General features: G+C 62.2%; 35 protein-coding genes and 1 rRNA gene. 8 read left to right on the top strand and 28 right to left on the bottom strand.

The features are described 5' to 3' along the window. The 5 genes from GY725_22645 to GY725_22625 all read right to left on the bottom strand — a co-directional run. Positions 1–930 (bottom strand): 16S ribosomal RNA (locus GY725_22645); the annotation flags it as partial. A gap of 367 nt (positions 931–1,297) precedes the next feature. Further along, positions 1,298–2,503 (bottom strand): tyrosine--tRNA ligase, encoded by a 1,206-nt coding sequence (locus tag GY725_22640; GenBank protein MCP4006988.1) that lies wholly within the window; start codon positions 2,501–2,503, stop codon positions 1,298–1,300. After that, positions 2,500–3,081, bottom strand: a complete 582-nt coding sequence (locus GY725_22635; protein MCP4006987.1) for a 5-formyltetrahydrofolate cyclo-ligase — start codon at positions 3,079–3,081, stop codon at positions 2,500–2,502. Before GY725_22635 ends, GY725_22640 begins: the two co-directional genes overlap by 4 nt. An 8-nt stretch (positions 3,082–3,089) precedes the next feature. Continuing rightward, the gene (locus GY725_22630) at positions 3,090–3,368 is read right to left on the bottom strand and encodes a cell division protein ZapA (protein ID MCP4006986.1); all 279 of its coding nucleotides are present in this window, start codon (positions 3,366–3,368) and stop codon (positions 3,090–3,092) included. Positions 3,369–3,376: 8 nt separating this feature from the next. Then, a complete protein-coding gene (locus tag GY725_22625; protein ID MCP4006985.1) occupies positions 3,377–3,709 on the bottom strand; it encodes a hypothetical protein in 333 nt (110 codons plus the stop codon). 584 nt (positions 3,710–4,293) lie between these two features. Between GY725_22625 and gltB the strand changes: the two genes are divergently transcribed. Then, positions 4,294–8,838, top strand: coding sequence for a glutamate synthase large subunit (gltB, locus tag GY725_22620; protein MCP4006984.1), 4,545 nt, complete (start codon positions 4,294–4,296; stop codon positions 8,836–8,838). Between the two features lie 2 nt (positions 8,839–8,840). Next, entirely contained in the window at positions 8,841–10,301 is a 1,461-nt protein-coding gene (locus tag GY725_22615) for a glutamate synthase subunit beta (GenBank protein MCP4006983.1), read from the top strand. Here the strand turns inward: GY725_22615 and GY725_22610 are convergent. From GY725_22610 to GY725_22570, 9 genes are all read right to left on the bottom strand, one after another. Continuing rightward, a complete protein-coding gene (locus GY725_22610; GenBank protein ID MCP4006982.1) occupies positions 10,278–10,958 on the bottom strand; it encodes a glycerophosphodiester phosphodiesterase in 681 nt (226 codons plus the stop codon). The two genes, GY725_22615 and GY725_22610, sit on opposite strands and share 24 nt — an antisense overlap. 1 nt (position 10,959) lies before the next feature. Further along, complete coding sequence (gene glpK, locus GY725_22605; GenBank protein ID MCP4006981.1) at positions 10,960–12,447, bottom strand: glycerol kinase GlpK; 1,488 nt, start codon at positions 12,445–12,447, stop codon at positions 10,960–10,962. A 32-nt stretch (positions 12,448–12,479) separates the two neighbouring features. Further along, positions 12,480–13,886 (bottom strand): wax ester/triacylglycerol synthase family O-acyltransferase, encoded by a 1,407-nt coding sequence (locus tag GY725_22600; GenBank protein MCP4006980.1) that lies wholly within the window; start codon positions 13,884–13,886, stop codon positions 12,480–12,482. A 70-nt stretch (positions 13,887–13,956) separates the two neighbouring features. Then, the gene (gene ftsY, locus GY725_22595; protein ID MCP4006979.1) at positions 13,957–15,159 is read right to left on the bottom strand and encodes a signal recognition particle-docking protein FtsY; all 1,203 of its coding nucleotides are present in this window, start codon (positions 15,157–15,159) and stop codon (positions 13,957–13,959) included. Between the two features lie 12 nt (positions 15,160–15,171). After that, positions 15,172–18,702, bottom strand: coding sequence for a chromosome segregation protein SMC (smc, locus tag GY725_22590; protein MCP4006978.1), 3,531 nt, complete (start codon positions 18,700–18,702; stop codon positions 15,172–15,174). 178 nt (positions 18,703–18,880) lie between these two features. Then, positions 18,881–20,701, bottom strand: coding sequence for an ABC transporter ATP-binding protein (locus GY725_22585; GenBank protein ID MCP4006977.1), 1,821 nt, complete (start codon positions 20,699–20,701; stop codon positions 18,881–18,883). Then, entirely contained in the window at positions 20,698–22,449 is a 1,752-nt protein-coding gene (locus tag GY725_22580) for an ABC transporter ATP-binding protein (GenBank protein MCP4006976.1), read from the bottom strand. Before GY725_22580 ends, GY725_22585 begins: the two co-directional genes overlap by 4 nt. Beyond that, positions 22,446–23,276, bottom strand: coding sequence for an SAM-dependent chlorinase/fluorinase (locus GY725_22575; GenBank protein MCP4006975.1), 831 nt, complete (start codon positions 23,274–23,276; stop codon positions 22,446–22,448). The genes GY725_22580 and GY725_22575 overlap by 4 nt, the downstream gene beginning before the upstream one ends. Beyond that, a complete protein-coding gene (locus GY725_22570) occupies positions 23,273–23,971 on the bottom strand; it encodes a glycosyltransferase family 2 protein (protein ID MCP4006974.1) in 699 nt (232 codons plus the stop codon). The genes GY725_22575 and GY725_22570 overlap by 4 nt, the downstream gene beginning before the upstream one ends. Before the next feature lie 84 nt (positions 23,972–24,055). Here GY725_22570 and GY725_22565 point away from each other — a divergent pair, with 84 nt between their 5' ends. The 4 genes from GY725_22565 (at position 24,056) to GY725_22550 (ending at position 28,039) form a co-directional block, all read left to right on the top strand. Then, positions 24,056–25,366, top strand: a complete 1,311-nt coding sequence (locus GY725_22565; protein ID MCP4006973.1) for a hypothetical protein — start codon at positions 24,056–24,058, stop codon at positions 25,364–25,366. Positions 25,367–25,519: 153 nt separating this feature from the next. After that, the gene (gene rpmB, locus GY725_22560) at positions 25,520–25,711 is read left to right on the top strand and encodes a 50S ribosomal protein L28 (protein MCP4006972.1); all 192 of its coding nucleotides are present in this window, start codon (positions 25,520–25,522) and stop codon (positions 25,709–25,711) included. Positions 25,712–25,721: 10 nt separating this feature from the next. After that, positions 25,722–27,593: an ABC transporter ATP-binding protein gene (locus GY725_22555; GenBank protein MCP4006971.1), complete on the top strand. Its 1,872-nt coding sequence runs from the start codon at positions 25,722–25,724 to the stop codon at positions 27,591–27,593. Further along, positions 27,590–28,039, top strand: coding sequence for a GNAT family N-acetyltransferase (locus tag GY725_22550; GenBank protein MCP4006970.1), 450 nt, complete (start codon positions 27,590–27,592; stop codon positions 28,037–28,039). Before GY725_22555 ends, GY725_22550 begins: the two co-directional genes overlap by 4 nt. Here GY725_22550 and GY725_22545 read toward each other — a convergent pair. The 11 genes from GY725_22545 to GY725_22495 all read right to left on the bottom strand — a co-directional run bounded on the left by GY725_22545 (position 28,017) and on the right by GY725_22495 (position 39,188). After that, entirely contained in the window at positions 28,017–29,174 is a 1,158-nt protein-coding gene (locus GY725_22545; protein ID MCP4006969.1) for a glycosyltransferase family 4 protein, read from the bottom strand. The two genes, GY725_22550 and GY725_22545, sit on opposite strands and share 23 nt — an antisense overlap. Next, positions 29,171–29,950, bottom strand: a complete 780-nt coding sequence (locus tag GY725_22540; GenBank protein ID MCP4006968.1) for a glycosyltransferase family 2 protein — start codon at positions 29,948–29,950, stop codon at positions 29,171–29,173. Before GY725_22540 ends, GY725_22545 begins: the two co-directional genes overlap by 4 nt. Then, on the bottom strand, positions 29,947–32,088 hold the full coding sequence (locus GY725_22535) for a bifunctional (p)ppGpp synthetase/guanosine-3',5'-bis(diphosphate) 3'-pyrophosphohydrolase (GenBank protein ID MCP4006967.1): 2,142 nt from the start codon (positions 32,086–32,088) through the stop codon (positions 29,947–29,949). Before GY725_22535 ends, GY725_22540 begins: the two co-directional genes overlap by 4 nt. A gap of 12 nt (positions 32,089–32,100) precedes the next feature. Continuing rightward, positions 32,101–32,685: a guanylate kinase gene (gene gmk / locus GY725_22530; protein ID MCP4006966.1), complete on the bottom strand. Its 585-nt coding sequence runs from the start codon at positions 32,683–32,685 to the stop codon at positions 32,101–32,103. Then, on the bottom strand, positions 32,682–32,936 hold the full coding sequence (locus GY725_22525; protein MCP4006965.1) for a DUF370 domain-containing protein: 255 nt from the start codon (positions 32,934–32,936) through the stop codon (positions 32,682–32,684). Before GY725_22525 ends, gmk begins: the two co-directional genes overlap by 4 nt. Further along, positions 32,933–33,820 (bottom strand): YicC family protein, encoded by an 888-nt coding sequence (locus GY725_22520; protein ID MCP4006964.1) that lies wholly within the window; start codon positions 33,818–33,820, stop codon positions 32,933–32,935. The genes GY725_22525 and GY725_22520 overlap by 4 nt, the downstream gene beginning before the upstream one ends. Next, positions 33,817–34,803 (bottom strand): D-glycero-beta-D-manno-heptose-7-phosphate kinase, encoded by a 987-nt coding sequence (gene rfaE1, locus GY725_22515; protein ID MCP4006963.1) that lies wholly within the window; start codon positions 34,801–34,803, stop codon positions 33,817–33,819. Before rfaE1 ends, GY725_22520 begins: the two co-directional genes overlap by 4 nt. Next, positions 34,800–35,915 (bottom strand): NAD-dependent epimerase/dehydratase family protein, encoded by a 1,116-nt coding sequence (locus GY725_22510; GenBank protein ID MCP4006962.1) that lies wholly within the window; start codon positions 35,913–35,915, stop codon positions 34,800–34,802. Before GY725_22510 ends, rfaE1 begins: the two co-directional genes overlap by 4 nt. A gap of 106 nt (positions 35,916–36,021) precedes the next feature. Next, on the bottom strand, positions 36,022–36,933 hold the full coding sequence (locus GY725_22505; GenBank protein MCP4006961.1) for a glycosyltransferase family 2 protein: 912 nt from the start codon (positions 36,931–36,933) through the stop codon (positions 36,022–36,024). Then, positions 36,933–38,015, bottom strand: a complete 1,083-nt coding sequence (gene waaF / locus GY725_22500; protein MCP4006960.1) for a lipopolysaccharide heptosyltransferase II — start codon at positions 38,013–38,015, stop codon at positions 36,933–36,935. Before waaF ends, GY725_22505 begins: the two co-directional genes overlap by 1 nt. Positions 38,016–38,096: 81 nt before the next feature. Further along, positions 38,097–39,188, bottom strand: a complete 1,092-nt coding sequence (locus tag GY725_22495) for a glycosyltransferase family 9 protein (GenBank protein MCP4006959.1) — start codon at positions 39,186–39,188, stop codon at positions 38,097–38,099. 38 nt (positions 39,189–39,226) lie between these two features. On the opposite strand from GY725_22495, the gene GY725_22490 reads away from it, so the two are divergent. Both GY725_22490 and GY725_22485 read left to right on the top strand, forming a co-directional pair. Continuing rightward, positions 39,227–40,351 carry a YjgP/YjgQ family permease gene (locus GY725_22490; protein ID MCP4006958.1) on the top strand — a complete coding sequence of 375 codons (1,125 nt, stop codon included), beginning with the start codon at positions 39,227–39,229 and terminating at the stop codon, positions 40,349–40,351. Further along, positions 40,351–41,238 carry a hypothetical protein gene (locus tag GY725_22485; protein ID MCP4006957.1) on the top strand — a complete coding sequence of 296 codons (888 nt, stop codon included), beginning with the start codon at positions 40,351–40,353 and terminating at the stop codon, positions 41,236–41,238. Before GY725_22490 ends, GY725_22485 begins: the two co-directional genes overlap by 1 nt. Here GY725_22485 and GY725_22480 read toward each other — a convergent pair. The 3 genes from GY725_22480 to bioB all read right to left on the bottom strand — a co-directional run bounded on the left by GY725_22480 (position 41,201) and on the right by bioB (position 43,370). Then, complete coding sequence (locus GY725_22480; protein ID MCP4006956.1) at positions 41,201–41,356, bottom strand: Trm112 family protein; 156 nt, start codon at positions 41,354–41,356, stop codon at positions 41,201–41,203. The genes GY725_22485 and GY725_22480 overlap by 38 nt on opposite strands. A gap of 29 nt (positions 41,357–41,385) precedes the next feature. Next, entirely contained in the window at positions 41,386–42,243 is an 858-nt protein-coding gene (kdsA, locus tag GY725_22475) for a 3-deoxy-8-phosphooctulonate synthase (GenBank protein MCP4006955.1), read from the bottom strand. A gap of 65 nt (positions 42,244–42,308) precedes the next feature. Beyond that, positions 42,309–43,370 (bottom strand): biotin synthase BioB, encoded by a 1,062-nt coding sequence (bioB, locus tag GY725_22470; GenBank protein MCP4006954.1) that lies wholly within the window; start codon positions 43,368–43,370, stop codon positions 42,309–42,311. Between the last annotated feature and the right edge of the window lie 274 nt (positions 43,371–43,644).

Here is a 43,644-nt window from a genome sequence, read left to right as displayed (position 1 = left end):
TTGAGTTTTAGCCTTGCGGCCGTACTTCCCAGGCGGTGCACTTAATACGTTAACTCCGGCACCGCAGGGGTGAATACCCGCGACACCTAGTGCACAACGTTTACGGCGTGGACTACCAGGGTATCTAATCCTGTTTGCTCCCCACGCTTTCGCGTCTCAGCGTCAGTCATCGTCCAGAAGGCCGCCTTCGCCACTGGTATTCCTCCCAATATCTACGGATTTCACCCCTACATTGGGAATTCTGCCTTCCTCTCCGAGACTCTAGCCGACCAGTTTCGGATGCAATTCCAGGGTTGAGCCCTGGGCTTTCACATTCGACTTGATCCGCCGCCTACACGCTCTTTACGCCCAGTAATTCCGAACAACGCTTGGACCCTCCGTATTACCGCGGCTGCTGGCACGGAGTTAGCCGGTCCTTCCTTTGGAGGTACCGTCAAACGCCACGAATATTACCCGTGACGCAGTTCTTCCCTCCTGACAGTGGTTTACGACCCGAGAGCCTTCATCCCACACGCGGCGTTGCTGGGTCAGGGTTTCCCCCATTGCCCAAGATTCCCCACTGCTGCCTCCCGTAGGAGTCTGGACCGTGTCTCAGTTCCAGTGTGACTGATCATCCTCTCAGACCAGCTACCCATCACAGCCTTGGTGAGCTTTTACCTCACCAACAAGCTAATGGGCCGCGGGCTCATCCTCGAGCAGTAGCTTTCAAGAAGAGGCCACTTTTCTCCAAGAGGTTCGAAAACCTCAAGGCCGCATCCGGTATTAGCTAGCGTTTCCACTAGTTATCCCAGACTCAAGGGCAGATTACCCACGTGTTACTCACCCGTGCGCCGCTCTACTCGCTTCCCGAAGGAAACTTTCTCGCACGACTTGCATGTGTAAGGCACGCCGCCAGCGTTCGTTCTGAGCCAGGATCAAACTCTCCAGTTTAGAAAAAACTGAAGTAATCCATGAAAATATCAACTGCCGACGGTGCGAAACCGAATCGGTTGCCCGATCTGGAATAGCGACCGCAGAGCAGTCGTTCGTTTGACGAGAATCCGAACTCATCTGTTCCGAAGCAGAACTTCGAAACACAAGGTCCATGCACTATTCGCTTTTCAAAGACCGAACTAGCGGAGCCAAGGGCGTCCGAACTCCAGCGGCGGGAACGGCGTCGAAGAGACGCGCTCTGCCCCAGAGCGGAGGCGTAGGTTATGGCAGGTCTTCCGGAGTGTCAATTGGGGAACTCCCTCTTTTTTCAGGTACTTCTCGTCTTTCCCCAGATCGGTCTCCCGTTGATCGACGAACCGCCGGGTCAAGCCACCCGAATCCGAGCAAAGCGGCGCTTCCCCACCTGAAGAGTGTGCTCGCCTACTTCGAGGTGAGCTTCGGCTTCCTCGATCCGCACTTCGCCGACTCGGACCCCGCCCTGAGCGATCAAGCGACGGGCCTCACCGCGGCTCTTCGCAAACCCTGATTCAGTCAGAACCCGAATGAGTTCAGTACCTTGGGGCCCGGAAGCGGCCACCTCGAAGAGTGGGATCTCATCGGGCGCCCGGTGCTGGCGAAACACGCGATCGAAGTGGGCTTCGGCTGTGACAGCAGCCGCTGGAGCGTGAAAACGGCTGACAATCGCCCTCGCAAGGGCCGCTTTCAGGTCCCTGGGATTGCCTTTTCCCGCTTCGAGTTCGGCCTTGCCCTGCTCCAGGCCCCAATCGGGCTGGGCCAGAAGATCGATCCAGCGCAGCAGAAGTTGATCGGGAATCGACATCGTCTTGCCGTACATGTCCTCGGGCGGATCCTGGATCCCGATCGAATTGCCCAGCGATTTGGACATCTTCTCCGAGCCATCGGTGCCTTCCAGGAGCGGCATCGTCAGCACGACCTGGGCTTCCTGGCCGTAGGCCCTCTGGATCTCGCGTCCGAGCAGCAGATTGAAAGTCTGGTCGGTGCCGCCCAGTTCCACGTCGGCCTCGAGCGCGACCGAGTCGTACGCCTGTACCAGAGGGTAGAGGAATTCGTGGATGGCGATGGATGTCCCGCTCTGGAAGCGCTTCTTGAAGTCATCGCGTTCGAGCATGCGCGCGACGGGCTGATGAGACGCGAGCCTAATCATCTCCGAGGTCGTCATCTCGTCCATCCACTCGCTATTGAAGCGCACCTCCGCCAGATCCATGTCGAGAAGAGCCTCTACCTGCTCGGTGTAGGTAAGCGAGTGGCGCCGCACGTCCTCCCGCGTCAGTGCGGGGCGAGTTTTGCTGCGACCTGTCGGATCGCCAATCATTGCTGTGAAATCACCGACGAGGAAAATGATCGTGTGCCCGAGCGCCTGGAGTTCACGCAGCTTTTCGAGCGGAACGGAGTGTCCCAGATGAAGATCGGGCGCAGACGGGTCGCAGCCGTACTTGATGCGCAGGGGGCGTCCCTTCGCGAGCTTGGCCGCAAGTTCTTCTTCGGAAACGAGCGTGTCGCTGCGCCCGCAGAATACTTCGATCTGTTCTTTGGTCGATCGACTGCTCATTGCGTCTCCCGCGAGGCGCGTATCACCTCTGACTCCGTCACCACGAGATTCATTGGAATGTCCCATTCTTCAAAGGGCAGCGTCTCGACGATGCGATCGGCATAACAAATACCGACGCGCAGCGCATCAGGGGAAGCCTCTGCGAGCGCTCGGTCGTAGTAGCCACCGCCACGCCCCAGACGCCCGCCGGTGCGATCGAAGAGTAGCCCCGGAACCACGAAGAGGTCGATCTTCCGAAGGTCCACGCGCAGGGCTTCAGGACCCGGCTCGAGGATGCCCCGGTAGCCTGGTCGCAGGGGCTTGTCCGGTCTGACCTCTCGGAACTCCATCCCCGAGGGAATGAGCCTGGGCATGGCCGCGCGCCCCCCGCGCTCGGCGATGTGCCGGAGCGCGGTCCCAAGCGGCACTTCGTCCTGGATGGCCGCGTACAACGCCACTCGCGAAGCGCTCAACAGCTCGGGCATCGTCAGAAGTCGCTCGAGTACTGTACGGGTCGCCTCGCGACGATCGCCCCCGCCGAGTTGGAGTGCGGAGCCGCGCAGCGCTCGCTTGCGCCGCGTCACTTCCGATTCGGCCATCCGTCGCCTCAGGCGGATTCGACCAGATCGATCAACGCCTGCACACGATCCTTGGGGATCGTCAGATTGTTGCGGAAGCGCAGCAACTCGCTGGCGATGTTCAACAGACCCAGCACCGCTGCATCCTGGGTATCGGGCGTCCCCTTGCGGATCTCGTTCAACACGCGATCGACATACTCTTCAACGGCCGCCAGATGCTCGGGTTCTTCATCACTGCGGATCTTGTATTCGCGACCGAGAATCTTGATGCTCTTCCGGTTCCCGGATTGCGCGCGCTTGGCGTCCATGCGTTCCTCTAGTCTCGCTTCGAATCGGCGGCAACCTGTTCAGTGGCGTCGGTAGCGCGTTCCAGTTCGTCGAGCTGTGCGATGAGTCGGTCGAGCCGAGCCGCCACCTGGGTGCGCTGTTTTTCGGACTCGCCGATCTGCTGATCCAGTAGCGCGAGCTGACGATCGCGGTCGCGAATCACACCTTCGAGTTCACCGATCGTCTTGCGACTCTCTCGATAACGCGCGAGCAGCTGCTCGATGTGTTCCTCGAGAATCGGGAAGAGTTCAGCGCCGTCCAGCTCTTGGCTGGTGCGACCGTCATTGCCGGAGAGTTCCGCCTGTCCTGCAGAATCGCTCATGCGAGACGCGTCCTTTGGGGCGAGACCTGCTCGAATGCTTCAAGGACCCCCCTTTCCCGAAGCCGGCATTTTTTCGGTTACCCCGATCTTTCACCGACGAAGGGCTGGCGTCAAGAGTTGAAAACAGTTTGCACAGCCTCGTTTACGCGTGGTTCGCAAAGCTGCGCCGCAAGATCGGTCTGGCGCGGGGCCCCGCAGGTCCCTCCCGCCGCCCCGAAAGGTCAATTTGGACCTGCTTGACACGAGTTCAGCGTGTCGGTTAGCCTAGAATTGAAGATTTCTCCGGTAAATCCCGCGCTTCCAGGCGCAAAAAAACGCCACTCCTGAACAGTCGCACTCCGATTTTGCTCGGCGCAAGCTCGGCACGCAGGTATGGTACTGAATCGGCGGGGGGGGGGGCGCGCACGACCGGGGGCATTCAGCTTGCGACCCGACCCCCTGGCAATGCTGAGTCAAGGGTCGGGGTGTCTTCGCGTCGCGCTCAGCCAGAACTCAGTTCGGCGACGCAACACAGAGACAGCTGACGGCCGGGGCAAAGATCAAGCGATGAACGAGAGAATGGAAACGTCTGAGAGGAACGGCGCATGAGCCATCCGGGAATGCCGGAAAAACAGGGACTTTACGATCCGAAATTCGAGCACGATGCGTGCGGTATCGGGTTTGTCTGCGACATCGAAGGGCGCCGGTCACACGAAGTCGTGCAGCGCGGACTCCAGGTTCTCGTCAACCTCACGCATCGCGGCGCGGCCGGTTCCGACCCCGAAACCGGCGACGGAGCCGGAATCCAGCTTCAGATTCCTCACGGTTTCCTGCTCAAGGCGTGTGCCACCACGGGCATTCAGCTGCCCGAACTCGGTGAATATGGCGTGGGTCAGGTATTCCTGCCCGTCGACGCGAGCCGGAGAAAGGCCTGTGAGGAACTGCTGGAAGAATTCGTCTCCTCGGAAGGTCAGCACGTTCTCGGCTGGCGCGACGTTCCTATCGTTCCCGAAGAAATCGGAGTCACCGCACGACGCCAATGCCCGTTCGTGCGGCAGATCTTCATCCTACCGGGAGCGGACCTCGATGCCGACGCCTTCGAACGCAAGCTCTTCGTCATCCGCAAGCAGGTGGAGCAGGCCGCGCGCGAACGCGACCTGAAAGACTTCTACGTCTGCAGTCTGTCCGGACGCACGATCGTCTACAAGGGATTGCTGCTCGCCTATCAGATCAAGCAGTTCTATCCCGACCTCGCCGATCCGGCCATGGAGACTTCTCTGGCACTGGTTCACCAGCGCTATAGCACCAATACCTGGCCCACCTGGGATCTGGCACAACCGTTCAGGACGCTCTGTCACAACGGCGAGATCAACACGGTGCGAGGCAACCACAACTGGATGCGCGCACGCGAAGCGATCATGAAGTCCGATCTCTGGGGCGATGACATCCACAAGATCTTCCCGATCATCACGCCGCATTTCTCTGACTCGGCGCAGATCGGCAACGCTCTGGAATTCCTGTCGCTGTCCGGACGCGACATCGCCCATGCCATGATGATGCTAGTTCCCGAAGCCTGGGACCGCGACCCGCTGATGCCGGATCAGAAGAAGGCTTTCTACCAGTACCACCAGTGCTTGATGGAGCCCTGGGACGGACCTGCCTCCATGGCCTTCACCGACGGAACACGAGTCGCCGGAGTTCTCGATCGCAATGGCCTGCGCCCGTCGCGCTACTGGGTGACGAAAGACGGTTTCATCGTCCTGAGTTCCGAGGCCGGCGTTCTTCCGATCAACCCCGAGGACGTCAAATACAAGGGACGTCTGCAACCCGGTCGCATGCTTCTGATCGACACCGAGCAGGGACGAATCATTCCCGATGAGGAACTCAAGTCCTACTACTCGGGTCGACAGCCGTACCGGGAATGGGTCGACGCCAATCTGGTAAAGCTGGGCGATCTGCCAGAACGCCAGCTGCGCCCGGTACCCGATGGAGAGAGCGATCGACTCAAACGTCAGCAGATGTTCGGCTACACACTCGAAGACCTGCGCGTATTGATCGCACCGATGGTCGCCAATGGCGGCGAAGCGACTGGCTCAATGGGCAATGATACGCCGATTGCGGCGTTATCCGATCGCCCTCACCTGCTGTTCAACTACTTCAAGCAGATGTTCGCTCAGGTTACGAACCCCGCGATCGATTCGATCCGCGAAGACAGCGTGATGTCGCTGATCTCCACTGTGGGCGCTGAGCGAAATCTTCTCGAAGAAACACCCGAGCACGCCCGCTTGCTGCAACTCGACCAGCCCGTATTGCGCACCGAGGATCTCGAAAAGATCCGTCAGGTGGAACATCCGCACCTCAGAGCTGTAACGATCGCCTGCGTATTCGAAGAACCGGCCGACGGGAACAACGCTGAGGCCAATCTGCGAATCGCGCTCGATCGGATTCGCAGCGAAGCGGTGGATGCCGTGCACAGCGGTGCCAATGTATTGATCCTCTCGGATCGGACCGCGGGCTCCAACAAGCTGCCCATTCCCAGTCTGCTGGCCACCGGCGCAGTCCACCATCATTTGATCGGTGAAGGCCTGCGGATGCTCTGTGGCCTGATCGTCGAAACCGGCGAAGCACGCGAGATTGCGCACTTCGCCGTCCTGATCGGTTACGGCGCAGCCGCAGTCAACCCGTACGTCGCTTTCGACACAATCCGCGAACTACTGGTTGAAAGTGCGTTCGTTCCTCAGGACATCGGCTTTGAGCAGGCCGTCACGAACTATACGCAGGCCATCGGCAAGGGCTTGCTGAAGATCTTTGCAAAGATGGGCATCTCGACGCTGGCGAGTTATCGCGGCGCCCAGATCTACGAAGCGGTCGGTCTCTCACAACCTGTCGTCGACGAGTTCTTTACAGACACCACTACGCGTATCGGTGGTTCCGATCTCTGGTCGATCGCCGAAGAAGCGCGTCTGCGCCACGAATACGCCTACCCGCGCAATGGTCAAGTGAACGACCAACTGGATCAAGGCGGTGAGTACCAGTGGAGACGTGGCGGAGAGCGGCACCTACTCAATCCGCAGACGATCCAGACAATTCAGCGAGCGACTCGCAACAACGACTACGAGCAGTACCAGGAATACGCGGAAATGATCAACGATCAGTCCCGCGAGTTGTACACCATCCGCGGCATGCTGCGTTTCAAGAAAGATGGGCGAACACCGATTCCCATCGACGAAGTAGAAGCCGAAGAGAGCATCCTGAAGCGCTTCTGTACGGGCGCGATGTCCTTCGGTTCGATCAGCTCCGAAGCCCACGAAACCCTCGCGATTGCCATGAACCGTATCGGCGGCAAGAGCAACAGCGGAGAAGGCGGAGAAGATCCGGCGCGTTTCACACGCGATCCCAATGGCGACTGGCGCCGCAGCGCGATCAAGCAGGTCGCCTCGGGCCGCTTCGGTGTCACCAGCTGGTATCTCACGAACGCTGACGAGCTTCAGATCAAGGTGGCCCAGGGAGCAAAGCCCGGTGAAGGCGGCCAGCTACCTGCGCATAAGGTCAACAACACCATCGCCCGTGTACGAAACTCGACGCCAGGTGTGGGATTGATCTCTCCTCCGCCTCACCACGACATCTATTCGATCGAAGATCTCTCGCAATTGATTCACGATCTGAAGAATGCCAACCCCTCCGCGGATATCAGCGTCAAGCTGGTCTCGGTCAGCGGCGTGGGCACGATCGCAGCCGGTGTATCCAAAGGTCACGCCGAGTCGGTACAGATCGCGGGTTACGAAGGCGGTACGGGCGCTTCGCCTCAGACTTCCATCAAACACGCGGGAGTGCCTTGGGAAATCGGCCTGTCCGAAACCCAACAAGCCCTGGTCATGAACGATCTGCGTGGACGGATTCGCGTGCACGTCGACGGTCAGTTCCGAACGGGCAAAGATGTGGCCATCGGTGCAATGCTGGGAGCAGACGAGTTCGGCTTCGGCACGATCGCGCTCGTATCGCTCGGGTGTATCGTGATGCGCGTCTGCCACCTCAATACCTGCCCGGTCGGCATCGCCACCCAGAACAGCGACTTGCGCAAGAATTTCTCGGGCTCTGCGGACTACGTAGTCAACTTCTTCCGATTCATCGCACGCGAACTGCGCGAGATCATGGCTGAACTGGGCCTGCGCACGATCGACGAGATGATTGGCCGCACAGACCTGCTCGAACCGAACCCCGACATCCGACCGTGGAAACTGAGAGAACGCGGGCTCGACTTCGCGGCCATCCTGAAGCAACCGACACCCCCTTTTGAAGGCGTCGCCGTTCACCGCGTCACGAGTCAGAATCACGGACTCGAAGACGCTCTGGACCACCGGATGATCGAAGCGTGTCAACCGGCCATCAAGAAGACCGAGCCGGTCCAGATGGAACTGCCGATCCGCAACGTCAATCGCACCGTCGGCGCGATGCTCGGACATGAGGTCTCGAAGAGACACGGCCTCGAAGGCCTGCCCGACAATACGATTCGCATCCGCTTCACCGGCAGCGCCGGCCAGAGCTTCGGCGCATTCGTTCCGCACGGCATCACGCTGACGCTGGTTGGCGATTCCAACGACTATACGGGCAAGGGTCTCTCAGGCGGCCGGCTCGTCGTGTATCCACATCGCGACTCGACGTTCAAACCGAGCGAAAACATCATCATCGGCAACGTGACGCTGTACGGCGCAACCGGCGGAGAGGCGTACTTCCGCGGGATGGCCGGCGAACGCTTCTGTGTGCGCAATAGCGGCGCCATCGCGGTAGTCGAAGGTGTGGGCGATCACGGCTGCGAGTACATGACCGGCGGACGGGTGGTCGTTCTGGGTCCGACCGGACGCAACTTCGCAGCCGGAATGAGCGGCGGCATCGCGTACGTGCTCGATCCAGTCGGCAAGTTCCCCGACCTGTGCAATCCGGGCCTTGTGGATCTGGAGAGGGTCGAATCGGAAGAGGACGCGCGCGAACTGCGGAGCATGATCGAAGCGCATTTCCGCCACACGCGGAGCAATACAGCAGAGCAGGTACTGGAAAAGTGGGCGACCACCATGCCGCGTTTCGTAAAAGTGATGCCGCGAGACTACAAGCGAGCACTCCAGGGTATCGAGTTCGCGGACGGGAGCAGCTAGACATGGGCAAGGTCACAGGGTTCCTGGAGCACGCGCGAGAAACGCCGTCCAAGCGAGATCCGAAAGAGCGGATCCAGGACTACCTCGAGGTCTATGTCGATCCGACTGAAGAACAGGTTCGCACTCAGGGATCTCGCTGCATGGACTGCGGCGTACCGTTTTGCAACAACGGTTGTCCTCTCGGAAACATCATTCCCGACTTCAACGACCTGGTCTATCGGAACAAGTGGGAAGATGCCCTGGCTCGCCTGCATCGCACCAATTGCTTCCCGGAATTCACAGGACGCATCTGTCCGGCACCTTGCGAATCAGCCTGCGTCCTGGGCATCAACGAGGACCCAGTCACCATTGAGTTCATCGAGAAGAGCATCATCGAACGCGGCTTTGCAGAAGGTTGGGTCAGACCGCAGCCGCCGGAGATTCACACCGCCCAGCGCGTCGCCATCATCGGCTCCGGACCATCGGGACTCGCGGCCGCCTCTCAACTGAATCGCGCGGGCCATTCCGTGATCGTCTTTGAACGCAATGACCGCATCGGCGGCCTGCTGCGCTACGGAATTCCGGATTTCAAGCTCGAAAAGCACGTGATCGATCGGCGCATCGGTGTCTTGAAGGACGAGGGCATCGAGTTCCGCACGGGCATGCACGTTGGCGTGAACATCTCGGCGCGCGAGATCCTCGCCAACCACGATGCGATGCTATTGACGGGCGGCGCCGAAAATCCTCGAGACCTTCCCATTGCGGGTCGCGATCTGGGCGGCGTGCATTTCGCGATGGAGTTCCTCGAGCAATCCAACCGACGCGTTGCCGGTGATGAAGTACCGGAAGCCGACGCGATCCTCGCGACGGGAAAGAACGTACTGGTTCTCGGTGGAGGTGATACCGGTGCCGATTGCATCGGAACGAGCCATCGTCAGGGCGCCAAGCACGTGTACAACTTTGAACTGCTGGACAAGCCACCAAAGGAACGAGCGGATTCAGCTCCCTGGCCGCAGCATCCGGCACCGACTGAATTGCTGCGAACCTCGACTTCACACGAGGAAGGCGGAAGTCGGGACTGGTGCATCTCGACCACACTGCTCTCGGGGAGCAATGGCCATGTCGAAAAGATGGAGGCCGCACGGGTGCGCTTCGGCGACCCGGATCCGGAGACCGGCCGCCGTCCGATGGAGAACATCCCGGGTAGCGAGTTCACACTCGACATCGATCTGGTCCTGCTCGCCATGGGCTTTCTGGGCCCCGTAAAGACCGGCATGCTCGAGGAACTGGATCTCGAACTCGATGCCAGGGGCAACGTCGCGACGCAGGGCTTCGCGACGAGTCGACCCGGGGTGTACGCCGCAGGTGATATGAGACGCGGCCAGTCCCTGGTCGTCTGGGCGATCGCAGAGGGCCGTCAGGCAGCGGCGCAGATCGATCGCGATCTGCGTGCAGCCTCGTCAGGCGTCGAGAAGCGCTCGTAGTCTGGCTGGCACATTCGTAAAAATGCCGTCGACGCCGAATTCGACCAGTTCGTTCTGCTTTTCCGCATCGTCGACCGTATAAACGTGCACTCGGAAGCCTTCGTCGTGCAACTCTGCCGTGCGCTCTCGCGAAACGAGTGACACGAAAAGATGGCAGGCTTCCGCTGACAGACGGCGAGCTCGTTCCTCGACCTTCTCTGCCGACCGGGACGATACGAGCAGTCCAATGCGGGCGCGAGGCTCCAGGCTGCGGACCCGCGCCAGGATCGAGTCGTAGAAAGACGAGAAGAGCGTCCGCTCGATCAGCCCACGCGAGTTCACTTCCTCGAGCACGCGCGCCTCGAGCCCTTCGTAGTCGGCATCTCCGGAACGCTTGAATTCCAGGTTGAAAGAGATTCGCTTGCCGAACGAGTCCAGAGTCTCGACCAGAGTCGGCACGCCTGGCTGGCGCGAACGCAATTCTTCGAGCGTGAGATCAGCGACGTCGATGCCGTCGATCTTGTCGTCGTGGTAGAGCGCGATCTCGCCGCAGCGCATCAGGTGCAGGTCGGTCTCGATCATGTCGGCCCGTTGATCGATGGCCAGAGCAAAGGCCTCGAGCGTATTCTCGGGCGCGTCAACCGAAGCACCCCGGTGGGCAATATTCAAGAAACTCATATCAGCGCCCTCGCACGCGGCCAACTGCGCTCAGCCAACCTTCGTATAGTTGTTCACGACGCGAAGCGTCGAGTTGCGGTTCAAAGCATCGCTCTTCCTGCCAGTTTTCTCCGATCTGGCTGCGATCCTTCCAGAATCCGGTCGAAAGCCCGGCGAGATATGCAGCGCCGAGCCCGGTGGTCTCGAGAATCACAGGACGCCTCACGGGAATGCCGGTGATATCGGCTTGAAACTGCATCAAGAAGTCGTTCGCGGTCGCGCCACCGTCGACCTGGAGTTGCGCAATGCTCAGGCCGGAATCCTTTTCGAAACACGTCAGTACGTCGCGGCTCTGATAGGCAATCGACTCCAGAGTGGCGCGGATCACGTGAGCGCGACTGGAACCCCGGGTCAGCCCGAGCAACGCCCCGCGCGCATCGGGATCCCAGTACGGCGCGCCCAGTCCGGTAAACGCGGGAACCAGGTAGACGCCGCCGGTGTCATCGACACTCCGCGCCTGTGCCTCGCTTTCCGTAGCATCCGATAGGAGCCCGAGTTCGTCGCGAAGCCATTGCACGGCTGCACCCGCCACGAAGATCGAACCCTCGAGCGCGTACTCGACGCGATCCCCGATCCCCCACGCGATCGTGCTCAAGAGCCCCGACTCCGATCGGCGCAGTTCATCTCCGGTGTTCATCAACATGAAACAGCCAGTGCCGTAGGTATTCTTGACCGACCCCGGCTCGAAGCAGGCCTGGCCGAATAGCGCCGCCTGCTGGTCTCCCGCAGCACCCGCGATCGGAATTCGCGCACCTTCCAGTATGTCGGCGTGGGTCCTTCCGAACTCGCCGCTGGAGGATCGCACCTCCGCCAGCATCTTCTCCGGAATATCGAGCGCCTCGAGCAGATCGGGATCCCAGCGCAGCTTCTGGATGTCGTAGATCAATGTGCGCGAAGCGTTGCTGTACTCGGTCGCGTGAACCTCACCGCCAGTCAGCTTGTAGATCAGCCAACTATCGATCGTTCCGAAGGCGAGTTCTCCGCGACGTGCGCGCTCGAGCGCGCCATCGACGTGATCGAGAATCCACTTGATCTTCGTTCCAGAGAAATAAGCGTCCACCACGAGACCGGTCCGCTCGACGAAAAGATCTTCGAGTCCTCGTCGCTTCAGCTCATCGCAGATCGGGACCGTCTGACGCGATTGCCAGACGATCGCGTTGTAGATCGGCTCACCCGTCGAGCGATCCCAGACGACCGCAGTCTCGCGTTGATTCGTGATTCCGATCGCTGCGATCTCGCCCGCCGCAATCCCCGCCTTCTCGACGGTCCCCCGCAGCGCTCGCAACTGGGTGTCCCAGATCTCGCTGGCGTCGTGCTCGACCCAGCCCGGCTCAGGATAAATCTGTGTGAATTCGTGCGCCTCGCTCGCGACGATATTGCCGGCGCGATCGAAAAGCAGTGCTCGGGAACTGGTAGTCCCCTGATCCAGGGCCAGGACGTAATTCGACATTGCCCTGGAGATATCAGCTCGCTACGAGGGTTTCAACTGACGGGGATGCCCGCCAGGGTGCGCAATTCGTCGAAGCTGGTCTGCAATCCCGTCCGGAACTCGCGCAGATCGGCCATCACGTCGTGATCTGCATTCAGGCCCCAACAGAGTCGACCGTCGTAGCTGAACAGCGCGATTCCCAGGCCCTGACTCGCGAACAGCGGGACGATCGGAAAAGTCTCCAGGAGCTTGGCGCCGACCAGATACAACGGAATCTGCGGACCAGGCACATTGGTGACGATCATGTTCGCGGGCAAGAAGACGTTCTGAAGACGCGTTCCCAGCGACAGTAACGTGGTTCCCGTCCACTCCGTCACGGCGCTGAGGACGTCTGCTCCCAACGCCCCCTGGGAACCCTTGAGATGCCCGGTCGCCTCGCGCACGAGTTCCAGGCGCGTCATCGGATCGTCTTCTCCCACCGGAAGCGGCACGATCCAGGCCGACACGCGATTGCCCATCGCTCCCTTGTCCGAAGGCGAGCGCATGCTGACCGGTGCCGAGACCTTGAAATCGATATCGGTGACATCGACACGGCGATAGCGCAGGAACGATCGGACGGCCCCCGCCACGACGGTCAGCACCACATCGTTCACCGTGCCGCCGAGTTTGTCCTTGACCATCTTGACGTCATCGAGATCGGTCACGATCCAGTCGAAACGGCGATGTGGACCGATGGGAAGATTGATGGGGGTACTCGGCGCGGGAGACAGGCCGCTGCGCACGAGTTCTCCGACACCGCGCAAGGCATCGCGGGGATCGGTTTCGCCCATCGACTCGCGCACACGTTGCGCCATCTCGAACGGACCCGTCAATACCTGGCCGACGTCATCGCGCATCAACTCGAGCGCAGAAGGATGCGGACGCGGTACGAAGCTCGGTGCCGTTCCAATCTCCTCGTTTGGGTCCAGGCTCATCAAGACCATCATCAGATCCGAGCCCGCGGCACCGTCGATCATGCAGTGATGCACCTTGGTGATCAGCGCGAGGCGATTGCCGTAGTCGAGCCCCTCGACGACCCAGGTCTCCCAGAGTGGACGACGGCGGTCCAGTTGCTGTGAGGTGATCCGTGCGATCAGCTTCTTGAGCTGGTCATCGGTTCCGGGCCGGGGTAGAGAGGTGTGCCGAACGTGATAGTCGATATGGAAATGCTCGTCGTCGATCCAGACCGGAATGCCTCGCAATGGCGTGTAGGCCAGCCGCTGTCGGTAGCGGGGAATCCTATGCAGGCGCGCCGCGATGAAATCGCGCACGCGCTGGATGTCGACACCGCCCTCTTCCGTCTTCAGACCGCCGGATTCGGCCAGAAAAACGGCCCCCACATGCATATGGGTGTTGGGCCCCTCCGCAGCCAGGAAGGCCGCATCCTGAGCAGAGAGCCGCTCAAAGCGATAACTCGACACGTGGGGCTCCTTCTGCAGGTAGGGGATCTGGAACCAGCCTACACCAGAGGACAGGGGGCTGGGAAGCAAATCAGGAGGGAGTGGCTTCGCCCGAATCGGCGGGGGCGAAAAGCGCCCGGGCGAACTCTTCGGCATCGAAGTCGTACAGATCTCCCACGCCCTCGCCCATGCCCACATACCGGACGGGCAGGCCGATTTCCTGGGCGATTCCCAATACGACGCCACCTTTCGCAGTCCCGTCGAGTTTGCTCAACAGGATGCTCGACACGGTGACCGAGCGAGAGAATTCCTGCGCCTGGCGGATCGCATTCTGCCCGGTGTTTCCATCGAGTACCAGAATAACCTCGTGCGGAGCGCTGGGGATCTCCTTCTGCACGACCCGCTGGATCTTGTTCAACTCGTCCATCAAGCCCTGGTCCGTCTGTAGACGCCCTGCGGTGTCGATGATCACCACGTTGACGTCTCGAGTCGGCGCGGATTTCACGGCATCGAATGCGACCGATGCCGGATCTCCGCCCGGTGTGCCCTTGACGATGTCGACACCGGCCCGCTCGGCCCACACCGCCAGCTGATCGATCGCGGCTGCGCGATAGGTATCTGCAGCCGCCACCATCACTCGCTTGCCCTCGGTCATATAGCGGTGAGCGAGCTTGCCAATCGAGGTCGTCTTGCCCGATCCGTTCACACCTACCACCAGGATCACGTGCACCGGTTCAGCCAGTTCAACGTGCGCGGGTGGCAATCCCGCCAGGATCTCGACGGCGCGGGACTCGAGCCGAGCCGTCACCTCGCCGGGACTCGACGCAGAGCGCGCCACCTGAAGCAGATCATCGGCGGTCGCGACCCCCAGGTCCGCAGCGAACAGGATCTCTTCCACCTCTTCGAGCGTCTGACTGTCGAGTTCGCCCTTTCCCGAGAGCAGATTCTGAAGACGGCCGATGAATGCCTTGCGGCTGATTCGCAGACCGCGCTTGTAGTCCGGTGCGACACGGGGCGGAGCCGGTGCCGGAGTTGGCGGCGCTGCGGCCGCGGGCGGCCTCTCTTCGACCACCGGCTCCGCAGCAATCGGCTCCGCGATCTCGAGCGGAGGTGGCTCGTAGGCAGGAGCGGCGGCCGGCGGCGGCGTGGCGGCCCGGGCGGTTTCGTCTCCTCTCCGCTCCAGAGCTCGGTCGCGCAGAGCGCGCGGGTAGGCGATCCCGATGCAGACCAGGAGGCCGAGGAGCAGGGAGGCGATACCTCCGAGAAATAGAGTTTCTACGAGCGCTTGCGGCATGGCCGGCGCAGTCTACGAAACCAGATCGACGGTGACGAGCTTGGAAAGACCCGGCTCCTGCATGGTCACGCCGAACATCGTGTCGGCGATCTCTATCGAGGCCTTGTTGTGGGTAATCATCAAGAACTGCGACGCCGTCGCCATTTCCCGCAGCAATCCGTTGAAACGCCCCGCATTGGCGTCGTCGAGTGCAGCATCCACCTCATCCAGCAGGAAGAACGGCGACGGTTTGACCGTGAAAATCGCCATCAATAGCGAGATCGCCGTCAGGGTCTTCTCGCCTCCGGAGAGCAGATTCACGTTCTGCAGCTTCTTGCCCGGCGGCATTGCGGAAATATCGATTCCCGCCTCCAGCACGTCTTCCGATTCCGTCAGCGACAGATGCGCCCTTCCCCCGTCGAACATCCGCGGGAAAATGACCCGGAATTCCTTGTCGATGGCCTCGAAAGTCTGGCGGAACAGATTGCGACTGGTGCGATTGATGCGCCCGATGGCACCGCGCAGCCGTTCGATGGAGAGTTCGAGATCGCCTTTCTGCTCGCTCAGATAGCGATGGCGTTCGGAGACTTCCTCGTACTCTTCGATCGCACCCAGGTGGACGTCGCCCAGCGAGCGCAAGGTCTGGCGAAGCTTTTCGAGTTCGGCTTCGCGCTGGGCTGGATCGCCAGCCAGTTGCTCTTCGGTGGGCTCGTAGGCCGCGATGTCCAGATCGTAGCGCTCGCGCATGCGCTCGATCACCTGGTCGCGCTTCAAGCGCGCTTCCTGCAATGAGAGTTCGAAATTCGACAGCTGTTCGCGATGCGTTTCGCGGACCTGGTGGGCCTCACGGACGGATTGGTCGACCGACTCGAGCGTCTGGGCACTGCTCTCATAGGCTTCTCGCAGCTGATCCTGGCCGAGGCGGAGCTGTTCTTCGTCGCCGATCTTCTCGCTCAACTCGCGAGAGGCTTCCTCGCACGAGCGCTGCAGCGTTTCCGCGCGCTCGCGCGCATTGTCGACCTCTTCCTTGCGCCGATTGATCCATTCGTGCGCCTCATCGACGCTGTTCTGCAGGCGATCGCGAGCCTCCAGCAACTGGTCGCGTCGCGCACCCAGTTCGGCCAGTTCGATGCGCGACTGGACGAGCCGCTGTTCCGTCCGTTCGACCTCGCGGATCAGTGTCTGGATCTCTTCGGAGAGTTCCCGGCGCAGAAGCTCGGCCTTCGCGCGGGACTGCTCGAATTCGGAGCGCCGCTCGGCCAGCTCATCGAGCCGCTCGGCATTCCGCTGCGTCTGCGAGAGCAGGGCCTCTTTGCCCGTGCGATGCCCCTCGACCAGCTGCAGAGCTTCCTTGCTGCGCTCTCGGGTTCGTTCCAGGTCCTTTTCCAGATTGACCACGGCCAACTCAGCGGTGTGGCGGCGATTTCGGGTGTTCTCGATCTCGGCTTCCAGCTGCAGACCGCGCTCGTTGAGCTCGGCCAACTCCACGGCCAGGGCCTCGCAACGCGGCTCCAGGCTTTCGAGCTCCGCGGCCAGGCGCCGGATCTCGCCGGCCCGACTCAACGCACCCGGAGGAACCCCGAGCCCGCCTGTGAGCGTCCCACTGCGATCCAGGATCTCGCCGTCTCGAGTCACGAAAACCGCAGGACAGCCTCCGATGCCGAAACGATCGATCGCCTGTTGCAGATTGTCGACCACGTAGACATCGGCCAGCAATCGCTGCACGAGATGCAAGTAGCGCTCGTCGACATCGAGGAAATCGCTCAGGGATCGACCCAGGGGAACGAAGCCCGTCTCGCCCGAGACCTCACCTGCGCCCAGGGGAAGCAGCGTGGCGCGTCCCACCGACTTCTCGCGCAGATGCGCGAGAATCGACAAGGCGGCGTCGGAACCTTCGACCAGCAGTGATTCGAGCCGACCCGCCAGAACCGCTTCGAGAGCCGGCTCCAGGCCGTCTGCCACGCGGATCACGTCGGTCAGGCGGGCGCGAATTGCGCCGCGCTCAGCGGCCGGAATCTGCTCCAGAAGCGCGGCCGCGCGCATGGACTCGCGTCGTTCGATCTCGCGCTGCGACTCCAGTTGCGCCGCCACCTGGTGCAGGCGCTCGCGCGTCTGACCGAGCGTCTCGGTCAACTCCTCGGAACGGGCGCGCAGCTCGTCTCCGCTGCGAAGCTGCTCGGCGAAGAGCCGCCCGAGTTCTTCGCTCTCGGCCAGACCGCGACGCAGACGCGCCTCGATGCCCGCTTCGTCGCGGCGCAGCGCATCGGCTGCCTCGGTACCCTGCTCCAGCGCTTCGTCGTTCTCGCGCAGACGGATTTCCAGTTCGTTGCGGCGATCTTCGAGGGCTTCGCCCTGGCTCTCGATCGTCGCCTCGTCCGCAGAAAGCTCGACCAGGCGCGCCTGGAGTCCTTCGCGGCGGCCTTGCAAAGCCGAGAGCTTTTCGGACTCTGCGCGCAACTCGCCATCGCGTCGCGCCAGATCGGTTTCGTCCGCGCTGAGACGCTCCTGGACCGAAGACAGCTCGCCGACCGCCTCGTTCAAGGAAATGATGTGGGCGCCGTGCTGCTCTTCGAGTTCTCGCACCTCGGATTCTCGTTCGTCCGCCAGCTGCAGGAGCCCCTCGCGCTCGCGACGCTCGTAATCCACGCGACTTTCGAGCGACTGGATGGCCGAGCGGACCGAGTACAGTTTCTCGCTCATCTGCTGGAGTTCGCGCTCGTGGTCCAGATGGGCGCGCCGCCCCGTTTCCAGTTCCGCCTCTTCACGGGACACGCGCGCGTCGAGTTCCGACGCCTCCGCACGCAATCGCTCGAAGTTCGACTCGCTATCGGCGAGAGCGTCCGCTTCGCACGTGTACTCCTGCTTTGCGACGACGAGTTCGAGATCGCGCAGTTCCGCCTTGAGTTTCTTGAAGCGCTTGGCCTTCGCGGCCTGGCGATCGAGGGCACCGATCTGGCGCTTGAGTTCGATGAGAATGTCGTTGACGCGCAACAGATTCTGCTCGGTCGACTTCAGCTTGGACTCGGTTTCGCGACGCCGCTGCCGGTATTTCCCGATGCCCGCAGCCTGCTCGAAGATCTGTCGTCGATCCTCGGGCTTGTTCGAAACCAGGTCCGCGATGTGCCCCTGCTCCACAATCGTGTAGCCGCGCGTGCCGACGCCCGTGTCGAGGAAGAAGTCGAGCACGTCGCGCAGTCGGCAGTGCGTCTTGTTGATCAGGTACTCGCTCTCTCCCGAGCGGTACAGACGCCGCGCAACCTGGATCTCGGAAAACCCGTCGTAGGGCGGCACGGCCAGACCGTCGGAATTGTCGAGCGTGAGAACGACCTCGGACATGCCAATGGGCTGTCGCTTGTCCGAACCGGAGAAGATCATGTCTTCCATGATCGAGCCGCGCAGGCGACGGGGATTCTGCTCGCCCATCACCCAACGCAGGGCGTCGATCACATTCGATTTGCCGCAGCCGTTCGGGCCGACGATTGCCGAGATTCCGCGATCAAACGCGAGCACCGTTCGATCGGCGAACGATTTGAACCCCGTGATCTCAAGAGAACGGATTCGCACCCGAGCCTCGTCTTTGCTTCCGCTGGTATCCGACTCGGGGGGGACGGCCAGCGGCAGAGCAGGAGGATGAAATTGACTGCCCCAGAATTAGCACAGACGCAGCTGGCGTGTAAAGACCTCTATTTTCCGCCTAAGGGCTCGTTTTCCCTTTGTTTCCCGAGGCTTCAGGAGCGGGTGTTCAGGCGGCATCCTGGGCGGCGTACTGCAGTTGATAGAGCCGCCAGTAGAGCCCGCGCTCGGCCAGCAGGGCTTCGTGATTGCCGACCTCCCGGATCTCCCCGTGATGCAGGACGTAGATGCGATCGACATCCTGGATCGTGGAGAGGCGATGAGCCACGACCATCGAGGTCTTGCCCTCCATCAGGCGGTGCAGCGCGTCCTGGATCAGGACCTCCGTCTCGGTATCGACGCTCGAGGTCGCCTCGTCCAGAAGCAGGATCTGCGGCCGCTGAGCCAGCGCCCTGGCGAAGGAAAGCAGTTGGCGCTCGCCAACCGAGAAGTTGAGCCCGCGCTCCCGGACTTCGTGGGCATAGCCATCGGGCAGGCGCCGCACGAACTCGTCGACATGGACGGTTCGAGCCGCGGACTCGATCTCTTCCTGCGAGATATCGTCTCGGCCCAGCCCGATGTTGTAGGCGATATCGCCCGTGAACAGGAAGACGTCCTGCAGCACGAAGGCGATGTGGCGTCGGAGTTCCGCGCGCGAGAATTCGCGGATATCGACACCGTCGACGAGGATGCGACCCCTCTGTGGCTCGTACATTCGCGCCAACAGCTTCAGGATCGTGGTCTTGCCCGCCCCGGTGTGCCCGACCAGAGCGATGCGCTCGCCGGGCTCGACGCGAAAACTCAGGTCTTTCAGGACCGGATCGTCCGGATTGTAGGCGAATGTCACGTTCTCGAACTCGACTGCGCCGACGACCTCGCGACGCTCGATCGCCTCTTCGGGTTCGGGCTCGACATCGAGCAGCTGAAAAATGCGCTCGAGACTGGCCATCGAAGACTGCATGACTGAGTAGCGCGCCGAGAGTTCCTGGAGCGGCTGGATGAACTTCCGCATGTAGTCGTAGAAAACGAAGATCAAGCCGAGATCGACCACGCCCATCTCGAGCATCTGGGCTCCGTACCAGAGGATCAACGCGATCGTGAGGTTTCCGGAGAGCTCGATCGACGCGGAAAGAAGTGCGTCGAAGTTGATCGACCTGAACCAGGCGTTGCGGTGTTCTCTGTTGATGGCCGAAAAATCGCCGAAGTTGCGCTTTTCGCGGGCGAAGAGCTGGACCACCTTCATTCCGGTGATGGTCTCCTGCAGATGCGCATTGATGCGGGCGATGCGCACCCGCACCAGGCGATACGCCTCGCGCACCTTCCAGCGGAAGATGATCGAAGCCACGACCAGAACCGGAACCACAGCCATCGCCACGAGAGCCAGTTCCCAGTTCAGATAGAAGAGCACGCTGGCAAAGACCGTCATCAGGAACAGGTCGGCGATCATCATGATCAGACCGCCCGAGAACATCTCGCCCAGCGATTCGACGTCATTGCCCAGGCGCGTGACCAGGCGACCTACCGGATAGGTGTCGAAAAACTTCAGCGGCAGTCGTTGCACGTGATCGAAGAGTCGCTCCCGCAACGCGCGCATGGTGCGTCCGCCGAGAACCGCCATCGAGATCTGACGAGCGAATTCAACCAGGACCAGCAGGCCGGTGACGCAAAGGAACACGAACCCGAGCCAGGGAATCAGCGGGATACCCCCGGGCGGTTCCGCCACGAAGGAGAGGATTTTCAGCCCCGGGAAACCGCCCTGACCCGACAGGTGATTGAGCGCGACCCCGAAAAGTGAAGCGGGAATCAACATCAGGAGCGGACGGATCGGGATCAGCAGCGACCCCGCCAGCAGGAACCGCCAGTGCGGGCGCATCAGAGGCCACATCCGCGCGATCAATTGCGCGTCGTAGACCTTGCCTACAGCCTCCTCTTCGTCGAAACCCGGCGTCAAGCGACTCCTCCTTCGATCTCCGCTTCGAGTTGCTGCTGACGGTAGATGCGCTCGTACACACCGGGGTTTCGCAACAGGTATTCGTGCGTTCCGACCTCGGCCACCCGGCCTTCGTCGAGCACGATGATGAAATCAGCATCGCGCACTGCAGAGGTGCGATGCGCCACGATGAAGCAACTGCGTCCGGACCGCGCGCTGCGCAGTTCCTTGAGAATCGCCTCCTCGGTCGCGGCATCCACGCTAGACAGCGAATCATCCAGGATCAGAATGGGCGGATCGAGGGCGAGCGCGCGCGCCAACGCGATACGCTGACGTTGCCCGCCCGACAGCGTGATGCCGCGTTCGCCGACGGGTGTGTCGAACCCCTGGGGAAAATCCTCGATATCGCCTAGCACGTGTGCGCGACGGGCCGCCCGACGCACGGCCTCGCGATCTGCGTCGGGGCAGCCGAAGCGGATGTTCTCCTCGATCGTCGTCGAGAACAAGAAGCTGTCCTGAGGCACCATCGCGATACTCGAGCGCAGCAGGTTCAGGGGTATCCGATTCACGTCGTGCCCGTCGATGAGCACGTTTCCGTCTTCGACTTCGAGCAGGCGCGGTATGGCGGCGAGCAGAGTGCTCTTGCCCGACCCAACCGCGCCTACGATACCCACCGTCTGTCCAGCTTCGACCGAGAAACTCACATCGCTGAGTGCGGGATGGTCTTCTCGACCCTTGAATTCATACGAGAGTTTGCGCACCTCGACCGAACCTCGTAGGTGGGTCAGATCGAGCGTTTCCTTGCCGTCCTGGATCGACGGAACGGTGTCGAGGATCTCGCCGAGACGCTCGAGTCCCGCCAGCGCACGCATCGCGATGTTCACGACGAAGCCCATCAGGAATGTCGGGAATGTGAGCAGGACCGCATAGCTGTAGAACAGCCACAGGTCCGCCGTCGTCACGCGACCCCCGATCACGCCATACGAGCCTCCGACCAACACGGCGATCTGGGCGACGCTAGGCAGCATGCTGATCGTGGTGAACATTCCGGTCGAGACAAACGCGAAGCGCACCTGCTTCTGATAGAGACTGTCGTTGTCCAGTGCAAAGCGCGCACGCTCGCGGTCCTCCATGGCCGCAGAGCGCACTACGAATACACCGGCGGCATTTTCCTGCACCCCCGATGACAGCACACCGAGTTGTTCCTGCGTGGCCAGGCTCCACAAGTGCATGCGCTTGCCGAAGAAACGCGTGATGAACACGAACAGCGGATACGGAGCGAGAACCCAGAGAGCCAGTTGCCAGTCGACGCTGAGCATGACGCCGATCGCCCCGAGGTACAGGATGGGTGTCTGGATGATGTTCAAGATGCCCATGCCCATGAACAGTCGGACGTTGTTCACGTCGTTGACCGCACGCGACATCAGATCCCCGGTGCGCTGGCCGGCGAAGTAGGACTGGGGGAGCTTTTGCAGGTGTGAGAACAGGTCGTTGCGCAACCCGTACTCGATCTGACGACCGGCCCGGAACATCGTACGGCGCGTTCCGAAACGCAGCACGGCGAACACGGTCGCGATACCCATGAGGACGAACGCCGCCGCCTGCACTTCTGCCAACGAACGACCGGCCTCAATGCGTCCGACCACCTCGCGCATGGCGAGAGGAACCAGTTGGAATGCGAATGCATACGCCAAGGTCAGGGCGGCACCCAGGATGTACCGACCCTTCTCCTGGCGCACGTACGCAAATACGCGCTGTCTAGGGGTCAAGCCAGCTCAACTCCCGGGGGATCGCGCAACAATACCACATCACCGACGGAGATCCCGACTCGGCGCTGCGCGCTTCCTCCGTTGCACGCTACTTCGAGCGTGCCCGACGAACCGACGAGCGCCAGCAGGGCGCCGGTGGCGACGTCGCTGTAGGTGCGCACGACCGGCAGAAGCTCGGAACCCACCTCCGCAATGCGGCCGATCGCCGCTTCCGGGATCAATGGCAGGTCGGTAATCAGATTTCCAAAGCGATCCACGTGAACGACACGGCCCGCGCTCCGTCCGCTGCTCACCTCCACGCGCGCCACGGGCAAGGAAGCGGCGGGCACGGAAGCGGCGGGCAAGCGCACGAGAGAATCGGAGGGAATCTGTGTGCCACTCGCCTCGATCGCACCACCGGCGGCAAGAAATCCCGCCACTGGAGCGAAGAGATCCCGGCCCTGAAAAACACTGCTGACGGGTCGATTCCACAATTGCTCATTGCTCAATACGAAGCTCGCTACGCTCTCGGCTCCGCGCAGCACGAATTCCAGCAGTCCATTGTCGGGTGCCACGTAGATGTGATCGTCGATGCGACAGGCGATCGCGCGCCGATCGGAGCCTACCCCGGGATCGACCACGGCCAGATGCACGCAGCCCTCCGGGAAACGGGGCGCGGCCTGCGCCAGAACCCAGGCACCCGAAAGGACGCAGCCGGGTTCGATCTCGTGGGCCAGATCGATCAATCGGGCTTCCCGACAGCGACTCAGCACGCCGGCCTTCATCGCACCGACATAACCGTCAGCGGTTCCAAAGTCGCTGAGCAGCGTGACCAGCGGCGCACTCATCGCGCAACTCCGCGTCGATACCAGGCCGCCACGCGCTCACGATCCAGCCCCGACGCCCAGGCCACCACAGCCAACTGGTTGCGCCACCATTGTCGCAAGGCTCCGTTTCGCTGGTAGCGTCGAGCCGAGGCGAACGCCCGCTGGGGCAGGATGACCAGTTCACCCGCCCCGCTGATCTGTCGTGCCAGATCGAGATCCTCGAACAGGGCGACGGGCGCGATGCCGTCGGATTCCATCAGGAGTTTGCGGCGCAAAAACAGGGCTTGATCCCCATACGGCAGGCCAAACTTGCGCGAGCGCCAGAGCGCACCTCTTTCCAACAGTCTGAAAAACAAGCCCTCGGCTTCGAAACGCAGGGTGAAAGCCCCACCCGCGCTGATGGGATCGAGCATCGCTTCCCGCAGTGCCTCGTACCAGCCCACCTCGAGTCGGGTGTCGGCGTGCAGGAACAGAACGATCTCGCCACTCGCCACCCGATAACCGGCATCCATCTGATGGGCGCGACCCGGCAGAGCGTTGAGGACGCGATCGGCCCCCAGAAAGCGTGCGGTATCACTCGTTCCGTCGCGACTGCCGCCGTCCACTACGATCCGTTCGACACCGGGAAGGCGCGTGCAAGCCAGCGCTCGTTCGATTGAACGTTGCTCATTGAGGGTTGGGATGACTACGCTAATCGAGATTCCGGCTGCGGGCACCGGTGAAGAGTGCGATGTACCGGCAATTTTGACAATCGAATCGACAACCGGAGGGCGGCCGAGAACGAACGGCCAGAACGCGATTTGACTACGAAGCACACCGATGTGGTGATCCTGGGCAGCGGCCTGGGTTCGCTGACCGCTGCAACCTACCTCGCCATGGCGGGATTGCGTGTCGTGATGCTCGAAGAAGAGGCGTTGACGAAACGATCGCCTTTTCTGCGTGAGCCCTTCCTGCTGTCGAGTCTCGGAAACCGCGGATGCATCCTGCGTGTACTGCGGGAGCTGGCGATCCCGCTGATCGAACAGCGCCGCATCGAGCACGACGAACTGGCGTTGCAGGTGCTGATGCAGAACGCGCGCATCGACGTACGGGCGGGTCGAGAGGCGTTGGCGCGGGAGATCGAAGCCTATGAAGTGGCGGAAGCCAAGACCGTGCTGTCGTGGTTCGCGCCCGTGGACCGGATTGGCGACGAGATCCGCACCGCACTGATGCCCGAGGTCAAGCTCAACCACGGACCGGCCATGGTACGACGCTTCGTCGAACGCAGTGTGCGCGAAACGCCCGCCGAGGGTTTGCTTCCGGAAATTCCCGAGTCACTGCGCGCCTTCATCGATGCCCTGGTCGCTCCACTCTCGGCACGTCCTCCAGGCGATCCGCAGACGGGTTCCGCTTTGCTCCTGCGCAGCACCGCCGATGGCGGACATCGAATGAGCGGAGTGGGCGATCCGTTCCTCGACCTTCTGCGCCGGCGTTTCCTCGCCCTGCACGGCGAGATCCGGAGCGTCGGCGAATTCTCGCTATTGTCGAGCCGCAGCGAAGTGGGCGTGGAGTTCTCGCGCGGCTCCTTGCAGGCGCGCGCACTGGTCATCGGCGCGCCACTCGAACTGGTTCGCCGTGCGATCGGAGAACCCGCACCTCGCTGGCTACCGGCCAGTTCCCTGCCCACCGACCTGCCGCAGAGGCTGTTCCGGACAGATCCCGAGTCCCTGCCGATCGGGCTCGATACCCGGGCGGTCGTGGCCACCGGCAGCCCCGACGATTTGCACTGGATCTCCCGGCATCTCGATCGGGAAAACCCAGAAATCGAATGGCTAATCTTCTCTGGACCGGGGGCAATTCACCTCGATCCCGAGTGCCCTCTGGGAGATCTCAATCCGTTCCAGGTGGGCGAGATCAGCGAGATCGAGCTGGGGCCGGGTCCAGATTGGGACCGCGACGCCAGCGATCTGCGCTTTCCCGGGCCCAGGCCGAGCGCGAGTCTGCGAACGAGGCCGCCAGTACAGCTCGTTGGCGCCCAGGTAGCCCCGGCTTCGGGCTTTGAAGGCGAGATCCTGGGTGCCCGACAGGCGGCGGCCAAGCTGCTGGAACGCCTGGGCACTCCCAAGATCTGAGCCCGGGCCGGACCCCGGGCATGGGCTCCAAGTTGAGGCTTGGCCGTGGTTTTGGTAACTACGGGCGTGCAAGATCGCGGTCGGTGGCAGTCCGTCGCCGAGCCAGCCAGCGGCCGCGAGCCGCGGACCAGATTGGAAGAGGCGGGAGACAGCATGGCAGCCCAGTGCGAGGTTTGTGGCAAGAAACCGGCGAGCGGCAATAACGTGAGCCACGCCAACAACAGGACGAAGCGCCGCTTTCTCCCGAATCTTCAACGGGTTCGAGCGGTGATTGACGGCCGCACGAAGCACGTTCGCGTGTGCACCCGCTGCATTCGTTCCGGAAAGGTGACGAAGGTCGCCTGAGCCCCCGGCCATGCCTGGGAACAAGCAAAGCGCGACCCGCCGGTTGCTTCGACTCCTCGCGTACGCACGTCCGTACTCCTGGGTGGTCGTCGTCGCGGTGGTCTTTTCGCTCTTGTACGCCTCCGGACTCACCGGGCGCGTCTATCTGATCAAGCCCCTGATCGATGACATCGTCATTCCCGATCTGAATGCCAAGTCGATCGGCGGTCTGCTGAGCGGCGAGAACCCTCTGACCGGACCCGTCGCACCCGAGGCCCTCGAGGCACAGCGCGCTGTGATGCGCGAGCGCGTCGACCAGAACCTCTACAACATCGTGCTCGCGGCACTGGGCATCGTGTTCCTCATGCCGTTGGTTCGACTGGTGCGCGACTACGCGGTCGAATGGGTCATGATTCGCATGTGGGCCGATATGAACATGGACCTGGGCTCCAAGTTCTTGCGACTGCCACTCGCGCATCACGTGCGCGGCAAACGCGGAGACTTCCTGGCGAGGATCGGCAGCGACACGATGGTCGCCAACCGCGCGCAAGGGTTGGTATTCGGCGAAGCCATCCAGCACTTGTTCCAGATCCTGGGCGCCCTCACCTGGGCCTTCATCCTGTGCGCTCCGCTCGCGCTGATTCTCCTGCTGGTCGGCCCGCCGGTCGCGCTGGTGTTGCGGGTTTTCGGTAGTCGCATCCGACGTAGCAGCCAGCGGCGGCAGGAACAGATCTCCGAAGTCTTGCAGCGCCTGGTCCAGATCCTATCGGGCATCAAGGTGATCAAGGCCTTCGGTGCGGAAGCGCTCGAATTCGATGCCTACGCAGGTGAGATCAAGCGCTACTTCCGACGTGCCCTCAAGGTGGTGCGCAACCGAGTCCTTTCTCGCAGCCTGGTGGAACTATCGAGCCAGGCGCAATTCGTGTCGGTCATCCTGGTGGGAATCTACGCGCTTCTCTCGGGTTGGTGGGGCATCACGCTCGGAACCTTCGCCGCCTTCATGGGCGTTTCGGCGATGCTCTATGCGCCGACCAAGAGCCTGACCAAGCTCTACAACTCGGTCCAGGATGCCCTGCCCGCTTCGACTCGTGTTTTCGAGATCCTCGATTCCGACGAAGAAGTCGGGAACGTCGCCGATCCCGTGAGCATCGAGCGCATCTCACAGGGGATCCGCTTCTCGGGAGTCTCGTTCAATTACGATCGGGAAGAGGTTCTAAAGCACATCGACCTGGAGATCAGTGCGGGCGAGAGTCTGGCGCTGGTGGGACCCACCGGTTCGGGCAAGACCACACTGGCCGACCTTCTGCTGCGTTTCCACGATCCGACTTCGGGCACGGTGGAAATCGACGGTATCGATCTGCGCAGGCTGGAGCGGGAGTCACTCAGACGTCTCACCGCAGTCGTCACCCAGGAGCCATTCCTTTTCGATACGTCTCTGTTGGAGAACATCCGCTACGGACGTCCCGAAGCCAGCTTCGAAGAGGTCGTCGAAGCGGCGCGCGCGGCGAACGCAAATGAGTTCATCGAGAAACTCCCCGATGGCTTGGAGACGCAAGTCGGCGAACTGGGCGCGCAACTCTCCGGTGGTCAGCGGCAGCGGATCACCGTCGCGCGGGCGATCCTGCGGGACCCACAACTCCTGATCTTCGACGAGGCCACCTCCGCTCTCGACGCGAAGTCAGAGCAGATCGTCCAGGACGCGATCGGGAATCTGATGGAGGGGCGAACCGTGCTGGTGATCGCTCATCGTCTGTCGACAGTGCAAGCGGCTGATCGCATCGCCGTGCTGGAGGACGGGCGCATCACGATGACCGGGACGCATGATGAGTTGATGAGCCGCGGCGGGCTGTATCGCGAACTCGTTGATCTGCAACTGGCGAAACCGGCGGACGGCCGGACGTGAGTTCGAAGACCGAAATTCGGCGAATTTCCGCGGATCAGACGCACTCTCTGCGCCACTCAGTACTGCGACCGCACCAGGAGGCCGCTCAACTGGTGTACCCGGGTGACGACGACGAAACGACGTTCCACCTCGGAGCTTTCCTGGACGGCGAACTCGTGGGCGTGGCGTCGATCTATCGCGAAGCACGCGAAGGCGGCGACGGGCTTCTGGAGTGGCGTCTGCGCGGCATGGCGACCGCGAAGAGCGCACGCCGGCACGGTATCGGGCGAAAACTGCTCGAAACCTGCACGCAACAGATCCGCTCCACGGGCGGAATACTGCTCTGGTGCAAGGCACGGGCGAGCGCCCGCGAGTTCTACCTGGACTCGGCGCTCGAAGCCGTGGGTGAAGAGTTCGAACTACCCGACATCGGAACGCACGTGATCATGCAGCGCTCCCTGACCTGATCACCTGATCCTGAATCGCGGAGTGGTAGAGCTTCTCGAGTTCCTGAGCGTAGTGAGCCACGGCGTGCTTCTCGAGCACTGAACGACGCGCGGCACGGCCCCATTCCCGCCACCGTTCGGGCTCGCGTGACAGGTCGATGAAGGCCGCGGCAAGCGACTCCACGGATTCATCGACGAGACGTCCAGTCTTCCTGTCCGTCACCGTACTGGGCAAGGCTCCCCGACGGCTCGCGATCGGCGGAATCTCCATCGACATGGCTTCGAGCACTGCGCGACAGGAGCCGTCGGAACCCGGCACCAGGAAGACCAGGGCGTTGAGCTGCGCGAGGGCGTCCAGGTAGTCATCACCTCGATACCCGTCGTGGATCACAGCGTGTTCCAGACCGAGGCGACGAACCGGGTCGGTCAGCACCTCCTTCTGGTGCGTGCCCCGCCCCATCACGAGCAGGCGTAAGTTCGGAACTTCCCGAAGTGCGCATGCAAAAGCATCGAGAAGTAGATCGACGCGACGGTGCAATTGCAGGCGTGCCACGAGTCCGATGACCCGCGAGTCCGGCGCCAATCCGAGCTTGTTCTGCAGCGTCTCCGATGGCTCCCGCGGCGAGAAACGCTGCGAATCGACGCATCCGGGAACCACACCGACGCGCGATGCGATGCCACCGATCGATTTGCGTGTGACCTCTGCGAGTTCTTGCGTCAAGACGGCGACTGCGTCGGACCCGGTCGGACCGAAGAGCCAGCGATTCCACAGGTTGGGCGGAATCGGATCGCCGTGATGCCAGCTCACGACGAGCTTCCCCTGCCCTCTGCGACGTGCGCGCAGCAGGAGAATATGGTCGCGCGTGTGGTGCGCGTGAATCACATCGTACCCGCGATTTGCGAGCAACTCTCGCAGACGTCGCACATCCTGCCGATCCCGGAACGGACGAAATCCCTGCCCGGGAGCAAGAGTGAGCACCGGATCCAGGCCGCGATTGCGGGCATGAACCTCGACCCCGCCGTCTTCATCGGGGGGCGCCGAAGGGCAGACCAGGTCGACCTCGTGACCGCGCTCGCGCAGTCCGGTGACCGCGTGCAACATGGGTTCGGCCGGACCGGTCCACTTCCAGTCGCCAGTGACGTGCAGGATCTTCATCGTTCCCGGCGCAACTCCAGTTCCCAGAGCTTGGCGTACTTCATGAAGACGTAGTACGAGGTCGAGATCGAGACCAGAAATCCGGGAAGTCCCAGACGGAATCCCTGACGCAAGAAATAGCCCTTCAGAAAACGTGTGAACGGGCGCACCAGGAGATCCAGCAGGCGAAAGCGCACGCCCGAATCGTACATTGACTGAGCGAGCGAAGCCGAGAACTTGTCGATCGTCTGGATGTGATCCGCCAGGTCGCGGTAGTTGTAGTGTTCGAAACGACCCTCGAGACGAATCACGGCTCCGGGAACTTCGACTCTGTCGTGCGGATCGAGTCCGGTCCAATGACCGGCTGAGCGTCGAAACACGCGCAACTGCCAATCCGGATACCATTCACCGCGATCGTGCCAGATACCGAGGAAGCGTGTGACGCGATCCAACTGGAACCCCCCGCTGAACTCCGGATCGCGTTCGATCGCAGCGCGAATCGTCAACACCAACTCCGGCGTCAGGACCTCGTCGGAATCCAGACAGACCACCCAATCGTGTGTCGCCTGGTCCAGCGCGAAGTTCTTCTGTTTCACATAACCGAGAAAATCCTGCTCGATCACTCGGTCGGTGAACCGCCGGGCGACTTCCGCGGTGCCGTCGGTCGAACAGGAGTCGATCACGACGATCTCGTCGCAAAACGACAGGGACTCGAGGGTGCGCGCGATCCGATCCGCCTCGTTGAAACAGATGACCACGCCCGAAACGGGTGGTCGAACTCGGGTCGAAGCGCTCACTGGCGCATCCGCTCGACACTGAGAACGCCCGGAATCTTCGAAACCTGCTTGATGACGGCGTCGATGTTCTTCCGATCCTTGACCAGGAGTTCAAAGGTCTGCACGGCCCGGTTGTTCTGGCTGGTGGTAATCCGTCCGTTGTCGATGTTCACGCCCTCGGCGCTGATCTTGTTCGATACTGCGGCCAGCAGACCCGGACGATCTTCGGACACCACTCGTAGTTTGACCCGGCGCAGCTCTCCCGGGGTGCTCTCCCAGGTGACAGGAACACGCCTCTCCGGATCCAGATGGAAGACCTTCGAACAATCACGTGCGTGCACGGTCACACCGCGACCGCGCGTAATAAAACCCTCGACCGGATCGCCGGGCACCGGAGAGCAGCACTTGGCAAACCGGACCAGTACCTGATCTACACCGCCCACCTTGACGGTTCCCGGATTGCGGCTGGCCCGCATCACGCGCTGGAAGAGCGTGGGCTTCGTATCCTCGTCTTCGGGTTGTCCGGTGAGAGCTCGCGCAACGCTACGCGCCTCGAGCTTGCCGTACGCGATGGCCTGAAGCATCGCATCGAGATCTTTGTGTTTTCGTTCTTTGGCTATTCCCTTGAGAGATCCATCTTTCAAGAGCTTTTCGTACTTGAGCCCGCGCGCCCGCAGGTCGCGTTGCAGGATCTCGCGACCCAGACTGCGCGCATCCTCGACTTGATCCGCTTTCAGCACGTGGCGAATGCGACCGCGGGCTCGCCCGCTCACGACGATGTCGAGCCACTCCTGGCGCGGCTTCTGATGCGGGGATGTGATGATCTCGACGGTGTCGCCGTTGTTGAGCTTGTAGCTCAGGCGTACCAACTGCCCGTTGATCTTTGCGCCTGCGCAGTGATTGCCAACCTCTGTATGTACGGCGTACGCGAAGTCGATCGGTGTAGCACCAGCGGGAAGCGCGATGACATCACCCTGGGGACTGAAGACGTAGACTTCGTCGGAGAACAGGTCGACCCGCACGGTCTCCAGGAACTCATTGGGATCCTTGAGTTGCTGCTGCCACTCCAGCATCTGTCGCAGCCAGGCGAACTTCTGCTCGTCGGACGCCTTGGTATCGCTGGCACCCTTGTACTTCCAGTGAGCCGCGATGCCGAGTTCTGAAACACGGTGCATTTCCTGCGTGCGGATCTGCACTTCCATGCGTTCGCCAAAAGGGCCGATCACGGTCGTGTGCATGGACTGGTAGCCATTGGGCTTGGGCATGGCCACGTAGTCCTTGAAACGCCCGGGAACAGGCTTCCAGAGATTGTGAACGATGCCCAGGGCCTCGTAGCAGGTGGCCGGCGTACCGTCGACGATGATGCGGAAGGCGGTCAGATCGTAGATCTGGTCGAACTCCAGGTTCTGCTCCTGCATCTTCTTGTAGAGGCTATAAGGTTCCTTGAGTCGTCCCGTTACCTCGCTCAATAGCCCGTGATCGTCGAGAACCTTCTGCAGGGATGACCGGACTCCTTCGATGTAGCGCTCGCTCTCACTCTTGCCTCGCTGGATCTTTTCTTCGATCTCGGTGGCCACCGCCGAGAACAACTCTCGGAAGGATTGACGCTCCAACTCCTCCTTCATCCAGTAGATGCCGAGCCGATGGGCCAGTGGCGCGTAGATATCGAGCGTTTCCTGGGAAATGCGCCGCCGCGAGTCCTCTTTCATGTACTTGAGAGTGCGCATGTTGTGGAGCCGGTCGGCGAGCTTGATCAGGATGATGCGAATGTCCTTGGACATGGCGAGCAACATCCGGCGAAAGTTCTCGGCCTGGTGTTCCTTGCGACTCTGGTACTCCATCTTCGACAGCTTGGTCAGACCCGTGACCAGCTCCTGGACTTCGACACCGAACTGCTCGCCGATTTCTTCCTCGGTTGCATAGGTATCTTCGATGGTGTCGTGCAACAGTCCGGCCGCCACGGTCACATGGTCGAGTCGCATGTTCGCGAGGATTCCAGCGACCTCCAGAGGGTGAGTCAGATACGGCTCTCCTGAGAGGCGCTGCTGTCCCTGGTGCACCTTCGCCGAGTAGACATAGGCCTTCTGCAGCACGGAAGTATCCAGATCTGGGAAATTGGTCTGAACGCGCTCTACTATCTCGTTGATCCGTGCTGCCATGGAACGTCCGCGCTACTCGTCTCTTCGGTCCCTCGCAAGCGCGATGATTTCCTGCAACGCGCTCACGGCTTGCGGTAGCTGATCGTTGACTACCTGGTGGTCATAACGGTCTCGCGAGAGCATCTCTTCGCGTGCTCGCGCGAGTCGCTTCTCAATGACTGCGCCCGCATCTGTTGCGCGCCTTCGCAGCCGATCTTCCAGTTCATCCAGTGACGGAGGTTCGATGAAAACGAATACGGCGTCGTCCGCCAGGCGATCCCGCAACTGGTCGGCGCCCTGTACCTCGACTTCGAGGATCAAGTCGCAGCCTTCCCGCGTGGGACCTTCAACCGCCGAGCGGCTGGTGCCGTAGAGGTTTTCGTTGTACTCAGCCCACTCGAGGAACTCGTTGCGGTCGATCATGCCCTGGAACTCTGCACGGGTGATGAACCAGTAATCCTCACCATCGCGCTCACCGGGTCGGGGCTGACGCGTCGTGTGCGAGATCGAAAAGCGCAACGACGAGTCCGTATCCAGAACGCAACGCAATAGCGTGCTCTTCCCGGCGCCGGAGGGGCCGGAGATCACGAAGGGAATACCGCGACGCGTTCCGGTCATCCCTCGTCCTCGTCACCGTCGCCCGCCAGACGCATCGACAGGGTCTCGGTCTGCACGGCCGCGAGAACGATGTGGTCGGAATCGGTCACGATCACCGAGCGGGTCTTCCGCCCCTCTGTCGCGTCAATCAGCTTGCCGCGTTTTCGCGCTTCTTCGCGCATTCGACGGATCGGAGCGGCCTGCGGGCCGATCACGGCCACGACGCGGCGCGCGACGACTACATTCCCATATCCGACGTTCAGTAGCTTCACTCGACGTTCAAAACCTGTTCGCGGAGCTTCTCGAGTTCCGTTTTCAGTTCCACGACATCGCGCGCAATCGGCGCATCCGATGCTTTGGAACCGATGGTATTGGTCTCGCGACCGAATTCCTGCAGCAGAAACTCGAGCTTTCGCCCGATGGACCCGCCGCCGTCCAGTGTCTCACGGAACTGGGCGCAGTGGCTGCGCAAGCGCACCAGTTCCTCGGTAATATCGAGCTTGTCGGCGTAGATCACGATCTCCTGCTCCAGGCGGGCCGGGTCGACTTCGACTTCGGGAGCGAGTGTCGCCAGGCGCTTCTGCAGGCGCTCCCGCAGACCCCTTGTGATCTCTTCGGCCCTGGATTCGAACTGCTGGACGCGTTCTTCGACTCCCGTAATCCGCGACAGGAGTTCGTCTGCCAGGGCCAGGCCCTCGCGTTCGCGCATCTTGCAGGCGGCCAGGCAGGCCGCCTCGACCGCCTGGAGTAACGTGTCCCCGATGGCTTCGGCCTGCAGTTCCGGTTCGCGCATTCGTGCGACACCGGGTAGCGCCAGGAGCGACGAGATGGAAAGTGAATCGTCGAGTTCGAGCGCGCTGGACAATTCTCGACCCGCCTCTGCGTAACGCTTCGCCGCCTCTTGATCGATCTGGAGTTCGGGCTCGGACACGCCTTCGCGCGGCAGACGGATCGATACTTCGACCTGACCGCGCGCGAAATGCGCGGAAGCGGCTCGTCGCAGCTTCGCTTCCAGTGAACTCAGCTCGCGGGGCAGCCGCACGCGCAACTCCAGATGGCGTCCGTTCACCGAGCGCACTTCCACAGATACAGCGCCTCGCTCGAGTTCTGCCTCGGCACGGCCAAAGCCCGTCATCGAACGAACAGATTCGCTCATCTGCTCGCTCCGAGGGCCTGGCGCAACTGACCGGGTGTGAGCGTCGCGGTCCCGGATACGGCCACGACAACACCAGCGGCTGCGTTCGCGATTTCAGCGGCTTCCTGCCAGGTCGCACCAGACAGGCGCCCAAGCGCCAGGGCTGCGATCACCGTGTCCCCGGCGCCGGCGACATCGGCCACCGCCTGGGCGGCGGTCGGGATATGCCGCGTTGGCTCATCGGTCGCGAACATCGACATTCCATCGCCTCCGCGCGTCAGGGCCAGATTGTGGACCCCGCTCAATTCGAGCACCTGGCGGCCCAGTCGTTCCAGATCCGCATCGGAACGCACGCGGAAACCGACGACCTGCTCGGCCTCTCGCTGGTTCGGTTTGATCAACTCCGCCCCCCGGTAGATCTCCCAGGGGGGATCCTTCGGGTCGACGAAAACCGCGACCCCGGAAGCCCGGAGGATGTCCATCGCCTCCGAGATCACCGCCGGACCCAGCAGACCCTTGGCGTAGTCCTCGAGGATCACCAACTGCACCTCGCTGGCCGCAGTGCGGATCGCATCGAGTACGCGCTCGACGAGCGCAGGCGCAATCCGCAGTTCGGTCTCCCGATCGAAACGAACGACCTGCTGCGCACGCGCGATGATGCGGGTCTTCTCTGTCGTGGGTCGCGATCCATCGCTCACCAGGCGACGCGCTCCGATCTTCCAGCGCTCACACAGTCGGCGGATTTCCAGTGCGGCGTCGTCCTCGCCGATCACGCCGACCACTTCTACGCTTGCGCCGAGGCTGGCCAGGTTGCGCGCGACATTGCCCGCACCGCCGAGCATCGTCGACTCGCGGTCGACGTGGACTACGGGGACCGGAGCTTCGGGTGAGATACGCTCCGTGTTGCCCCACAGATAGCGGTCCAGAATCAGATCCCCGACGACCAGCACTCGATGCTGTCCGAAATCCGCGATCAGCCGAGTCGCACGGTCGGGATCGATCAACGCTGCAGACCTCGGCGCAGCAACTCGTCGGTCGCCGCCTGCACCTTGTCTTCTGGATTCTGACCGCGCACGAAATCGATTACCTCGTCGATCGAGTCCTCGAGTCGAGACTTGGGTTCGTAACCCAGTACCTGCCGCGCGTGCGTGATGTCGGCGTAGCAGTGGCGGATGTCTCCGGCTCGGAAGTGCTCACTGATCTGAGGTTTGATCTGCAGGTCGAGTCGCGCAGCCAGCAGTTCCGCAAGCTGCAGGATCGACGTCGGCCGACCCGTTCCCACATTGCAGACCACGCCGCCGTCGGCCTGGGCGCGCAGAGCCAGTAGATTGGCCTGGACGATATCGGAGACGTGTACGAAGTCGCGGCTCTGCAGACCGTCCTCGTTGACGAGGGGAGGATTGCCATTGAGCAGACGCGCGCTGAAGATTGCGCCGACTCCGGTATAGGGGTTCGAGAGCGCCTGCCGCGAGCCGTAGACATTGAAGTAACGCAACGCGACCGTGGGAATCCGATAGGCAGCGCCGACCGATAGAAAGAGTTCCTCGTGATCGCGTTTGGTCACCGCGTAGACCGAAGTGGGAAGCAAGGGCTTTGTTTCGGGTGTCGGAACCGGTTTGAGAGATCTTCCTCGTTCGTCGAAGATCTCCCATTCCCGACGCTCGAACTGCTCGTCACTTCGCAGGCCGGGAAAGACGCTCTTGCCGTCGGGATCGACGTACTGGCCTTCGCCGTAGATCGACATCGACGAGGCTACGACCATGCGTCGGATCTCATGGCGCCCACTGGCGATCTCCTGCAGAACGACGGCCGCACCCAGGGAGTTGATCGAGACGTAGTTTTCGATCTCGTACATCGATTGGCCCACGCCGACCGCGGCGGCCTGGTGGTAGATGACTTCCATGCCCTCGAGCGCCCGTCGCACCGCCGCCGCATCGCGCACATCTCCGCGCATGCGCTCGGCCGCGGGGTTCAAATAGTCCGGCCAGTCGGCGTCCTTGCCGTGCACCTGCTCGTGCAGGGAATCGAACACCCGGACCTCGTGGCCCTCGGCGAGCAATTCGTCGACCAGATGCGAACCGATGAAACCGGCGCCACCTGTAACCAGAATCTTCAACTGCTTCCCTCCCGGGTGCGTCTCCGACGAGACCGATTTGAGTCAGAAATGGCCTGAAGCTCCCGACCCGCGCCAAGCGTCGCGTCGGAAGCTCCGGCTGAAGCGATCAGGCCGATCCCAGGCCCGCGGACGCCGGACGGCCCGCAATATGCCAGGCCAGAATCTTGCGGTACTCCGAAGCGCGGCGCCCGCCAAACACGCAGCCGAACAGGATCTTGGCCATCACGATGACACGGAGCGCCTGATATGTCAGGAATCCGCGGTTCTTCTTGAAGAAAAGATAGCGACTCCGGTGGAATTCGATGCGCGTACGCAGTGGCACCTTCTTTTTGGTCGATTCCCCGTACAGGTGAATCACATACGCATCGGGCAGGTGCATGACTCGCCAGCCAGCCGAGCGAATTCGATGGCACCAGTCGGTTTCCTCCAGGAAGAAGAAAAAGTCCTCGTCAATCGTTCCGACCGTTTCGACAATCTCGCGCCTCACGAACATACACGCGCCTAGCACCGCCTCGACTTCTACCGGCTGGGTGTATTCGATGCGTTTGCTCGGATAGCGACGCGGAAACAACCGCCTCAGGACCGACTGGGAGATGATCTCGGACACCAGCGTCGGCGAGTTGTGAATGCAGTTCTGTCTCGTCCGATCTGGATTCAAGAGCTGGGGACCGACGACGCCGACGTCGGGATGCTCGTCCAGATAGGCCACGCATTGCTCCAACCCACCTTCGAGCACGATCGTATCGCTGTTGAGCAGCACTGCCGTTCGACCGTTCATGCGCTCGAGTCCGCGATTATTGCCCCCGCCAAAACCGATGTTCTTCGGCAAGGCAATCACGCGGGTCTCGGGAAACTGCTCGCTTACCTGCTCTACGGTCGCGTCGGCCGAGCCGTTGTCGACCAGGATCACCTCGTAGCTGATCTTCAGTCGAGCATCGCGAATGGAGGCCAGGCAATCGAGCACGAGGTCTCGCACGTTCCAGGCGACGATCACAATCGATAGATCCACGGTCGGCATCACGCGTGTAGCTCCAGTTCGACGCTGCCGAGCCAGTCATCGCTCATGAGAGCCTCGCGCGCCTCTTTCAACACACGTGCCGGGCTCAAGAGCGCCATGCAGCGATGATCGGTTGGACAGACCTTCTTCTGGCACGGCGAACAATCGACTGGCTCGCGCAACAACCGCGTCCGCTTCAGATTCAGATTGGTGTACGCCGTGCTCGTGGGGCCCATGAGCACGAGTGTCGGCACGTCGAAGGCGGCGGAGATGTGGCGCGCACCGGCGTCGTTACAGATCAAAAGACGAGCGCGAGACAGAACGGACTTCAGCAGCGAGAGGTTCATGGCTGAGCCTCCCAGAGAGATGATTTCGTCGCCGGTCTTGTGTGCGATTTCATCGGCCAGGACTTCCTCACCGGGCGCGTGCACCAGCGCCACCTTCGCGCCATCGTCGATGAGCGCACGAGCCACCTCGGCCACATAGGCAGCGGGCCAGATCTTCGACGGCCCGAAACCAGCTCCCGGTGCCAGGCAGACGAGCGGTGCATCGCCCGTCAGGCCCTGCCTCGCAAACAACGCCTCGCAGGCGGCCTCCGCTTCAGTTTCGCTGAAAAGCTCGAGCTCGGTTCCCTCATCGGGACAACCCAGTCGTCCCACGAGGTCCAGATAGTAGCGCTCCATGGCCACCGGAACGAAGCGTCCAGCCTCCCGAGGGGCCGGCACGGCCTCGCTCAGGAGCAGACCGCGGCCGCGTCGCGCGTATCCCAGGCGCCGGGGCGCTCGCGTGGAAAAGGCCAGAAGCGCACTGGAAACGGAATTGGGGAGAACCACGGTAATTTCGCTGCCGCGCAATTCGCGAGCGACCGCGAGGCGGCGCCGGAACTGGCGGACCGCCCCCCCACCCGCGTAGATGTCGTGAGCCAGGATCCGGTCGATCCGGGGACTGCCTCCCAGCACCTGATCGAGGGGGCGACGCAAGACTGCGGTGATTTCGGCCTGGGGGAAGCCCCGCCGCAGGCTCCGCAAGGCCGGGGTCGCCATCACCACATCACCCAGGTGATTGGGCAGAATGATAGAGATTTTGTCCTTGTTTTCAGCCACTTATATCGATCACAGGAAACCCGACAGAAAACGAGTTTCGTTCTTGATAGGACTCTGCTGACATCGCGGCAACGCGGCGCGTCAAACTCCTGCCAGAAGCTCGAGGGCGGCGCTGGCAACATCTTGTACGCCGATCCGGCTCATGCAGGCCCGAGAGGGACATCCGAGCCTACAGGGGTTACAGCCGACGTCCTCGCGAACGATCCGATGTGGGCTGCCGGAGAACGGCGCGTTCTCGACGGGATCCGTGGGACCGAAGACCGCCACCAGTGGCAATCCGAGCAGGGAAGCCAGGTGCATCGGGCCCGAGTCACTGCCGACGAAAAGCCGGGCTCCCCGCATCAGCTGCAGCAAGTGAGAAATCGATTGTGTTGCAGGAGCCAGATGGGCGGCCCCTTGGGCGCGCGCCACGACCTGTTGCGCGGCCTCGCACTCGCCTTCGACAGGTCCCCAGGTGATCAGGCTCTCGAGTCCCGCCTTCTCGCGCAGGATGAGGGCCAGTCTCGCGAAGCGAGCCGGATCCCAGCGCTTGTAAAGCGTCAAGGGGCTGGTGCCCGGATGCAGGACGGCGAGGCCAGTGGGCAGGTCTGCCAACTCGGGAGCGGGATCCGGCGACAATTCCAGCGGCGGGGCCTCACGGACCGGCTCACCGCCCAGAAACCGCACCAGCGCGTCGTTGCGCTCGAAGCGAGACAGGCGCTCGCACGCAATCGAGACCCGATGGGTCAAAAAGCGCTGACTTCCGTCGCGTGAGAAGTGCCGGTCGTAGCCCACACGCATCGGAATTCCGGCCGCTCGGGCCAGCAATCCGCTCTTGAGAATCCCGTGAAAATCGACGGCCAGATCGTAGGCACCACCCCGCAGTTTCTCCACGAGTTTCAGAGCGCTGCGCCTGAAAGCGAGCGGATGGCCGATCCGCAGGTCGTTGCGCGCGACCCGCACGATGCCGTCGAGGCCCCGGATGGCCTCGAGTCCGGCCGCCGCGCGATCCTCCACGAGCCAGTCGATGTGGGATTCTGGATACAGCGCGCGCAGGGCGGCAAACGCGAAACGCGTGCGCACCACGTCTCCGAGCGCGCCCAGCCGGATCACGAGAATTCGCCCGGCCGGGGGCGTTTCGGACAGCTGGGCGAGCAGGCGCGGAGGCGCCGGCCTGGTTTCAGCGATCGGCATTGGCGCTGGCACGGCGAACGGATAGCATTGACGATCTCATGGTCGCCCCCCGGATCCTCTGGCGCTACATCCTGCGCGACGTCTTTTTCCACTCGCTGCTCGGACTCGGCCTGATGAGTCTCCTGCTCGTAGTGCAAAACGTCCTGCGCTTCATAGAGGATCTGCTATCGGCCGGCGCGGGCTGGATGGGCCTGGTGCAGTTGGTGGCCGTGATCCTGCCCAGCTACCTGGCGTTCGCGATCCCCACCGCACTGCTTTTCGGCATCTTGTTGGCGTTCGGGCGAATGTCGGCCGATGGAGAGATCGTTGCGATTCGCGCCTCGGGCGTGAGCGTACCTCGACTGCTGCCGCCGGTTTTATTGCTGGCGGCCCTCGCTGCACTGGTCACCGGGCACCTGGTCTGGGAAATCGAGCCCAGGAGCCACGATCGCATGAAGTCGCTCGTGCGCGAGTTCGCCAAGAGTGTGCGGATCATCAAGCCGGGCTCGTTTCAGGAATTCGGCGATCACATGCTGTACGTCCACGAACAGGGCGATGAAACATGCCCCTTGCGCGGAGTACTGATCGGCGACTTCCGCGACGATGAACGCAGTCTCTTCATCTCGGCGAAGTGCGGTTCAGTTGTAGAGGACACGGAGCCCGAGGGAGCCGGGAGCATCGGTTTCGAGCTTACGGAAGGATCGATCCACTTCTCTGCTGTCGAGAAGAAACGCTACCGCAAGATCCGCTTCGCACGGATGCACACGACGCTCGACCTGAGCGAATTCATACACGCGCACAAGCGCCCCCGCGACTTCACGTTCAGTGAACTGCTCGAACTCGAGCGCCAGTTCGAAGCTGGAGACCCCCCAGAGCTGCGCGGCAAAACCGGACGCGCAGGCGTGCAGACGCAGATCCACCGCAGACTCGCCTTCCCGATGGCGTCGGTACTGCTCGCGATCGTCGCGGTACCCCTGGGCATCCGGCCACTGCGTTCCGGCCGTTCAGCGGGCGCACTCACTGCGATCGCGGTCATGGGTCTGTACTGGCTCTTGTTCAGCGCGGGCCAACTCGCCGCTGAAGGCCGATACGCCCCAGCCTGGCTCTCGGTCTGGAGCCCCAACGTCGTCGTTTTGCTGGCGGGATTCTGGCTGATCCGGCGGACCGTCCGGGGGGAGACCTGATGCGCGATCCGATTGGAGAGGTTCCGCCTGGCTATGTCGTCCACCGCGTTGCCGATGTCTGGCTGATTCTCGACCGAAACGAAACCCCGGACCTGATGCGCCTGCGACTGGCAGACCCAGCCGTAAGAAAGACCCTTTTCGCGCGCGGCCCGCGGCGCGGCCGCGGAACCACGCCCAGCGTTGCGCTGCGACACGACCTGCGGGTGGTGCTGCGGCGCTATCGGCACGGCGGCCTGCTCGGCTGGCTCACGGGTTCGCTCTACGTCGGGACCTCGCGCGCCGCAGAAGAGTTGAGTGTCACCGCGGCAGCCGAAGCACTCGATGCACCGGTGCCTCACGCTCTGTGCGTCGTACTCTGGCCGGTTTTCGGTCCCTTCTGGTCCGCCATGATCGGCACGCGTGAAGAGCCCAACGCAAGCGAACTGCTCGGAGTCCTGCATTCCCTCAAAGACGTCAAAGCCCGGCGAATCCTGATCGCCGAAGTGGCCGACGCAGTGCGCCGCTTGCACGACGCGGGCGTGGACCACCGCGATCTACAGTTGCGAAATCTGCTGGTCGTGCCGAATTCCGGGGGCCGGCGCATCGTGGCGGTCGACCTCGACAAGGCCGTTTTCCATGGAAGTGGCGGTCTCTCCAGTTCGGTGCGGGCCAACAACCTGGGCCGACTGCACCGATCGGCCGTCAAGAACGGGCTGGCGGGCTCGCGCATTGGACCCAGGGAACTGGCGATCTTCGCAAGTGCCTACACACGGGGCGATCGCGAACTACGCGCTGAACTGCGCGGCTGGACCCGGCGAGAGAGAATCAAACTCGCACTGCATCAGCTGCGCTACCGATTCAGCAGCTCGCTCACGCAACCAGCGGATTCGCCTCTTCGACCAGCATGACGGGAATCCCGTCCTCGATGGGAAATGAAAGCGAGCACGCCCCACAGTCGAGCGCCGCCTCGGAGCCGTCGGCCCATTGCACGGCCAGTTCGCCCTTGCAGAGCGGGCAGACCAGCATCTCGAGCAGATCCGGGTCGACTCGTCCGCTCACGCGTGTCCCTGCTTGCGCATCAGTTCCGCGAGATCGCGAGTTTCGAGCATCAGGTCTTCCATGGATTCCAATGGAAACTGGCTCGCCGCGTCGCACAGGGCGTCGTCGGGATTCGGATGTGTTTCGAGAAACAGCCCGTTTGCGCCGGCCGCAACACCGGCTCGCAGAAGGACCGGGATGTACTCCTTCGGAGCCCCACCCTCGGGATCGGTGCTCGGTATGCCGTAGCGCCGCACCTGATGACCGGCGTCGAAAATGACCGGGCAACCCAGGGCCTGCATGCCGGGGATCGAAGTCATGTCGGCGACAAATGAGTTGTAGCCGTGACAGGTGCCGCGTTCGGTCAACAGGATCTGCTGATTGCCCGTGCGCCGGATCTTGCCGACCGCACTCGACATCGCATCGGGCGAAAGGAACTGCGCCTTCTTCACGTTGATGGGACGGCCCGTCTTTCCGGCCGCGACCACCAGCGATGTCTGCTGGCACAGGAATGCGGGGATCTGAATGATGTCGAGCACTTCGCGCGCAGCCTCGAGGTCTTCGACGCGATGCACATCGGAGATCACGGGCAGCTCGAACTCCTGCTTGATCCGCGCCAGGATCTCCAATCCATCGTCGAGTCCGGGCCCGCGATAGGACTCTTCCGAGGTGCGATTGTCCTTTTCATAGGAGGACTTGAAAATGAGCGGAACTTCGAGCTTCTCACTCAGCTTCTTGAGTCGTTCTGCGGCCGTGGCCGTGGTGCGGTAATCCTCGATTACGCACGGACCGGTGATCCAGACCAGGGGCTGGCCGGGACCGAAGATCAGGGGGCTAGTGCGATCGTCGCCGATTTCGACGTGGTTCGGTTGCATGGGTCTCCCGTCCCCAGCGCGCACCCTCGTTGCGAGAGTTTCGCGCAATCCAGAGGGTAGTCCGTTCAGCGGGTCGTGGCGAGGACGCTAGGTTTGAGGATGTCCCGGCTGCCGGAAACGCGGAAAGCGTCGTCCAGGCCCAGTTCTTCCCAGGTGGCCACCGATCCGTCTGCCTTTTCCACCTCGAAACCGGCATCGCGGATCATCTGATAGACCTCGCGGGGGCTCTCGCCCTTCGTGGTCAGATAGCCATCCACAAATAGCGAATTCGCGGCGTACAGCCCCAGGGACTCCTGGGAGCGCAGATGGCCTTCTCGCCCGCCGGCCATGCGCACTTCGGCGCTCGGGTTCGCCAGGCGCACCATCGCCAGAATGCGCAGCGCGCGCGCGGGCGTGAGGGAACCGTCGGACTGCAAAGGATTTCCCTCGATCGGAATCAGGAAATTGATCGGGATCGAGGGAATCGATAGCTCGCGCAGTTCGAGGGTCACGTCGACGATGTCCTCGTCGCTTTCGCCCATGCCCACGATCAAGCCACTGCACTGCTCCAGACCCGCCGCCGTCGCCGCGCGAAGCGTGTTCAAGCGGTCGTTGTAGGTATGGGTCGAGCAGACCTTGGAATAGTGCTGTTCGCTGGTATTCAGGTTGTGGTTCAGACGGTCGACACCGGCCTCCTTGAGGCGCCGGGCCTTGTCCTCGTCGAGAAAACCGACGGAAACACAGACTTCGACGGGCACTTCCTTCTTGATCGCGCGCACGGCATCGGCCAGGAAGTCGATGTTGCGATCTGCGGGCCCCCGCCCGCTAGCGACCATGCAATAGCGGAAGGCACCGGCCTCGTGAGCGGCGCGTGCTTCAGCCAGGAGTTCTTCGACGGGCTTCCACGGGTACGGCTTGAGCGGAGCTTCGCTGACGGTCGACTGCGGGCAATAACCACAGTCCTCGGAACAGCGCCCATTCTGGGCGTTGTTCAGCACCTGCACGCGCACGCGGCGACCAAACGCGCGTTCGCGCACCAGAAACGCCTCGTGAAGCAGGGGAAGCAGGGGAACGTCATCGCGCAGGAGCCCGAGCAGCTCTGCCTTCGTCAACGCTGGACCATCGAGAATTTTCCGTGCCAGATTCATACGGCAGCGGAGGGTACCAGATTCGCGGCCCCGGGGTGCGCCCCCCGAGTGGAAAGTGAACCAATCCGGGAACTTGCAGCTAGGGAATCTCTGCACAGGGAGGAATCGAGCGAGAAGCGGGAGTCGCCGCCTGAGCAAGAAGCGTGATCCGATCGGAGATCCGTAGAGCTGCAGAGGGTCGCGCGACGCAGCGCAGGCGGATGCATCGCGCTTCGCAGCCGCAGCCTCCCTGTGCAGAGGTTCCCTAGCCCTGACGGCGGTGAGCGTCTCAGGC

The sequence above is a fragment of the bacterium genome (genome assembly GCA_024226335.1).
GTDB lineage: Bacteria > Myxococcota_A > UBA9160 > SZUA-336 > SZUA-336 > JAAELY01.
This window is presented reverse-complemented; position numbering and strand designations above follow the sequence as displayed.

What these genes read in the sequence shown, in the direction of transcription:
- GY725_22615 (MCP4006983.1), top strand. Translation starts at nt 8,841, where the DNA reads ATGGGCAAGGTCACAGGGTTCCTGGAGCACGCGCGAGAAACGCCGTCC.
- gmk (MCP4006966.1), bottom strand. Translation starts at nt 32,685, where the DNA reads ATGACCGGAACGCGTCGCGGTATTCCCTTCGTGATCTCCGGCCCCTCC.
- GY725_22520 (MCP4006964.1), bottom strand. Translation starts at nt 33,820, where the DNA reads ATGAGCGAATCTGTTCGTTCGATGACGGGCTTTGGCCGTGCCGAGGCA.
- GY725_22505 (MCP4006961.1), bottom strand. Translation starts at nt 36,933, where the DNA reads ATGCCGACCGTGGATCTATCGATTGTGATCGTCGCCTGGAACGTGCGA.
- GY725_22485 (MCP4006957.1), top strand. Translation starts at nt 40,351, where the DNA reads ATGCGCGATCCGATTGGAGAGGTTCCGCCTGGCTATGTCGTCCACCGC.
- bioB (MCP4006954.1), bottom strand. Translation starts at nt 43,370, where the DNA reads ATGAATCTGGCACGGAAAATTCTCGATGGTCCAGCGTTGACGAAGGCA.
- GY725_22490 (MCP4006958.1), top strand. Translation starts at nt 39,227, where the DNA reads ATGGTCGCCCCCCGGATCCTCTGGCGCTACATCCTGCGCGACGTCTTT.
- GY725_22635 (MCP4006987.1), bottom strand. Translation starts at nt 3,081, where the DNA reads ATGGCCGAATCGGAAGTGACGCGGCGCAAGCGAGCGCTGCGCGGCTCC.
- GY725_22495 (MCP4006959.1), bottom strand. Translation starts at nt 39,188, where the DNA reads ATGCCGATCGCTGAAACCAGGCCGGCGCCTCCGCGCCTGCTCGCCCAG.
- GY725_22555 (MCP4006971.1), top strand. Translation starts at nt 25,722, where the DNA reads ATGCCTGGGAACAAGCAAAGCGCGACCCGCCGGTTGCTTCGACTCCTC.
- GY725_22535 (MCP4006967.1), bottom strand. Translation starts at nt 32,088, where the DNA reads ATGGCAGCACGGATCAACGAGATAGTAGAGCGCGTTCAGACCAATTTC.
- GY725_22575 (MCP4006975.1), bottom strand. Translation starts at nt 23,276, where the DNA reads ATGAGTGCGCCGCTGGTCACGCTGCTCAGCGACTTTGGAACCGCTGAC.
- GY725_22545 (MCP4006969.1), bottom strand. Translation starts at nt 29,174, where the DNA reads ATGAAGATCCTGCACGTCACTGGCGACTGGAAGTGGACCGGTCCGGCC.
- ftsY (MCP4006979.1), bottom strand. Translation starts at nt 15,159, where the DNA reads ATGCCGCAAGCGCTCGTAGAAACTCTATTTCTCGGAGGTATCGCCTCC.
- glpK (MCP4006981.1), bottom strand. Translation starts at nt 12,447, where the DNA reads ATGTCGAATTACGTCCTGGCCCTGGATCAGGGGACTACCAGTTCCCGA.
- GY725_22630 (MCP4006986.1), bottom strand. Translation starts at nt 3,368, where the DNA reads ATGGACGCCAAGCGCGCGCAATCCGGGAACCGGAAGAGCATCAAGATT.
- GY725_22480 (MCP4006956.1), bottom strand. Translation starts at nt 41,356, where the DNA reads ATGCTGGTCTGCCCGCTCTGCAAGGGCGAACTGGCCGTGCAATGGGCC.
- GY725_22640 (MCP4006988.1), bottom strand. Translation starts at nt 2,503, where the DNA reads ATGAGCAGTCGATCGACCAAAGAACAGATCGAAGTATTCTGCGGGCGC.
- GY725_22610 (MCP4006982.1), bottom strand. Translation starts at nt 10,958, where the DNA reads ATGAGTTTCTTGAATATTGCCCACCGGGGTGCTTCGGTTGACGCGCCC.
- rpmB (MCP4006972.1), top strand. Translation starts at nt 25,520, where the DNA reads ATGGCAGCCCAGTGCGAGGTTTGTGGCAAGAAACCGGCGAGCGGCAAT.
- kdsA (MCP4006955.1), bottom strand. Translation starts at nt 42,243, where the DNA reads ATGCAACCGAACCACGTCGAAATCGGCGACGATCGCACTAGCCCCCTG.
- gltB (MCP4006984.1), top strand. Translation starts at nt 4,294, where the DNA reads ATGAGCCATCCGGGAATGCCGGAAAAACAGGGACTTTACGATCCGAAA.
- GY725_22625 (MCP4006985.1), bottom strand. Translation starts at nt 3,709, where the DNA reads ATGAGCGATTCTGCAGGACAGGCGGAACTCTCCGGCAATGACGGTCGC.